Source organism: Sphingobacterium sp. JB170 (genome assembly GCF_900163865.1).
Taxonomy (GTDB): domain Bacteria; phylum Bacteroidota; class Bacteroidia; order Sphingobacteriales; family Sphingobacteriaceae; genus Sphingobacterium.
Genome location: NZ_FUKU01000027.1, coordinates 115,343 through 173,013 on the forward strand (window position 1 = coordinate 115,343; position 57,671 = coordinate 173,013).

Annotated in this window: 52 protein-coding genes and 1 pseudogene (2 of these 53 running past the window's edge); 40 read left to right on the forward strand and 13 right to left on the reverse strand. The window is 41.2% G+C overall.

Annotation, left to right across the window (positions count from 1 at the left end; translation table 11 throughout):
* The 5 genes from FM107_RS08490 to FM107_RS08510 all read left to right on the forward strand — a co-directional run.
* Window positions 1-2,065: the 3' portion of a copper-translocating P-type ATPase gene (locus FM107_RS08490; RefSeq protein ID WP_086948085.1), read on the forward strand. It extends 41 nt beyond the left edge of the window; the window shows 2,065 of its 2,106 coding nt (coding positions 42-2,106); its start codon lies off the left edge, out of view; it ends in the stop codon at window positions 2,063-2,065.
* A 16-nt stretch (window positions 2,066-2,081) separates the two neighbouring features.
* Window positions 2,082-4,574, forward strand: a complete 2,493-nt coding sequence (locus FM107_RS08495) for a multicopper oxidase domain-containing protein (RefSeq protein ID WP_179204436.1) — start codon at window positions 2,082-2,084, stop codon at window positions 4,572-4,574.
* Window positions 4,575-4,775: 201 nt separating this feature from the next.
* The gene (locus FM107_RS08500) at window positions 4,776-5,363 is read left to right on the forward strand and encodes a GNAT family N-acetyltransferase (RefSeq protein WP_086948086.1); all 588 of its coding nucleotides are present in this window, start codon (window positions 4,776-4,778) and stop codon (window positions 5,361-5,363) included.
* Entirely contained in the window at window positions 5,360-6,292 is a 933-nt protein-coding gene (locus FM107_RS08505) for a helix-turn-helix transcriptional regulator (protein ID WP_086948087.1), read from the forward strand. The genes FM107_RS08500 and FM107_RS08505 overlap by 4 nt, the downstream gene beginning before the upstream one ends.
* 136 nt (window positions 6,293-6,428) lie before the next feature.
* Entirely contained in the window at window positions 6,429-7,604 is a 1,176-nt protein-coding gene (locus FM107_RS08510) for a hypothetical protein (RefSeq protein WP_086948088.1), read from the forward strand.
* Here FM107_RS08510 and FM107_RS08515 read toward each other — a convergent pair.
* Entirely contained in the window at window positions 7,599-7,817 is a 219-nt protein-coding gene (locus FM107_RS08515; RefSeq protein WP_086948089.1) for a hypothetical protein, read from the reverse strand. The genes FM107_RS08510 and FM107_RS08515 overlap by 6 nt on opposite strands.
* Window positions 7,818-8,248: 431 nt before the next feature.
* Between FM107_RS08515 and FM107_RS19515 the strand changes: the two genes are divergently transcribed.
* The 5 genes and pseudogenes from FM107_RS19515 to FM107_RS19980 all read left to right on the forward strand — a co-directional run bounded on the left by FM107_RS19515 (window position 8,249) and on the right by FM107_RS19980 (window position 11,092).
* Entirely contained in the window at window positions 8,249-8,524 is a 276-nt protein-coding gene (locus FM107_RS19515; protein ID WP_179204437.1) for a hypothetical protein, read from the forward strand.
* The gene (locus tag FM107_RS08520; protein ID WP_218778940.1) at window positions 8,475-9,311 is read left to right on the forward strand and encodes a nucleotidyl transferase AbiEii/AbiGii toxin family protein; all 837 of its coding nucleotides are present in this window, start codon (window positions 8,475-8,477) and stop codon (window positions 9,309-9,311) included. Before FM107_RS19515 ends, FM107_RS08520 begins: the two co-directional genes overlap by 50 nt.
* 561 nt (window positions 9,312-9,872) lie before the next feature.
* Window positions 9,873-10,292 (forward strand): Arm DNA-binding domain-containing protein, encoded by a 420-nt coding sequence (locus FM107_RS19970; RefSeq protein WP_256959429.1) that lies wholly within the window; start codon window positions 9,873-9,875, stop codon window positions 10,290-10,292.
* 8 nt (window positions 10,293-10,300) lie between these two features.
* Window positions 10,301-10,459, forward strand: a pseudogene (locus FM107_RS19975) (phage integrase SAM-like domain-containing protein); the annotation flags it as partial.
* Between the two features lie 48 nt (window positions 10,460-10,507).
* Window positions 10,508-11,092 (forward strand): site-specific integrase, encoded by a 585-nt coding sequence (locus FM107_RS19980; RefSeq protein ID WP_256959430.1) that lies wholly within the window; start codon window positions 10,508-10,510, stop codon window positions 11,090-11,092.
* 20 nt (window positions 11,093-11,112) lie between these two features.
* Here the strand turns inward: FM107_RS19980 and FM107_RS20205 are convergent, their stop codons facing one another.
* The 4 genes from FM107_RS20205 to FM107_RS19990 all read right to left on the reverse strand — a co-directional run bounded on the left by FM107_RS20205 (window position 11,113) and on the right by FM107_RS19990 (window position 12,403).
* Window positions 11,113-11,397, reverse strand: a complete 285-nt coding sequence (locus tag FM107_RS20205; RefSeq protein ID WP_086948091.1) for a type II toxin-antitoxin system YafQ family toxin — start codon at window positions 11,395-11,397, stop codon at window positions 11,113-11,115.
* Window positions 11,397-11,651, reverse strand: coding sequence for a ribbon-helix-helix protein, CopG family (locus FM107_RS08540; RefSeq protein ID WP_143559457.1), 255 nt, complete (start codon window positions 11,649-11,651; stop codon window positions 11,397-11,399). Before FM107_RS08540 ends, FM107_RS20205 begins: the two co-directional genes overlap by 1 nt.
* Window positions 11,652-11,827: 176 nt before the next feature.
* A complete protein-coding gene (locus FM107_RS19985) occupies window positions 11,828-12,109 on the reverse strand; it encodes a hypothetical protein (RefSeq protein WP_256959431.1) in 282 nt (93 codons plus the stop codon).
* A 66-nt stretch (window positions 12,110-12,175) separates the two neighbouring features.
* Complete coding sequence (locus FM107_RS19990; RefSeq protein ID WP_256959432.1) at window positions 12,176-12,403, reverse strand: hypothetical protein; 228 nt, start codon at window positions 12,401-12,403, stop codon at window positions 12,176-12,178.
* Window positions 12,404-12,578: 175 nt separating this feature from the next.
* Here FM107_RS19990 and FM107_RS08550 point away from each other — a divergent pair, with 175 nt between their 5' ends.
* Window positions 12,579-12,941: a nuclear transport factor 2 family protein gene (locus FM107_RS08550; RefSeq protein WP_256959433.1), complete on the forward strand. Its 363-nt coding sequence runs from the start codon at window positions 12,579-12,581 to the stop codon at window positions 12,939-12,941.
* Between the two features lie 37 nt (window positions 12,942-12,978).
* On the opposite strand, the gene FM107_RS08555 is transcribed toward FM107_RS08550, so the two are convergent.
* A complete protein-coding gene (locus FM107_RS08555) occupies window positions 12,979-13,344 on the reverse strand; it encodes a MerR family transcriptional regulator (protein ID WP_086948093.1) in 366 nt (121 codons plus the stop codon).
* A gap of 115 nt (window positions 13,345-13,459) precedes the next feature.
* Between FM107_RS08555 and FM107_RS08560 the strand changes: the two genes are divergently transcribed.
* Both FM107_RS08560 and FM107_RS08565 read left to right on the forward strand, forming a co-directional pair.
* On the forward strand, window positions 13,460-14,347 hold the full coding sequence (locus FM107_RS08560) for an alpha/beta fold hydrolase (RefSeq protein WP_086948094.1): 888 nt from the start codon (window positions 13,460-13,462) through the stop codon (window positions 14,345-14,347).
* Between the two features lie 47 nt (window positions 14,348-14,394).
* Window positions 14,395-14,745: a nuclear transport factor 2 family protein gene (locus tag FM107_RS08565; protein WP_086948095.1), complete on the forward strand. Its 351-nt coding sequence runs from the start codon at window positions 14,395-14,397 to the stop codon at window positions 14,743-14,745.
* Window positions 14,746-14,931: 186 nt separating this feature from the next.
* Here FM107_RS08565 and FM107_RS08570 read toward each other — a convergent pair whose 3' ends face one another.
* Window positions 14,932-15,411: a hypothetical protein gene (locus tag FM107_RS08570; protein ID WP_143559458.1), complete on the reverse strand. Its 480-nt coding sequence runs from the start codon at window positions 15,409-15,411 to the stop codon at window positions 14,932-14,934.
* Window positions 15,412-15,545: 134 nt separating this feature from the next.
* On the reverse strand, window positions 15,546-15,953 hold the full coding sequence (locus tag FM107_RS08575; RefSeq protein WP_086948097.1) for a helix-turn-helix domain-containing protein: 408 nt from the start codon (window positions 15,951-15,953) through the stop codon (window positions 15,546-15,548).
* A 107-nt stretch (window positions 15,954-16,060) separates the two neighbouring features.
* On the opposite strand from FM107_RS08575, the gene FM107_RS08580 reads away from it, so the two are divergent.
* Window positions 16,061-16,972, forward strand: a complete 912-nt coding sequence (locus FM107_RS08580; RefSeq protein WP_086948098.1) for an NAD(P)-dependent oxidoreductase — start codon at window positions 16,061-16,063, stop codon at window positions 16,970-16,972.
* A gap of 5 nt (window positions 16,973-16,977) precedes the next feature.
* Window positions 16,978-17,751 (forward strand): NAD(P)H-dependent oxidoreductase, encoded by a 774-nt coding sequence (locus tag FM107_RS08585; protein WP_086948099.1) that lies wholly within the window; start codon window positions 16,978-16,980, stop codon window positions 17,749-17,751.
* Between the two features lie 576 nt (window positions 17,752-18,327).
* Here the strand turns inward: FM107_RS08585 and FM107_RS08590 are convergent.
* Window positions 18,328-18,735, reverse strand: a complete 408-nt coding sequence (locus FM107_RS08590; RefSeq protein ID WP_373407994.1) for a transposase — start codon at window positions 18,733-18,735, stop codon at window positions 18,328-18,330.
* Window positions 18,736-18,932: 197 nt separating this feature from the next.
* Between FM107_RS08590 and FM107_RS08595 the strand changes: the two genes are divergently transcribed.
* The 4 genes from FM107_RS08595 to FM107_RS08610 all read left to right on the forward strand — a co-directional run bounded on the left by FM107_RS08595 (window position 18,933) and on the right by FM107_RS08610 (window position 23,083).
* The gene (locus FM107_RS08595) at window positions 18,933-20,819 is read left to right on the forward strand and encodes a serine hydrolase (protein ID WP_086948100.1); all 1,887 of its coding nucleotides are present in this window, start codon (window positions 18,933-18,935) and stop codon (window positions 20,817-20,819) included.
* A gap of 54 nt (window positions 20,820-20,873) precedes the next feature.
* Entirely contained in the window at window positions 20,874-21,986 is a 1,113-nt protein-coding gene (locus FM107_RS08600) for an AraC family transcriptional regulator (protein ID WP_086948101.1), read from the forward strand.
* Between the two features lie 80 nt (window positions 21,987-22,066).
* Entirely contained in the window at window positions 22,067-22,762 is a 696-nt protein-coding gene (locus tag FM107_RS08605; RefSeq protein ID WP_086948102.1) for a hypothetical protein, read from the forward strand.
* Window positions 22,763-22,822: 60 nt separating this feature from the next.
* A complete protein-coding gene (locus FM107_RS08610) occupies window positions 22,823-23,083 on the forward strand; it encodes a hypothetical protein (protein WP_086948103.1) in 261 nt (86 codons plus the stop codon).
* Window positions 23,084-23,620: 537 nt separating this feature from the next.
* Here FM107_RS08610 and FM107_RS08615 read toward each other — a convergent pair.
* Together FM107_RS08615 and FM107_RS08620 are read right to left on the reverse strand one after the other, a co-directional pair.
* On the reverse strand, window positions 23,621-24,124 hold the full coding sequence (locus FM107_RS08615; RefSeq protein ID WP_086948104.1) for a DinB family protein: 504 nt from the start codon (window positions 24,122-24,124) through the stop codon (window positions 23,621-23,623).
* Window positions 24,125-24,378: 254 nt separating this feature from the next.
* Complete coding sequence (locus tag FM107_RS08620) at window positions 24,379-26,760, reverse strand: ABC transporter permease (RefSeq protein WP_179204440.1); 2,382 nt, start codon at window positions 26,758-26,760, stop codon at window positions 24,379-24,381.
* A 493-nt stretch (window positions 26,761-27,253) separates the two neighbouring features.
* On the opposite strand from FM107_RS08620, the gene FM107_RS08625 reads away from it, so the two are divergent.
* The 13 genes from FM107_RS08625 (at window position 27,254) to FM107_RS08685 (ending at window position 49,805) form a co-directional block, all read left to right on the forward strand.
* Window positions 27,254-29,428, forward strand: a complete 2,175-nt coding sequence (locus FM107_RS08625; protein ID WP_086948106.1) for a DPP IV N-terminal domain-containing protein — start codon at window positions 27,254-27,256, stop codon at window positions 29,426-29,428.
* A 740-nt stretch (window positions 29,429-30,168) separates the two neighbouring features.
* Entirely contained in the window at window positions 30,169-33,147 is a 2,979-nt protein-coding gene (locus FM107_RS08630; RefSeq protein WP_179204441.1) for a SusC/RagA family TonB-linked outer membrane protein, read from the forward strand.
* Window positions 33,148-33,157: 10 nt separating this feature from the next.
* Window positions 33,158-34,663, forward strand: a complete 1,506-nt coding sequence (locus FM107_RS08635) for a RagB/SusD family nutrient uptake outer membrane protein (RefSeq protein WP_179204442.1) — start codon at window positions 33,158-33,160, stop codon at window positions 34,661-34,663.
* A gap of 21 nt (window positions 34,664-34,684) precedes the next feature.
* Window positions 34,685-35,779 (forward strand): discoidin domain-containing protein, encoded by a 1,095-nt coding sequence (locus FM107_RS08640; RefSeq protein WP_086948108.1) that lies wholly within the window; start codon window positions 34,685-34,687, stop codon window positions 35,777-35,779.
* 41 nt (window positions 35,780-35,820) lie between these two features.
* Complete coding sequence (locus FM107_RS08645) at window positions 35,821-36,909, forward strand: DUF5007 domain-containing protein (RefSeq protein WP_086948109.1); 1,089 nt, start codon at window positions 35,821-35,823, stop codon at window positions 36,907-36,909.
* A gap of 11 nt (window positions 36,910-36,920) precedes the next feature.
* On the forward strand, window positions 36,921-40,070 hold the full coding sequence (locus FM107_RS08650) for a SusC/RagA family TonB-linked outer membrane protein (protein WP_086948110.1): 3,150 nt from the start codon (window positions 36,921-36,923) through the stop codon (window positions 40,068-40,070).
* A 5-nt stretch (window positions 40,071-40,075) separates the two neighbouring features.
* Window positions 40,076-41,680 carry a RagB/SusD family nutrient uptake outer membrane protein gene (locus FM107_RS08655; protein ID WP_086948111.1) on the forward strand — a complete coding sequence of 535 codons (1,605 nt, stop codon included), beginning with the start codon at window positions 40,076-40,078 and terminating at the stop codon, window positions 41,678-41,680.
* Window positions 41,681-41,684: 4 nt separating this feature from the next.
* Window positions 41,685-42,428 (forward strand): fasciclin domain-containing protein, encoded by a 744-nt coding sequence (locus tag FM107_RS08660; RefSeq protein ID WP_179204443.1) that lies wholly within the window; start codon window positions 41,685-41,687, stop codon window positions 42,426-42,428.
* Between the two features lie 5 nt (window positions 42,429-42,433).
* Window positions 42,434-44,050, forward strand: coding sequence for a DUF5008 domain-containing protein (locus FM107_RS08665; RefSeq protein WP_086948113.1), 1,617 nt, complete (start codon window positions 42,434-42,436; stop codon window positions 44,048-44,050).
* 9 nt (window positions 44,051-44,059) lie between these two features.
* Window positions 44,060-45,796, forward strand: a complete 1,737-nt coding sequence (locus FM107_RS08670; RefSeq protein WP_179204444.1) for a DUF4983 domain-containing protein — start codon at window positions 44,060-44,062, stop codon at window positions 45,794-45,796.
* Window positions 45,797-45,812: 16 nt separating this feature from the next.
* A complete protein-coding gene (locus FM107_RS08675; protein WP_143559459.1) occupies window positions 45,813-47,186 on the forward strand; it encodes a discoidin domain-containing protein in 1,374 nt (457 codons plus the stop codon).
* Window positions 47,187-47,205: 19 nt separating this feature from the next.
* The gene (locus tag FM107_RS08680; RefSeq protein WP_086948116.1) at window positions 47,206-48,240 is read left to right on the forward strand and encodes a discoidin domain-containing protein; all 1,035 of its coding nucleotides are present in this window, start codon (window positions 47,206-47,208) and stop codon (window positions 48,238-48,240) included.
* A 275-nt stretch (window positions 48,241-48,515) separates the two neighbouring features.
* Window positions 48,516-49,805: a DEAD/DEAH box helicase gene (locus tag FM107_RS08685; protein ID WP_086948117.1), complete on the forward strand. Its 1,290-nt coding sequence runs from the start codon at window positions 48,516-48,518 to the stop codon at window positions 49,803-49,805.
* 85 nt (window positions 49,806-49,890) lie between these two features.
* Here the strand turns inward: FM107_RS08685 and FM107_RS08690 are convergent, their stop codons facing one another.
* On the reverse strand, window positions 49,891-50,517 hold the full coding sequence (locus FM107_RS08690) for a metallophosphatase domain-containing protein (RefSeq protein WP_086948118.1): 627 nt from the start codon (window positions 50,515-50,517) through the stop codon (window positions 49,891-49,893).
* Window positions 50,518-50,993: 476 nt separating this feature from the next.
* Here FM107_RS08690 and moaA point away from each other — a divergent pair, with 476 nt between their 5' ends.
* The 8 genes from moaA (at window position 50,994) to FM107_RS08735 (ending at window position 57,264) form a co-directional block, all read left to right on the forward strand.
* Entirely contained in the window at window positions 50,994-51,983 is a 990-nt protein-coding gene (gene moaA, locus FM107_RS08695; protein WP_218778941.1) for a GTP 3',8-cyclase MoaA, read from the forward strand.
* Window positions 51,984-52,016: 33 nt separating this feature from the next.
* On the forward strand, window positions 52,017-52,460 hold the full coding sequence (locus FM107_RS08700; protein ID WP_086948119.1) for a hypothetical protein: 444 nt from the start codon (window positions 52,017-52,019) through the stop codon (window positions 52,458-52,460).
* 10 nt (window positions 52,461-52,470) lie between these two features.
* Entirely contained in the window at window positions 52,471-53,205 is a 735-nt protein-coding gene (locus FM107_RS08705; protein ID WP_086948120.1) for a sulfite exporter TauE/SafE family protein, read from the forward strand.
* Between the two features lie 493 nt (window positions 53,206-53,698).
* Complete coding sequence (locus tag FM107_RS08715) at window positions 53,699-53,929, forward strand: MoaD/ThiS family protein (RefSeq protein ID WP_086948122.1); 231 nt, start codon at window positions 53,699-53,701, stop codon at window positions 53,927-53,929.
* A gap of 2 nt (window positions 53,930-53,931) precedes the next feature.
* On the forward strand, window positions 53,932-55,032 hold the full coding sequence (locus FM107_RS08720) for a HesA/MoeB/ThiF family protein (RefSeq protein ID WP_086948123.1): 1,101 nt from the start codon (window positions 53,932-53,934) through the stop codon (window positions 55,030-55,032).
* Between the two features lie 5 nt (window positions 55,033-55,037).
* Window positions 55,038-55,478, forward strand: a complete 441-nt coding sequence (locus tag FM107_RS08725) for a molybdenum cofactor biosynthesis protein MoaE (RefSeq protein ID WP_086948124.1) — start codon at window positions 55,038-55,040, stop codon at window positions 55,476-55,478.
* Window position 55,479: 1 nt separating this feature from the next.
* Complete coding sequence (gene moaCB, locus FM107_RS08730; protein WP_218778942.1) at window positions 55,480-56,388, forward strand: bifunctional molybdenum cofactor biosynthesis protein MoaC/MoaB; 909 nt, start codon at window positions 55,480-55,482, stop codon at window positions 56,386-56,388.
* A gap of 150 nt (window positions 56,389-56,538) precedes the next feature.
* Complete coding sequence (locus FM107_RS08735) at window positions 56,539-57,264, forward strand: DUF1080 domain-containing protein (RefSeq protein ID WP_218778943.1); 726 nt, start codon at window positions 56,539-56,541, stop codon at window positions 57,262-57,264.
* Window positions 57,265-57,362: 98 nt separating this feature from the next.
* Here FM107_RS08735 and FM107_RS08740 read toward each other — a convergent pair whose 3' ends face one another.
* Window positions 57,363-57,671: the final stretch of a DUF6620 family protein gene (locus tag FM107_RS08740; protein WP_086948126.1), read on the reverse strand. The gene runs 459 nt beyond the window's last position; 309 of the gene's 768 nt are visible here — the last part of the coding sequence; the start codon falls outside the window, past its right edge — the gene reads right to left on this strand; its stop codon occupies window positions 57,363-57,365.

The following is a 57,671-nucleotide window of genomic DNA, read 5'->3' on the forward strand; positions in this document are numbered from 1 at the left end:
AGATGAGCCGGGGAAATGCCCATTATGCGGAATGGCTTTAGTTCCTTTTGGAAAAACCGGTAGCCACGACCACAAACACCATGAACGCGGGAAACAGCAGCATTCAGCGCACCAACACGATAAACATGAAGGCCATCATACACATGATTTTCTGAGAAGGTTCTGGGTCAGTTTAATTATTACCATACCTATTCTTGCGCTTTCGCAAATGATCCAGGAATGGTTTGGATTCAATCTGGAATTTACCGGAGACAAATACGTGCTGTTCGCCCTTGGAACTTTAATTTATCTGTACGGAGGGATGCCGTTCTTAAAAGGGATGGTTGGTGAAATCAGGGCAAAAGCCATAGGGATGATGACCTTGGTAGCCATCGCTATTTCAGTGGCCTATTTTTATTCCACAGCAGTGGTATTCGGCCTTCAGGGGATGGATTTCTATTGGGAATTGGCAACACTGATCGTCATTATGTTGCTTGGACACTGGCTGGAAATGCGTTCGCAAATGGCAGCATCCAAAGCCCTTCAGACATTGGTAGCGCTCTTGCCAAATGAAGTAACGGTAGAACGGAACGGTGAAGCTTTCAAGATAAAGTTGGAAGAATTGGCTAACAACGATATTGTCATTATCAAACCCGGAGAGAAAGTACCAGCAGATGGAGACGTCATTGAAGGGCTTTCCTATGTAAACGAAAGTATGCTTACAGGGGAAAGCGTTCCGGTAAAAAAGGAAGCCAAATCAACGGTTATAGCCGGAGCCATAAACGGGGATGGAGCACTAAAAATAAAAGCGACAGGAGTCGGAAAAGACACTTATCTAAACAAGGTAATCAGCCTTGTGCAAGATGCGCAAACTGCAAAGTCGAATACACAAAACCTTGCAGATAAGGTTGCCAAATGGCTTACTTTCATTGCAATTGGGGTCGGTGTAGGAACATTCGTTTATTGGTATAATTCAAGTGGAGATATGGCATTCGCATTGGAAAGAATGGTAACAGTGATGGTCACTGCATGTCCCCATGCCTTGGGGGTAGCGATTCCTTTAGTAGTTGCTATTTCGACCACACTATCTGCAACCAATGGACTGCTTATACGGAATCGGACAGCATTTGAAATTACCCGTAATTTAACGACCATTATTTTCGATAAAACGGGAACATTGACCGAGGGTTCTCATGCTGTACAAAGAGTTATTGCTTTAGACAGTTTCACCGAAGATGAAATCATTCAATATGCCGCCGCTGTGCAGCAAAACTCCGAGCACCACATTGCAAAGGGGATGATAAAACTTCTCAAAGAAAAAGGGCTTCAATTATGGAAGTCTGATAATTTCCAATACATGCAGGGAATAGGTGTTAAAGGCACGGTAAATGGAAAAGAAGTTGTAGCTGCTGGGCCAAATTATTTTACGGAAAACAAAATTGACAAACCAGCCACGCCTTCGGAAATAGATCAGGACACAGAAACTATAAATTATGTATTCATTGAAGGCAAGGTAATCGGTATTATCACCCTCGCAGATCGTATAAGAGAAGGATCGCAGGAAGCCGTACGTCAACTAAAAGAAATGGGGATAAAATCATTTCTTTTAACAGGTGATAATGAAAAAATTGCAGCCTCGGTTTCTAATAAATTAGGGATGGACGGATTCTTGGCGAATGTCCTGCCACATAACAAACAGGAAAAAGTAAAAGAATTTCAAGCGAAAGGTGAAATTGTTGCCATGACTGGTGACGGTGTAAATGATGCACCTGCGTTGGCACAGGCTAATGTGGGGATTGCTGTGGGTTCCGGAACGGATGTGGCTGCTGAAACAGCTGATATCATTCTCGTAAACAGTGACCCAAGGGATGTTGTTAAAATGATAGATTTTGGAAAGCGTACCTATCGAAAAATGATACAAAATCTGATATGGGCTGTCGGTTATAATATAGTCGCTATTCCGTTGGCAGCAGGAATATTGTATCCCAATTTTGTGTTGAGCCCGGCTATGGGAGCAGTTTTAATGAGCGTTAGTACCATCGTCGTTGCTTTTAATGCAACGTTATTAAGGCTGAATAAGAAATAATTTAAAAATAGAAATAATGAAACATATTTTTTCACTTGCATTAACGCTGGTTTACATCGGTGTATATGCCCAAACATTAGATTCTTCGACCAAAGAAAGTTTCCAATCTGTCACACATAAGAGTGCTGATGGTATGGCCGAAAATCAATCAGTTTATACGTGCCCAATGCATCCTGAAGTTAAATCCGACAAACCGGGAAACTGTCCTAAATGCGGAATGAAACTCGTGCCAAAAGATAACGGTAAAATGCACAATGCCCATGGAAAAATGGATATGGATGTTAAAGACCAAAAGGTCATTCCGGTTCTTCCCAAAAAGAATATTAAGGGAGGGAAAGTCGTAAAGTATGATCTTTATGTAAAAGATACTATAGTAAATTATGGAGGAAAGCCGAAAAGAGCCATTGCCGTTAATGGACAAATTCCAATGCCTACACTCACTTTCACAGAGGGAGATACAGCTGAAATCGTTGTACATAATATGATGGATGAAGTAACTTCTTTGCATTGGCATGGCGTGTGGTTGCCTAACAAAGAGGATGGTGTGCCTTGGCTTACACAAAAGCCTATCCGGCCAGGCTCAACGTATACCTACCGCTTTCCGATTATGCAGAATGGTACCCATTTTTATCATTCTCATTCCGGTTTTCAAGAACAAATCGGGATGTATGGTTCGTTTATTATGAAAAAGAGATTGGATGACCCTACTTTTAGAAAAGGTACTGATGACCTTCCCACTGTTCCTATAGTACTTAGCGAATGGACAAACCTGAAACCCAGTAATGTTCAGCGTATGCTTCGCAATGCCAATGACTGGTCCGCTATTAAAAAAGGATCAACGCAAAGCTATTTGGAAGCTATAAAAGAAGGGCATTTCAAAACTAAAGTGACAAATGAATGGAAACGTATGCTTGCCATGGATGTAAGTGATGTGTATTATGATAAATTTTTGGTCAACGGAACTGATGGACAACAACTTTCACAATTTAAAGCTGGCGATCAAGTTAGATTAAGATTATCCAACGGCGGAGCCTCGTCCTATTTTTGGGTGAATTATGCGGGAGGAAAATTCACGGTGGTGGCCAGTGATGGAAATGATGTAGAACCTGTAGAAGTAGATCGCTTGATTATAGGTGTTTCGGAAACATACGATATAGTGGTAACTATTCCACAAAAAGACATTTCATATGAACTTCTGGTGACACCGGAGGATCGTACAAAATCAACCTCGATTTTTATCGGAGAAGGTGCTAAGCAAGTGCATCCACCACTCCCTAAGCTAAAATACTTCGAGGGGATGAAGATGATGAACGATATGATGAAAATGAATGGTGATATGAAAGATATGGGAATGAACATGAGTCTTCAGAAAATGGACATGAATGCCGTGATGTATCCCGAAATTGCTGGAAGCAAAGAGACGAAATCCGAAATGTCAATGGATGAGCCGATGAGTGAAACAATGGATCATTCGAGCCATGACATGAGTAATGCTGAAATAGTAACCCTAAATTATGACATGCTTAAATCACCCTACAACACCGAGCTACCCAAAGATCAGCCAGTAAAAGAACTGACTTTCACTTTGACCGGCAATATGAATAGATACGTATGGAGCTTCGATAACAAAGTGCTTTCCGAGGTGGATAAAATACCGGTAAAAAAAGGTGAGATACTCCGAATAACACTTATCAATAATTCCATGATGCGGCACCCAATGCACCTTCATGGGTTTGATTTCAGGGTCTTAAATAGCCATGGAGTTCAAGCACCTTTAAAAAATGTAATTGATATTATGCCAATGGAAAAGAATACCATAGAATTTGCAGCAAATACCGAAGGTGATTGGTTCTTTCACTGCCACATTTTATATCACATGATGGCAGGTATGAACAGGGTATTCGAAGTTGGAGATTATCAAAATCCCGAGCTACCTGATAAGGAATATGCATATAAAAAGCTTCAAAGAGAAAGCAATATGCTGCACATGATGACAGAAAATGACTTTGCTACCAACGGTAATGATGGACAGATAATGTTACAAAATGCAAGATGGAGTTTTGGTACAGAATGGAGGTTAGGCTACAATAATAAACACGGATACGAAACCGAAACCCATATTGGCAGATACATTGGAAAAATGCAATGGTTTATGCCTTTTGTCGGATTCGATTGGCGCTACAGAGAGCTTGGAAGTCATGAAATTGAAAAAAATATTTTTGGACAGAAAAACACCAAAAATAACAGAGCCACACTAAGTGCGGGTTTCGTATATACTCTACCCATGCTTGTAGACTTCCAAGCCGAAGTGTTTACCGATGGTATTGTTCGTTTACAGTTGCGCAGGGAGGATATCCCCTTAACACAAAGATTGAGAGGGGCTTTTTCTGTTAATACCGATAAGGAATACATGGGAGGTCTTAGATACATATTGACTAAAAATACCGCTCTTTCTACCCATTATGACAGCGATATGGGTTGGGGATTTGGGTTAACACTTACTTATTAACTTTGATTCATCAAAATCTAGACCTTGATGAATCAAAGTTAATATTTATACAATAGAATGCAGCTTATAACTACTTTCTATGATGCTGGTCAACTGCAATTTTTAATCTACAAAACAACAAAATTGCAATCGAAAAAGCAAAATGTTATTTTTGGGTCAGGAGATTTAATTGATTTATAACATTCAGTAAGAAAGGGAATTATGATAAGAGCCAGTAAAAGCGACAGAAAATTAGTAGTCGAACTACTGACCCAGTCTTTTAAAGACAACCAAAGTGTAAACTATATTATTCAGCAGGATAGGCACCGATTTCAGCGCATCCGCGCCTTGATGCACTATTCCATAGAGGTTTGTTTGCTGTTCGGTGACGTATGGCTCTCCCAGGATAAAAAAGCCTGTGCCCTGATCCTATACCCACAGCTAAAGAAAACTACGCTCAGATCGCTATGGTTGGACGTGACTCTAATCTTCCAAGCAATCGGCGTTGGCAGTATCGCCAAGGCGATTAAACGGGAGAAGCGGATTAAGGAAAAACAGACCAAAAACCCGATGGCCTATCTCTGGTTTATTGGGGTCGATCCACTTTATCAAGGTTCCGGTATAGGCAGCAGATTATTAAAAGAAGTGATTGCTCATGCCGAAGCGAAAGGACTGCCTATTTACTTGGAGACGTCTACGGAAAGAAACCTGCCCTGGTACCAAGATTTTGGTTTCAGGATTTATGATAAACTTCACCTGGACTATGTGCTTTACTTCCTAAAACATGAAGAAACCAAAAATATAGTATGAATGTGTTCGGAACGGAAATGCGTCTGGTCACCTTTATTTTTTCTGCATTGGAAACGGGGATGTTCATTTTTTTGTTGCCCGGTTACCTAAACAGACCGGGTGATAAGCCCCGCTTTTGGTATTTGATCCTATTATTCTTATTGATTCTTTATAATGTAACCGGTGGATTACTACCTGATCGAGACTATCCCATTCCGATATATGTCCAGAACATTACTGCCTATGGTAGCGGTTTTTTGATGGCATCCTATTTCCCGTTCTATTTCTATAAGGCATTTGACTTGAAGTTGCTCCGTTTCCATGCGCTGTACGGTGTGCCACTGTTTTTGCTTGCACCGTTCGTGCTTTTCTTTGTGATTTCTTATTCGACCCATCAAGATCTAGGCTTTACCGTCAAATACGGTATTATCGCACCTTTTTTTTATTCTATCGTTCTCCTTTGGGCAATCCTGCGGGCTATCCGCGTAGCCTATAAAGAAAACCGGCGGCAACACCACTATGTAGAGGAAATTGTCGTTTATGCCGCGGTGGCTCCATGGGCGGCCATGACCGTTATCACCTATTTTGAGTTCAGCCAACTTACGGAGGCGTTGTTCACCAACTTGGGTTTTTTGGCTGTTACCGGCATGTTCATTTTTAAGACTGTACGTCAGGATAGAAATGCTATCAGTAAACTGGCGGAGATTTCCGCCAATGGAATCAGACCCGAAGTGTTCGGGGAGAATTGTATCCGTTTCCGATTCACGACGAGAGAAACTGAAGTCGTTGTCCTGCTGCAGGAAGGATACCATACCGGTGAGATTGCTGCCCGCCTGAATATCGCGGAGCGTACAGTAACTACCCATATCCAGCGTATGATGACTAAATCAGGTACGCATAGTAGGCTGGAACTGCTGCGAAAACTGGAATGCGGCATTTTTGACGTGTAAAAAACTATGTCCATGTACGACAGCTACGTCAATTTACTTAGCCAAATCTCCTATTAACGTATTTTATATGCCGCTCCGATTATCGATTTTTGGCGATAGTATTTTATAAAATAATCATCATATAAGCTACTGACCTATGAATCAAGTATCTGTTCTTTTGCTGAATTGGGTGGAGGATACCGTCCATCCCCAAAACTTGGCCAATTCCCAGTTAATCGGTACTGATCCTCTGTCGTTGAAGGAAGTCTTTACGGCCGAAATAATAACGTTCAAAAAAATAGTATGTAAACAGTTGATCTTTTCCAAAAAACAAGCCGATATCAACATGAAGCAGCTGGTTAAAATCAGTGATGCAGTCCACCACTATCGATACCGCCTAGCCGCAGCTTGGAACCAAAGCGTTCAAGGCCCTCAAATTAAATCCTTTTACACCTATGCGCTTAACCTCGTGGAGACTGTACTGGCAGATATGGGCAGATTGGCTCCCGCGATTTATAAACAAATCCCCATTACCAAATATGGCCTGCCTACTCTAATGATGGAACTAAAAGCACGCTACAAAATATTTTTGCTTCATCTGGATCGGCTCGATATTGATGGGGATTTAAAGACCATTGTAAAAAAATCGCTTCACCAAATGATTCGTAAAAAAGAGATTAGCTTTTTAGATGTGGCATACTGCCGCCACCTGATGACAATTGTCGGCAACATAAATAGCGCGGACACAACAATGTTTAAAGACCTGCTATGCCGCAACGGATTCAACCCGCCGGAGTTTTATCTTTACTGCATAAATGATTTTAAAGGTATCCTCGACAATATCCCCGGACTACATCAACAGCTGGGGCTGCTTATGACCGAACAGGACAAGCTGAGCAGCTTAATTGTAAATTGCAAAATAAAGATGTTATCCAGCGCTGCGCCCATTGGTGAACAACTTCGGGGTTTCCTGACTGAAAAGAAATTCTATATCAAACAAATGCTCAAGCTCCGGCGGGCCATGCTACAGGATGACCAGTTCGCCAAATCAATGACCCGTCTAAGAATCAATATGCCAGTGGCACAATTTGGGCTTTTTATACGACTGCATATTGAAAAGGGCGTGCTGCTAAAAGAGAACATCGGTGAACTGTTCAATTTTTTTGCAGCCCATTTCTATACACCGCAGACCACGTTTATTTCCGCTGAAAGCCTGCGAAAGAAGTCCACGGAGGTGGAGTTCAGTACAGCCCGGAAGCTAAAGGCCAACCTGATCAGTATGTTGAACTGGCTGAACGAAAATTACAACCTATCTAATTACAAAGGTTCATAGCTGCCGATTCTGAAATTCACCAAGCAGTCCGTGTTTTTTCAGCAAGGTCAGCAGATCGGCGTACCAAGTATAGCTGAAATCCTTTTTTTTGCTCAACACCTCAACCCTAGCCTCAAGGATATCGCCTAATGTCACGAGACCCAGACGACGGGCCTGTTCAACGAAAAGCGTATCTGTATCCAGATCCGCCAACAGTATATTGATTGAAGTCATCGATTACTCAAGATTTCCGACTGAAAAGTAAAAATAAAATATTGATTTGCAGTCAAAATTAGATAATCAAATTTAAACATGAAACATAGTTCATAATATCCTAGCATTTTTCTGTTGCACTTTCGTTGGGTGAAGAATGTTCCCAATGAAAAAACATAAAAGCACTTGGCCAATGGGTACGGGATCTGCGGACCGGCAAAAGCCATCGATAGAGAAATTTACTGAGCTGTCCCATATCGATTACTGCCAGTAGAGATGTCGACGAACTGAAATAGCAACTTATTCTGTAAGGCGAAAAACAGCTTTATTTCTAATAAAAACCCCATTTTTTGACAGGGGGTGACTGGCAGAGGTCACCCCCTGTCACTGTTTTTGCCCTATGCCATTCTCGTGCTTTGTACCCGGATGGGAAAATAACCCCATCGGGAAGTATGGAGTACAAGGAACTGGCAATGCTATTAAAGAAAGCAACCGAACAGGGTGTTAAAAACGCTATCAAAGAAGAACATCCCGTTCCCGATCGGCTGACCAAAGCCGATGCCTACCGCCTGTACGGTCGGAGTAACGTGGACAGATGGTTCCGTGAGGGGCTTATCTCCCCACAGCAACCCGCCAACACTTCCCAAATTTTTCTTGACAGATCCGAACTCGAAACCGTTGCGGCTTCGAGTAATCGGATTACCTACCTGCCCGTCGCGGACAGGTAACCGCATCCGCCGCGATGGCGAGTCGAAAAAACAACGTACGAAACTCAGAAAAGCTTCCGGAGAATATGCAACAGGAAAATTCCTTGGTGAATTAAAAGAACGCTTTGTAGAAAAAGGATATGATAAAGTTGGTTTAATTCCTGTTCCAGCAGAGGATAGCGATCAAGACCCAAGAATTATTGAAGTTCATTATCCGTATATTACAAAACACCCTGATTACGTCCACCCAAGAGTTCAAATTGAGATAGGATGTCGATCTTTAATCGAGCCCTATTCAGTAAGGAAATTTGGTTCTCTTGTAGACGAAATTTATTCTGATCAGGGATTTGCATCCCCATTTATCAGTATACCGACCGTTCATGCAGAGCGGACCTTTTTAGAAAAACTTTTTTTATTGCATGAGGAATTTAGTCGCCCTGTCGAAAAAATTCGTGTAGATCGTCTAAATCGTCATATGTATGATGTCTATCATTTGTCACGTAACGGAGATATTTTGACCGCTATCGAAGACAAAGACCTGTACGAGACTATTGTCAGCCATCGACATAAATATGCTAAAATTGGTGGAGTGGACTATAATCTGCATAATCCAAAAACCTTGAATCCTACGCCACATCCCGACTTTGTAAAAGCTTGGGAAGAAGATTATAATAAAATGCGAAGCCAAATGATTTATGAAGCAAAACCACCAAGTTTCCAAGATTTGGTTTCAAATATTGAACATTTAAAAGAAAAGTTAGCTACGGTTTCGTGGGAATTTGCTCTTGAATTTGAAACAAAGCTATAATCTCAAAGAGAATTGTTGAATTTCTTGTTAGACTGCATAATCCTATTGGAATCGAATTGCAGGAATCGTTACTCGCAAAAAATCTTAGAAACCGTTACAAATGTGTTACGGAACAAAATTTTACGGTTCCAGAAATTGTTCATATATTGCTTCTGTAAGTCGGAAACGACGATTTTGCATCATGTAAAAAGGTACAGGCCAAAAGACTCATAATCTTTTGGTCCCTGGTTCGAGCCCAGGTGGGCGCACAAAATACTAGTTCACGCTAGTCTGAAACCCTGTAAATATTCTGATTTACAGGGTTTTATACTTTTAAGTAGTTCATATTAATCCATAAGAATCCTTCATTCTCGTTACCTATCCGACTACCTATTTTAAATGTTTAACTTAGGTAACACAAAACGATATAATACGGTGTATATCAGATCAATGGTGCTTAAAAAGTTTGCAAAAAGAACGGCTTTTAGGTTTATAATTGGCATAAAAACAGACAATCTGTGTTACCTAAAATGGCCTTAAAACGGGTTAAATTAAGTTTATGGAGATTTAAAGAGTATTTTTATGAAAACATCACAATCATTTGGCGTCCATTTTACCATCAGAGCCGACAAGGAAAAAGAAGGAAATGCACCAGTTTACGCCTGCATCACCGTTAATAAAAAACGTTGCTATATCGCACTGAAACAGTTTGTTGATATCAATTACTGGGATAATACAAAAGGCGCACTCAAAGGAACATGCGAGGAATTCAAACAGATCAACAAATACCTGCAAGATGTGCGGTTGACCTTAGGCGGTATATATCAACAGCTGATCTTAAGCGGAAAACGAGTCACGGCCCAATCGGTAAAGGATCATTTCTTTGGCAACATCGAAGAAGCGCAAACCCTAAGCAGCCTTTTTGAGTATCACAATGAAACCGCTTCAAGCACCTTAAATGGAGCACCCTCAAACATTATTACGTTACCCAACGCTACCTGATCCAATTTATTCAGAAGAAGTTCCGGGCAGCCGACTTCTTTCTCACTGATATCGACTATAAATTTATTTTTGATTTCGAAACCTTCCTACGAAACCATAAACCCCTCGACCATCAAAAGCCCATGAACAACAACGGCGTGATGAAACACATCATCCGCCTGAAAAAGAGGGGGCACCTGGCCATGCGGCTGGAATGGATCACCAAAGACCCCTTTATGAACTATAAACTCAGAATCGAGAAGGTAAACCGAGAACACCTATCCGACACCGAACTGGCTACGCTGGAAAGTAAAGTTTTTGAAATCGCACGAATCGACATGATCCGCGACCTGTTTGTATTCTGTTGCTACACCGGGCTTACCTATGTTGATGTCATCAACCTTACGCACGATAACATTGTGGACGCTTCCGATGGTGAAGTATGGAAACGCACCTTCAGACAGAAAACCGACACCCCTGTGACCACCCCGCTCCTACCTAAAGCCATCGAAATATTAAAGAAATACAAACACAACCTCCGGGCTGCGGTCACGGGCACCGTCTTTCCCGTGATATCCAATCAGAAGGTGAATGCCTACCTGAAAGAAATTGCTGAGATTTGCGGCATCAAGAAAAATATCACCTTCCATCTGGCAAGGCATACCTTTGCAACGACCGTCACCCTCTCCAATGGCGTTCCGATCGAAACGGTGAGTAAAATGCTTGGGCATACTAAAATTGCAACCACACAGATCTACGCCAAGGTATTGGAAAAGAAGATCAGTAAAGATATGGCAGCGTTGAGAAAGAAATTGGGGTGAGGCTGTCGCAATCTGACAGATTAAAACAGTTCAGAATGAGAACCTACTCGGATCAAATGAATTTCATTAATCGGCTCGTTATCCTGATCCCATATCAACAGGAGGTCAGGAAATACATGACATTCCCACGAATCTTTGTAATCGCCTATCAACCTATGAGGCTTCATCCGTTTTGGTATTGCTTCTGCACCCTGTCTAAGTTGTTCTAGAACCTCTATAATAGCTTTGAGCTCCCTAGGTCTTTTCTGATACTTTTTAAAATCTTTTTTAAACTTCCCTGAGTAGGTTATTTTATACCCAGTCATTAATCAGCCATCAAATCATTTAACAAGTCTTCCGTGCTATCATACCTTTTCAAAGAAGGTCTTTCTTTTCTTGCGTCTTCAATAGCCTGTCTTGTCTCGCTGTTTGGATCGTGGAAACGTGTTGCATCAGCAAGAACCGTTTCAATGAAATTATTGACGCTTCTATTTTCCTTTTTTGCCAGCTTCTCTATGTAACTATACAACTCCGCATCCAAACGTAGTGAAGTGGATTTCTTTAAATTTATCGTATCCATAGTGATATCATTTTAAATACAAATATAACAAATATTTTCGATGATTCAACTGCAATCTACCCCAAGAATAGATTCATGGATAATTGTAGCACCACTCTTTTCAGTCAACCTCATCATAACCGCTCGATCATTTTAACCACCATCAATAAGCTTTCCTTTGTTGGTGCATCCGAAAGCTATCCCTTTATCATATCCGTATGCAGGTCATTTAATGATGATTCATCGATCCGCAAATCCTCTACAAGGAAGTCATAGGCATTGCGGACACTTCTTAGTGTTAGTCCAGATGTCGTTATTATTTTGTCGCATAAGGCTTTTTCGAGAGAGGCCACCATCGCATATTGATTAGATGGCAGCCGAAGCATCTTTAAACCAAAGGAATAATACGGCAAAGGAAGTCGGGTGTATGTAAACATGCCCAATACCGTGTTGAAAGAGCGTGACGCCTTTGTCGTCATGGATGATATTTCATATACCCGTTCAGGTATTAAACCATAATAAGACAAAGCCGTTTCCACCGACACTTAGCTTGGTCCCAGTAAATGGTTCGCAACCAACAACAGGTCAGGCTTTTTATCGGTCACCGAAGGACCAGCAATATACAAGCCCTTTTTCAAAGGATATATAAATCCTTGGGCTTTCAACCATAGAATTTTATCATTTGGTCTTCTATAGTCCTTCAACCACGACACCAATAAATGATGTGGCAAGGGCTGATCCGCATGGAGACTTATAGTCCGGGCAATATCCATAACCTAATGTAATAAATTAATAAGATAAACGGAGATTATTCGTTTATCTTGCTTTAAAACTACAACATTTACAGATATTCCAAAATTTAGGCTCCGATACTCCAAAATTGGACCGTAGATATTTTAAATTTCGTGAAGGTACAAACAATATGCTGTCAGTGAATGTTTTATGATTATGGCAACAACAAAAGAACTTATAGAACAGATAAATCGCCTCTTTACTGAGAACAGAATGGAGGCGTTTATGGATTATTTGGCAGAGGACGTCGTTTGGGACATGTATACTGCATCTTCAGGTCGTACTACCTTTAATGGAAAGGCAGAGCTCAGTCAGATGGATGGAAGCGATATGCCGGAACACACTAATTTTCAGTTTAGCACCATTGTGATTGAAGGAGATCGGGCCTCCGTGCAAGGATTAAGCACGAACAAGAAGGCAGACGGCACGGAATATGAGAGCAACTTTTGCGATATTTATCAGTTTAAAGACGATAAGGTAGTAAGAATGGGCTCATATGTGGTTGACAACATCAAATAGGAATTCCATCAACACTAATCGTAAAATTCAAAACAATCTACCCGATACCATTCTCGATATTAAATTTACAAAGCGCTATTTGCTTTTTGACTGCTTTCAGTTCTCTCATTTTCTCATCGATTTCTGAAAGTTTTCTGTTGAGGACTTCGATTTTTGCTTTCTTACTGAATTCTTTTTTATACCAGACGTCAATAACTTCTTTTATCTCAGACAAGGTAAACCCTACAGCCTTCGCCATTTGTATGAACCTAAGTTTCTCAACGACATCATCACCGTAATAAACATATTTGTTGGTGGTGATTTCCTTTTTGGTTTCCCCACTGAAAAGCCCAGTTTTCTCATAAAAACGTATTGTTCCTATGGGTACCCCTGTTTCTTTGGAAAGTTGACTTATCAATTTCATCGTTTATAAAAAAAAATCAAACCATGCAGTATACTGTATACTTGTTGGTTGCAAAAATACTCTTTAGTTTTGCATTTCACAATGAGAGACTACAAACGTTCTAAAATTACAAGATATGGAAATCCAATATTCAGATGAAGAACTAATCAAGGTACTACCAAATTTCACCAATCATTACGCGGATGTAAACGGTACAACAATACATTACGTAACAGGCGGACAGGGCGAGCCACTAATTCTAATCCCAGGCTATCCTGAAACCTGGTGGGCTTATCATAAAATTATGACAATAGTCGCAAAAACATATCGTGTTATGGTGATCGAAATGCGGGGAATGGGAAGTTCAGGCAAACCAATTGACGGGTATGAAAAAAAGAATATGGCTAAAGATATTTTTGAGCTTGTACAGAAATTGGGATTTAGAAAAGTGTACATTGGGGGACACGACATCGGTGCACATGTAGCTTTTAGCTTTGCAGCTAACTACTCAGAAGCAGTTCAAAAATTAATTATCTTAGATACACCACATCCCGATGCAGGAATGTATCAGTTGCCCATGCTACCTGTTTTGGGGGCAACGTATCTTTATCCCTGGTGGCTTTCTTTTAACCAAGTAAAAGAACTCCCTGAACAACTTCTGGAGGGACGCATGAATTTTGTTATAGAATGGTTGTTTAAAAACTTATTGAACGACCCAAATAGCGTAAGTGATTTTGACAAGGCCGTGTACCTTTCAGCTTACAACAGCCAAGATGCCATCCGGTCATCAAATGCTTGGTATCAAGCATTTCCACAAGACATCGAAGATAGTAAATCATACGGCAAGCTCACGATGCCAGTAATTGGAATTGGCGGAAGTGGGTATGAAATGTTAAAGAATTCATTACCAAATACCGCAAGTGACCTGCAACTTAAAGAAATAAAAGAAAGCGGGCATTTTATATTGGCTGAAAAACCCATTGAAACAGCGAACTTAATTATAGAGTTTCTTGATAGACATTAAAATCAGCCACATCCTAAAGCAAAAATCACAATCAACATTCACATATTATGAAAAAGCAAATTCAAGACTTAATCAAAAAAGCGTATTTCGCCTTCAATGCAAGAGACATTGATACTGCCCTTTCAACCATGCATCCCCATATCCAATGGCCAAAAGCATTCGAAGGAGGGTATGTAAATGGGCACACAGAAATAAGAGAATATTGGACAAGACAATGGACAGAGATCAATCCCAACGTTGAACCTGTCGAATTTAACGAAAGGGAAAACGGATCTTTAGAAATCATTGTTCACCAAATAGTGAAAGATTTAGAAGGCAATCTGTTGTTTGATGGCAGAGTAAAGCACATTTACACCTTACAGAACAGCTTGTTACGAAGAATGGATATTGAGCTATAAATGACACCTAAATTTTAAAGCAATTCAGAAAAATTATACAATTATTGCGTGATTCGTAGAGTGGCTAATTAAATTAAAAATATAATTCTGGTAATCAATGTAATAAAACCTAAGTTCTGAACTCTCCCTCCCCGCAAAGCCCGTCTGTAGGACGGACAGCCTTATTTTTTAATTGATCACAGTTTATTAGTGGCCATCGCAATGTTTAGATCCAATCATCTGGTTCTGGATCAGTGCGCCAATCGCTTCAAACGCGGTTTGCAACTCGGGAACCTGAATATAAATGAGTTCCAGATCAAGGCTATCGATAAAGCCAGCTGCGCGGCGTCCTTTTTGGTAATGTTTGCCGTGGCGGTGAAAAAGGGCGGATAGTTTTCGGTTGTCGCATCTGTCTTTGTTCGGGTAAATGCCCATATAGCGTTGGTCTACAGGTGCTTGCAAATGGCGGTAGATTCCCTCCAAATCATGGAAGAACCAGGCTTCAAGATCTTTGGTGGCGATAAGCGGATGGATTCTTTTGACCCTGCCACTTCCTGTGATAAACTCTTTTTCTAGGAGTTCGAGTTGTAACTGCGAAGGTTCATGACGTTCTGCCTCGCGATCTATGGCAACAAAAACGTGGATCTCATTACAATCTTCGAACTTATCATTGGACAAGTAGTACAAGCTTTTAAAAATCAACTAATTCTAACGCTCCTTCACATTTTTTTATCAGCTTTTGAACTATCTAAAAACTATTCTTCCATTACCGTAATTTCGTTTGGCAAATAACACAGGCGGACAACGCTTGTATCTATTAGTTAGCGTTCAGGCAAGAATGACACATCAACAGATAACTTACTGTTGACAAACTCACCTTTTTCACTGATAACTTGATTTCCCCATTCTGTTATTGCTTCTAAAATCGGAACAAAACTTTTCCCCAAATCAGTTAAGCTATAAATAACTTTAATTGGCGGTTTTCTACCGTAAACTTTCCGGGAAATTAAACCGTCCTTTTCTAGTTTTTTCAACTGTAAACTTAAAGTCATTTCCGTAACAGACGGCATTTCTTTACGAAGTTCACTATATCTTTTCGGCTCATCTTTTAAATGATAAAGAATAACTGCTTTCCATTTTCCACCAACCAAATCCATTGTTAGGCTTACCGTGCAAGGGTAGGTTTTCCCTTCCAGTTTTACAAAATCGCCAATGCATTCTGTTTTCATTTCTCAATGTTTTAAACCTATCTGATTTGATAGTTATTGCAAATGTATATTACTCAACTTAGTTTTGCAACTAAAATAATTATAGTATAAATTCTAAATAACAAATCATGAACGTAACTTTCATAGGACTCGGCATCATGGGCCAGCGCATGGCTCGACATCTCCTCAACCACCAATTACGCCTGACGGTCTATAACCGTTCGCCCGAACCGGTCCGGCAGTTAGCGGAGCAAGGTGCCAGGATGGCCGTCTCTCTGGCCGAGGCGGTGCAGGAAGCCGACATTGTTTTTACCATGCTCGCCTCTCCCGAAGCGGTAGAGCAGGTAGCCCTCGGGGACGAAGGATTCTTGCCCCACATGCGCTCCGGAGCCCTCTGGGCCGATTGCTCTACGGTCAACCCTTCCTTTTCCCGGATGGCTCACCAGGCAGCAGGGCAACATCAAGTACACTTTGTAGACGCACCGGTAGCAGGCAGTAAGCCACAAGCCGAAAGTGCCGAGTTGGTATTCTTTGTAGGAGGGGCTACGAGCGATGTAGAACAGGTTATTCCGCTGCTTAAGGTAATGAGCAAGAAGATTGTTCACGTAGGCGAGATCGGACAAGGCACCTCTTTAAAAATGCTGGTAAATGCCCTACTAGCCCAATCCATGGTGCTATTTTCCGAAGTGCTGCACCTAGGAGAAAAGATGGGCTTATCACGAGACTTCCTGCTCGATACCCTTCCTGGCTTGCCAGTATCTCCTCCTTTCATTCAGGCGAAAGCCGAAAAGATTCGTCAGCAGGATTACGCCCCCGAGTTTCCTCTGGAACTAATGTACAAAGATTTGCACTTGGCGGCGCTGACGGCCTACGAGCATCAGCAGCCCCTGTTCCTGGCGAATCTGGCGAAAGAGCTGTACGCCCAAGCTATCCAGGCAGGATTGGGTCGGGAAGACTTTTCGGCAGTACATCAGTGGATGGGAGGAGAAGGAGCAGAATTAAAAGTTTCAGGAGGATTTAACTTAAACACATTATCGTAAAAGCTATGAAAAAGAAAATTTTAATTGTATTTGCACATCCAGAAGCTACTTCGCTTACGCTTACAATGGTGAACACAAGCATCGAAACCTTAGAAAAAATGGGACATGAAGTCATTTTATCTGATTTGTATGCTATGAAATGGAAAGCAGTTTTTGATGAATCTGATTTTCCCAAAAGAGTAAATTCAGACCGTCTTTCATTTATTCATGAATCAGGTAATGCCTATGCCACACAAAATCAATCTGCCGATGTTGTTGCTGAACAGAAAAAATTATTGGATGCCGATGCAGTCATTTTGCAATTTCCATTGTGGTGGTACAGTACGCCTGCAATTTTAAAAGGATGGATAGAAAGAGTATATGCTTTCGGATTTGCTTATGGCTATAAAAACGGCACCAATGAATTTAGATTTGGAGAAGGAATTTTGAAAGGGAAAAAAGCATTGGTTTCTGTTTATACAGGTGGTCCGCAAGCCGATTATAGTCCGAGAGGTGTTAATGGGCCAATAGAACAGCTATTGTTTCCGTTGACGCATGGCGCATTATTTTATCCTGGGATGGAAGTATTGCCCACGCATGTTATTCACAGTGCAGCATTTATTACTCCGGATCAAGTTGAAATCGAAAAGGAACTTTGGAAAAAAAGGTTAGAAAATTTATTTATTGAAAAACCGATTCCTTTTAGAGAGCAAAATGGTGGTGATTATCCTGATAGACATATCTTAAAAGATACTGTTGCCATTGGTAAAACAGGCATTGTAGCTCATATAGTAGATTAAAGAAAATTATATAGAAATCAAATAGAAATTTAGGATCGTCAATTTCTATTTGATTTCTGTTTTTAAAAAGGCATAATAAATAATAATAACAAACCATTTATTTTACATTTTTAAATTGAAACATAAAGAATATACCTATCGCGACTGGACAAGCGACCGTTACATAGGGACAATCAGTGAAAATATTGAGAAAATCTTGCTATAATCATATACAAAATCGCTGTATTTGGCTTAACAATTAGAGTAAACTTGCTAAATGCGTCATTCGTAGAGTAAGGAACTTTTTAAAATGTAAATTACTGATAATCAAAACATGATAGCTTAGGTTCTGAACCCTAGCTGTTTCGAACTTTACATTTCTAGTATCAGTAAAGGATAACCGAACATTATCGTTGAGTCCCAATATTTTTTTACTGATATATCTCAAACTATGGTTGACGGTGATAAGCTGATACTTATTAAAAATTGAAGATAATTCGAAATCAGCTCAGATGGTGTAGAAGATAGGAGTCAAAGATTCTAAGTCTTTTAGTCCGTTCAGAGCCTACATACGATAATATAATTTTAACAAATGACTCACCCCATCCCTTGAAGGTAGTGTAACGCGAACTGTGTCAAGGGCAGTTTTTGTGCTGTTGTTCCCCAATTGGCCAGTGGCAACGTCCATTTCTTCTTAATGTTTTTATGGGCTAGATAGATCAGTTTCAATAACGCCATATCTGAAGTGAAGGCTCCTTTAGTTTTAGTGACCTTACGGACTTGGCGATGGAATCCCTCGATTGTATTGGTGGTGTAGATCAACTTTCGGATGGACTTATCATATCGGAAATAGGTGGTCAGACGATCCCAGTTACGCCGCCAAGAGTCGATGACCACCGGATACTTTTCACCCCCACTTATCCTGAATTTATCCTTCCGGAATCCGGCAAGATCCAATGTGTCAGAGACAAATGCTCCGTAAACTCCTATAACACTCCAATTCATTGTGCTTTTCTATTTGGTCTGTTTTAATCGAACGATTGTTGCCTGCAAAACGATTTCAAATATGAATACTAATTTGATTTTCTAAAAATCAAATTAGAGCCAACAATACTGTTGCACCATGACATTTATTTAGTTCGCTTGGATAAAATCGAACTTAAATAAAAAGGCCATATGTATTTTGGCAAAAAAGGACAACAATGAACAAGCCTATAACATTCTTTTCAACCATATTTTTTTTGGTACTATCATGCAGCATGGTTAAAGCCCAATTCCAGAGTGATGATTCTCCGACACCTGCAATAGAACAATTGCTCAAAAAGATCGATAGTGTTCTGCAGAAAGAACATATGCCAGGATTGATGATTTCCATTGTAAAAAAGGACAGCGTTTTGTTTGCCGGAGGATTGGGGTATGCCGATTTAGAACAAAAAATAAGAGTTGATAGTAGAACGCAATTTCATTTAGCATCTGTCACAAAATTTTTTGTAGCAATGGGCATCCAAAAGCTAATATCGGAAGGCAAGTTAAATCTCAAGGATAAATTACAGGATATAGCGCCAGAAATTCCTTATAACAACAAATGGGAATCTACTCATCCCGTAAGAATCATACATTTATTAGAACATACTGCGGGCTTCGAAGATGTACAACTGAACAAGATGGTCAATACAAACCGGGTACCCCAAAGGGGAATAGATGCCATCAAATTCGTAAAAAACTCTTTTACCTCTAGATGGAAACCAGGAGAAAGGATGTCATACTCAAATCCTGGATATAATATTTTAGGATATGTAATCGAAAAAATTTCCCAAAGACCTTGGGATGAATATATACAAATGAAATTGCTTAAACCGTTAGGTATGCATAATACTCTTTTTGACCTGAGCGGTAAAAGACAATCGTCATTTGCAAAAGGTTATAATTTTAAGAATGGGATATATAAACTTCTTCCACTTTATGGACCCAGTGCTAACGGAGCCGGTAGCGCACTGGTCTCCAATGCATCTGACATGTCCAAATTCATGTATTACCTTCTGAACAGTAGTGAAGACACTAGTGTCCTGCGGGCAAATGAATTAGATGAGATGGAAAAAGTCCACAGCACATTAGCGAGCCAACACGGATTACAGACAGGATATTCACTGGGCAACGAGCTGTTCCCGAACAACAAAAAAGTGACATTTAGGGGGCATAATGGCAAAGGTGAAGGTTTTGGTTCCTGGATATTTTTTAATAGAGAGGCTGGTTTGGCATATGCTATTTCCACCAACTGCAATACAAACCTATGGCCAGTATCCCAAGTTATTGAAGATTTTCTAACTAAAAACTTGGAAGCCCCAAAAATGCACACTGTAAAAATAGATCCATCGAAAATAGAACCCATGCTAGGGTATTACCAATTTATGAATCCCAAGAATGAAAGATGGTGGTTCTACAGAAGAATATTCGGAGGGATTAAACTTATGTCCATTGACAACGACAAACTTATCGTCGATAAAGGGCGTGGACAAGTTGACTCCTTGATTCACATAGGAGGTGGTGTTTTTCAATTAAAAGGAGATATAATTCCCTCAGGTGTTATAGGTCGTGATAATGAGGGACGTCCTTTCTTTCAGGGTTATGGCAATAGCTTTTACAAAAAAACAGTTTATCTACCAATCCTATTACAAAAGATTCCTATTTACCTCGGTTTGATTGCAGCCCTACTGTCTATAATCTACACGATTGCCGGAATACCCTTAACATTATTTAGAAAAATAAAAATAATAGACCTTTGCTTAGTCCTTTTGCCCTCCCTAGGCATTGGCTGTTTTCTAGCTTCCTATCGTCTATTGGGAGCAACGGATGCGATCCATAAGGAACTTTTCACGACCCTGAATGGGACAACTTTTTCCATTTTCGCAGGTATGCTTTTTTTCGGGATCAGTGTTGTGATTGGAACATATTTATTGTACAAACGATGGTCGAAAATTAGTAAAAAATGGATAAAGTTTGCCTTGGCTTTCAATATCATATTCTTGTTTTATTTGGTTGTGTTATTTTCAATCCACGGCTGGATTGGACTCCCTATCTGGAGCATGTAATTTATACTTTTCGCGAAAATATCATAAATTTACGGAAACAGCCCAAATGATCGGATGTCTGAAATAAATACCTTTACTGCGTTCTATGCCTTTTCCGGAGGAGCATTATGGTTATTAGGATCCCTGCTTTTTATCGGGGTCGATAAAGTCAATACACAATCCAATCGATGGCTTGGGGCATTCTATTATATCCTTGCATGCACTTTTACTCAACTTTTCTTGGAAGGATTTGGAATTGGCGGCGATTTCCTGATCCATCTACTTGAACTACCAAGGTGGGCTATGTTTCCCTGCCTCTACATGGCTGTAAACCATTACAAATCGTCTTCTTTACCCAAAAAGGACTGGCTTCTCCATTTCGTACCGTTTCTGCTTTTCCTTATATTTTCTCTGGTACACTTGATGCCAGTTCTGTTTAATGAGCAAAGCCATCTGCCCGCATTGCCTTCGTGGATCGGGTTTATCGTCCGATATTTTTTCTTCTGCCAGATGATTTATTATTGGATTGTGTGTTTGTATCTCTTCCGCTCGCATCAGAAAAACATTAAAATGGTGGCTTCGTTTACAGAAAAAATCGATCTGGAGTGGCTAAAATATCTATTGATTTCCGTATTATTCTTGATTTTCATCCGTATACTGAGTACATCCCATATTCATGTAGCTTATTATTCCCCTATCCTTTATTTCTTGGGGATAATCCTTTTGGCATATTCAACACTTACTCAAAAATCAATTTATACTGTCGAAACGTTTCGGCCGATGGAAATAGACGAAATCACACAAAAAAAGACACTAAACGAACGGCTTACAATTGAACAAGTTGAAGAACTCAAATATATAGTAATGCGAAAGACAGTCGACCAAAATCTATATCTCGACCCAGGCCTGACCCTTTCCGTACTTTCAGACAAAGTAGGCATCAGCACCCATGAACTTTCCTACGTTCTTAATAATGGGCTTGGTAAGAACTTTTATCAGTTTATCAATGAGTTGCGAACGGAGGAAGCAAAATCACTTCTATTATCCGAGGACACCAACCACCTAGATATGCTTGGTATTGCCATCAGAGCTGGATTCAATTCTAAAACTACATTCTACACTACCTTTAAAAAAGCTACCGGCATCACTCCAAAAGAATACATTAAAACAAATTCAAAGGTTACTTGACCATAATTATGTTCAGGTGTATCCACCCGAACTTCGTCTAATAGCCAAAGGGTTATCATTGTGTCATAAAAAAGATAATTATGAAAACAATCAACTCGTTCAAGTCTGCAATCGCTCCCGAAATCAGGGTGGCCATTGGCAGCATTTTATTGGTAAGCGTATTTCTTTCACCGAAATGTTATGCACAAGCATCTGCCCAAACAGTTATTATCGCACAAGGCGATAACCGACAACCCAAAACGATATCTTTGGAAAAATTCTCAGGATATTATCAACTTCCTAATAAAGCGGCATTTATTCAATTTGAGCTTAAAGACAATGCTCTTTTTGCCAAAAAATTATGGGATAACAAAGAATATCAGCTTACCCAGATCAATGAAACAAGCTTCGAAACAAAAACAGAAGGTCACAAAGTCCAATTTTTTAAAGACAGTTCGGGTCAATTCACCTCCGCTAAGATATTGGAAAGAATCGTAACGGTAAAAGTCGGGTTTGATCCCAAAACAATCAAACAGCTACCGGCAGCACAACTTAAAAGGCTCGAAGGCACCTATATCTTAAAGGATGACAACAGCCTTAAGATCGATATCCGATCTTCCGTACACGGATTGACCATAAAACAGCTATGGGACAATAAAGAGGTTACTTTTACGCCCAGATCGGAAACTTTTTTTCTAAATGAGGACAGTACTTTCCCGTTAACATTTTTATTAAGCGATGGAGAAGCTGTGCAGGTCACTTGTTTTGAGAACGATGTGTGGCTCAAAGCGAAATAGTCAGAGCATGGAAAAGTTAGCTAGTCTATTTTTTTTACTTGGCTTATGTTATTCTATTGGATGTCTAATGGGATAGCACAGCAAGTAACAGACGAAAACTTTAACTATCTGGTTTCATTACCTATGTATAAGATTGGAAAAGGTCCCTTGATTTTATTTGATGAAGTACATAATAATGCCTCGACATTAAAGGGCTCCTATTCAACGTTCGGTAAACTGCTCCTAAGTGACGGCTATAATGTGATAAGTAGCAAAGAAAAAGTAAGTCTCGAACTTTTAAAAAAAAATAAAGATCTGCGTAATCGTGAATGCAATGTATGATTTGGAAGATTGGAATCTGCCAGCGAGGTCAGCTTTTTCCCAAGAGGAGATAGATGAATTATCGACATGGGTTGCTGATGGTGCAGTTTATTTCTTGTAACGGATCATATGCCGTGTGGCGTTTCTGTTAACGATCTGGCCGCTAGATTTGGAATAAACATAACTAATGGTTTCGCACTTAGAAAAGATAGTAGACCAGAGGTATTTTCAAAAGAGAGAAAGACTCTTATCTAAAATGAGATTACTAGCCCTTCTGGCAAAGATATCGACAGCATCATGTGCTGGGTTGGAACAGGATTTATTGTTCCGCCCCAGCTCATATTATTTCCGTACTAAGCGAATATGTTAGGGATTATTTTGTAACGTGTTGTGGGCTGTATTCTATCTTGTGCTGGTCCATAATTAAAATTCCAATTCAATATGTCGTTATGAAAAATGGTCTTTTTAGTTTTAAATGTGCCTAAATACGAGTTTTTAACTATCGACGGTATTTCGGTTCATAGCAATCGAAAATAGACTAAAACAAGTTTTTACTACTCATCGTTTCTTTGTAATGTCGTGAATAACATCCTTCAATTGATGTAAATGCCGCTGTGTATGATACGTATTAAACCATGCCCACTCCAATCTAGTAAACGCGCCGTATTCTGGTATGACAAAATCGAGGCAGGTTTCAGAAAGGTCTCTTGTATTTATAATTTCCATAATCTGTGCAACACGATTCTGCAGATTCATCAATAAACGGGATTTATCAAGGTGCTGCTCGGAGGGTAATATTGCTTTAGGAGATTGCATCTGTATAGTAAAATCTGTAAATACATTCCTAATGGAAGACACCTTTTCCTCCGGCGCGCGGTTAGTCGACTCTGTATGTCCGATCATTGTTTCAGCCGAAGCATAGGACTTGTGTATATGATCACTAATCTGTCCCGGGGACCATCTTCCATATTCCGGCTTCATATTAAGTTCATCTTCGTCCAACGTCTCAATTAGCGTGATGAATTCGTCTGTTGCTTGTTGAAAAGCTTCGCTTAGTTTCATATTCCGCGATATTTTTTTTACAAAAATTTCTTAAAAATCACATGACTATTTACAAACCAATCATCGTAGTACAAAGATCATATCAGTCCTCTGCTATTATACGTGATGATCTGTCGTCTCAAATTTATGCGTATTCATTTTTAGTCGACTTCGCATAAGACAAGAAATTGAAATGCGAAATAATAATGTAATAGGAATGAATAGACCAAAAAATCACAATCGACATGTTCGAGGTTCTAATCTCACAACTTAGGCTATTCATTTCTTAAACTATCGACAGGATTACCTCGCGCAGCCTTAATGGCCAAGGTACTGACCGTAAATAATGCGATAAACAAAGCTATTAGGCCGGCTATGACGAACATCCACCAATGCACGTCTATTCTATACACAAAACTGTCTAACCAACGTTGCATTACCAACCAGGCTATGGGTGAAGCTATAACAACGGCTAAAAATACAAGTTTCAGAAAATCTGCAGATAACATCGTAAAAATACGAGCAACCGACGCTCCTAATACTTTTCGGATACCAATTTCTTTTTCACGTTGTATCGTAGCAAAAGAGACCAATCCAAGAAGACCTAAACACGCTATAAAAACAGCTATTCCGGAGAAGATTGCCGTCATGGTCTGTGTTCGTTTTTGTTGAACGAACTTTGAAGCATAGGCCGAATCTGCAAAACGTATATCGACAGGATAACCTGGATTATATTTCTTTAGAATAGATTGTATTTGCTCTATGTTTTCGACGAGATTATTGCGCGTATTTAATCGAATGTGTACGAAGCTAAACCAACTCGCTGGTCCTTTTACAATCATTGGCTCGATAGTTTCATAAGGAGACTGCAAGATAAAATCCTGAATAACACCAACGACCTTCCAATTTTTTTGGTATTCGGTGCCTTTTAATGATATAATTTGTGTGCCAACAGGATTCTTTAGTCCCATACGTTTTACTGCCGCTTCATTTAAAAGCACTGAATTGGAATCAGCAGGGTGGTTGTAAACATCAATATCACGGCCTTCCAATAGTTTAATGCCCATTGTTTTAGTGAAGTCCACGTCACTGCTCATACCGTTGAATACGGCATCGAAGTCCTCCGGTTTACTATTAGGCCAAGCATAACCCCAGTTATTATTTGCGTAGTGGGTGATACGTCCCAGGCTCTTGGTAACACTATTTGCAATTCCATGTTCTATTAACTCATTGCGCAAAACGTTATAGTTCTTATTTAAATTGCCATCTAAAGGTATATATACGAGGTTGTTTTGTTCATATCCATTATCTCGATTTTGTCCATGACGGATTTGCTGACCAATAATAATAGTACATATTCCCAAACATATAGAAATCGTAAACTGTAAAGTTACCAACACCTTTCGCGGTTTAAATCCACGACCAATAGCAGTAAAATTTCCCTTTATCGTTCTCATCGGTTCAAAAGACGATAATACGAAAGCGGGGTAAATACCAGCTCCCAAAGCCGAGAAAATAATAACGACAAAAAAAAGTCCCCAAAACATTAAAGATTGACCATCGATACCAACGTTACTGTCTGCAATCTCATTGAAAATAGGTAAACCGAGTATCGTGAGAAGAAGGGCTAGAGCGCCGGCAATAATGGTCAAAATAAATGACTCAATTAGAAATTGTTGGATTATAGTTCTTCTTGGGGCTCCTACGACTTTACGAATCCCGACTTCTTTTGCACGCCTTTCGGCACCGGCAGTACTAAGATTAATAAAGTTGATACAGGCGATCAAAAGTATAAAAAATCCAATAAGAGCAAACATACGTATTGTAATAATGTTCCCTCCTACCATTTCTCCATTAATAGACTCGTTATACAGGTGCCAACGACGAGCAGGATATAGATAGATACTCGCTTTCACGTCACTATCAGTGTGTCTTCTCACTAGGTCCGCTAAATTGTGATTCGTAGTTTCAATGGAAGCACCTTTTTTGAGTAGCACATATGTCTTATGATTATAATTTGTCCACGATTCATTTTCAATCCAACCGGTTTTTCTCAGATAATCCCAAGAACAAAAGAATTCCTCCCCGTGAAATGTCGAATTCCTCGGAATGTCCTCGATGACCGCTCGTACCACCATCGTGACTGCTGTATCAATCTGTACGGCTTTCCCTACTACGTTAGTTGTTCCAAAAAGTTTTGTTGCCAAGGATTCCGTCAAAACAATCGAATTAGGCCCCGAAATTGGTGATTTTGTATTACCATCGATAAACGGAAAATCAAACAGCTTGAAAAATGAAGGATCACTTACAATACCCGAGGCTTTAAAACTTTGCGATCCGACACGGAGCAACGGATTTGCGTTTCCAATTCGAACAACCTCCTCTAGTTCAGGATGATCTTGCTTTAAGACAGGGCCCAGAACAGCAGCTGTCCCTCCCCAGGTATGCTTTTGGCCGTCAAATTCATCCAGGGTATAAACTTGATATAACCGATCCGAAGTAGAATAAAAACGATCGAAATTAATTTCCGAACTTATCCAAAGTCCCATAATAATTGCGACGCTCACACCCAGTGCCAGACCTACAATATTTATGGAAGAATATCCTTTATTTTTCCATAAAGTTCGCCAGGTTATTTTTAAATGGTTCGTCATCATAAGTAGCATAATGAGTTATTCCAAGTAACTCAAATTACAGTTTCATCGTGTTTTCCAAAGGCTATGCCATCCCATCAAACAATTAAATAACAGAGGATTACACTTTAATACACAATATATATGTCCAGTATCGTGCACTTCACTGTTCGTTATCGAACAGTCCTGTACTAAAAAACAAATATAAATTTTCTTACCGAATTTTTCTTTTTAACTAACGGAAGTGGATCACAGTTAAATAATTTAACTTGTTGCAATTCTAGTATTATTCTTCTTTAAATAATAACGTTATCCGACTTAGTTCCCAAGGCCACCACTAAGCAAAAACAGAACGCGGCCTCATCGTTGGGTGAGTCGAGGAAATCTGAAGTCTATCATAGCTAAAGTCTACGCTGGGGATTCCATCCTAATATTTCGCGAAGTAATTAACCCATAAAACTATATGCGAATCTTTTCCCGCAAATCCTTAATTTCGTCAGCATAAAAATCATAAATAATGAAAAAGTTATTGATATTATTTGTTTTGAGCTCCTCGTTAGCGTACGGACAGAGAAATTTCACTGTGGATGAAACGGTTGACGGACCTCGCCAATTTGCTCCAAAAACAATATATGCATCGAAGTGGATCACCGGTACCGATACTTATTCCAGTCTAGATAGTAATTTTCAAAACCTATTAACCCGGTCAGCGGATCGGAATTGGGAGCCAAAACAACTCCTCGCGAAAACAACACTGGAAGCTGCCTTACGAACGGCAATTAAAAATGAACACTTCGAGCTGAGGTCCATACCTATTGATTATAACTGGGTTGATGAAAATAATATCAACCTGGTAATCAATGATGAAAAAATGAGTTACAATATTATCTATAGTATGCTCAGCAATGAAGCAAAAGTAACCTCATTTATAACCACGGAGCTTGCTAAGAACCAAATAGCAACGGCACATGGTCAAACGGCCTTCTTGAAAGGGAACAATATTAGCATCGTGCGATCCGACGGTAGTGAGATTCAGGTCACCACAGATACAGTCGCGGGGATTATTAACGGATCAGCCACGGTGCACCGTAATGAGTTTGGTATTGACAAAGGAATGTGGTGGTCACCGGACGATAAAAAGCTCCTATATTACACCAAAGACGAAAGCAACGTTAGCCTATACCCACTTCCACAATGGGACACGCGCGTGACGACCATTAAAGATATACGTTATCCAATGGCCGGGATGCGCAGTGAAGAAGTATCGTTAAATATTTTCAATTCCGAAACAAACGAATATATCCACCTGCAGACTGGCGAGCCCAAAGAACAATACTTAACTATCGTAACTTGGGATCCGAACAGTACTTTCGTGTATGTAGGTATATTAAACAGGGGCCAGGATCACCTCAAATTGAATAAATACGACGCCAACACGGGCGTTTTGATGAACACTCTTTTTGAGGAAACCTCGGATACGTGGGTAGAGCCGCAATATGCGCTAGAATTTGTACCAACAAATCCAGAACAGTTTATATACCAAACCGATAAAGAAGGTTACAACCAACTCTATCTTTACAACACCAGTGGACAAATGATCCGCAGTTTAGGATATAAAGACGTTATCGTTACTAATTTCCAGGGTTTCAATAACGAAGGCACTAAGGCGTACTATATCGGCGCGACAAATCAAGGTATGGATCGCCATCTTTTCGAAGTCGAATTGAAAACGGGAACGACGGAACAACTAACGCAAACCGAAGGCACCCACAGCGCAAGTCTTAGCCCCAGCGGTCGTTATATTTTGGATCAATTTAGTAATCTCGAGACTCCAAATGCAATACAAGTTATTGACAGGAAAAACAATAACACAACGAAAGTTCTTTCTGCAAATAATCCTTTCACGGGTGTTATAAATATCCCGAAAATTGAGTTTAAGACTTTTACAGCCGCCGACGGAGCAACCCCTCTAAATGCACGGATCACCTACCCTACCAATTTTGATCCGAACAAAAAGTATCCGGTAATGGTATATTTATATGGGGGATCACATGCCCAGTTGGTAAACAATAAATGGCTTGGTGGGGTCGGGTATTTCGATCTGTATATGGCACAACGGGGTTATTTGATATTTACAATTGACAATCGAGGATCAGATTCGCGTGGTAGAGATTTTACGCGAGTAACACACCGAAATCTCGGGGAAGCAGAGATGGCCGATCAACTCGTCGGAATTAACTATCTAAAATCACTCCCCTATGTCGATAGCGCAAATATGGGTATTTTTGGATGGAGCTTCGGCGGATTTATGACCACTTCCCTGATGACTAAACAAAATAATATTTTTAAAGCTGCGGTTGCTGGAGGACCAGTGATGGACTGGAAATATTATGAGGTAATGTATGGCGAGCGCTATATGGACACGCCTTCGGAAAATCCAAAAGGGTATAAAAAAACTTCTCTATTAGATAAAGCGGGAGAATTGAATGGTCACTTATTGATTATCCACGGAGCGCAAGATCCTGTCGTTGTGCAACAGCATAGTATGGAATTCATTCAAAAATGTATTGAAGAAGGAAAGCCAATCGACTATTTCCTATATCCCACCCATGAACATAATGTGTTGGGCAAAGACAGGATACATATGTATGACAAGATTGCCAAATACTTTGATCTCTATCTAAAAAAATAGTAATCAAACTGCCCAAAGGGATGATTTGACGGGTACAGATAACGACAGACGCTATCTGTGCCCGTTGACTTTTAGTAATTAAACAATCCATTAGCTAGGCCCCCCCCCGTTTAATGCTCTAAAAATGTTTTAGATCTTGCTGGACACGTCCGCCATAACACATACCCTCCCACCGTCGCTTGAAAAGTACAGCTAAATAATTGTAGTCTCGCATGAGGAGCATTTGTTGTTACAAAAGTTTCTGCAGATTTTTGGTTCCTAAAACCCTGTAAATACCTCTATAAACAACTTTATACGAAATTGTGGAATATAATTTCCACGACCCGTATGACCTTATTTTTAATATATCAAAAAAAAAAATAAAAAATTTGCTAAAACGTTTTTATATACATACATTAGCATTGTGAACGGAAATTTTAACCTATTTTAACACACCAACAAGCAGTTACTAACTAACAAAAACCGGCTGCTATTTTATTAAAAACGAATAACTTATAATTTTCGTAACCAAAAATTGACTGATAAACAAGTAGATCAAAATACTATAAACTGAACATTAAAACATTTTGTTCGTCGACCTTTTCAAACCTAACAGGTACGAACACTGAATTGTAAAATTATAAACTAAAAAAAAGAATTATGACAACTCATCTCGCGTGGTATATTCCTTAGGATCAGCCAAACTTAACTCATTAATTATAAAGTAACATTATCAATTAAATTATTAAACCTAAATGTATATGAAGGAGAAAATTCCTTATGCATATAGTATAAGTATACTTGTTGTATTATTCATATTACTATCTGATAACCAGTTATGGGCGCGGTATAAAATGAATTCTGAAGTGCACACACAAACTGCACTGCAAGACACCGTTGTACCCCAGCTTTTGGATTCGGTTTTCGATCTGAATTTTAAAAACATCCGTACCAAATCGATGGTACGAACCCCACGAGACATTGCTTTAAATGGATTCGCAACGATTACCCAAAATCTCAAAGGGGAAGCTGCCGGACTATATGCGACGGAATACAGTGGGGAACCGGGAACCAACAGTTCAATCTTTATCCGAGGGCTTTCTACACCTGTTTTCAGTCACAAAGATGTCTACTCAAATCAACCGCTGGTCGTGCTCGATGATATCCCATTGATTGGTACGCATCCGTTCTCTTACATGATTCAGGCCTACGATATTGATCGAATTGGTCCCGAAAATAATCTGTTGAGTAATATAGAACTAGATAATATTGCAGCAATCGAAATCCTAAAAGATCCTGCCAGTATCAGCGTTTATGGGCCGATGGCAGTAAATGGAGTAATTAAAATAACGTCCAAAAAAAGCGCAAGTATTAATAAAAAGAGAATTAGTCTGAACAGTTTCATTGGAATGTCTCAACGGCCGTCAGTTACTACTATTAATGGTGGTTATGAAAATGATTTTAGAAAGCAGTTTTATAACTTGTATACCAGCAACGGACGTTACGATGAAGACGAGACCTATCCAATTTACCTAAGTGACTCACTAAATAACCGATATTATGGCCCTTCTAACTGGTCGGATAGCTATTATAATAATGGAATGAACTACGGCGTAAATGCGAGTATTTCTGGTGGTAGTAAACGTTCTAATTTTCAATTCTCGTTGGGGAATCTACAAAATTCGGGAATTGCTGATGACACTAAATTCCGAAAATATAATGCCCGGTTCCAGTTAGACTTACAGCCCCTGAAATGGTTATTCTTTCATACGAGTATAAATGCAACCCGCTTGACGCGAAACCGAAATAAAAACTTACGTAATCGGTATGCGATGATGTCGTATTTCCCTGACCTGGGTGCGCCTCTAGCGCCGAACAAGGAAGCATACGACGATTATTTAGCTGAATACGACAAAAGTTTCGATAATAATTACTCGAATATCTTGGAAGGTAATCTCGCATTGAATATCCAGTTTGGTTCGTTTAAACTCAAATCCCGCCTATTGGTAGATTACAATGAAGGCTTCCGGGATTTGTTCTATCCAAGCACTTTATTAGAAGGAAACAACTTCGCGTCCAATTATTACGGGTACAACCAGCGACTTGTCTTTGATAATGTGGCATCGTATGATTGGAAACTAACCGATAAGAGCAACTTATTTTTAGAGGCTGCAAATGTTTTGCAGTGGGACAATCATAAATACAACTACGCATACGCATACAAAGGTGTAAACGATTTTATCAAAATAAATCTTTTGGAATCCGACCCAAATAACGGCAACTATCTCAATCCAACGGTATTTCCAAGACAACTGGTCTTTAAGTTCATTGACCGAACAGCAAACAACCTGATCTCTTTCTATGGAAGAGGAACTTATAATCTTAACGACAAATACACAGCGAGTTTATTACTTCGGTACGATGGATCGTCGAATGCGCAACCGACCAATCAGTGGATCTTCACACCTTCCCTTTCTTTAGGTTGGAATTTGAAAAACGAATTCTTTCGGGACAACGCAATGTATGAAAGTTTCAAGATCAGAGCTAGCGCGGGGAGATTAGGTATCCTTAATCAATATGATAACATCGCGCAAGGCCCACATTATACTGCCCAAGTAGGCTATACGGGAAACGTAATTGTACCAGGGTACAACGGTTTCGCCGCCTTGGTTAGACCCTATTCGGACGGCTGGACGGGATATGACATTCCTTGGGCTTATTCGGATCATATGAATTTAGGATTCGACTTCCAGCTTTCTAAACGCAACGTATACTTCTCTCTGGATGCCTATATCAAGCAAAATAAGAACCAGGTTCTTACCATGCCTGCTCACGCGGAATACGGTTATGAATATGCTATCGAACCCGGAATGGACGTGCAAAACAGTGGTGTTGAACTAACGTTAAGTGGTGACGTTGCGGCCCCCGCGTCTGGAAACTTTCGCTGGAATTCCGGAATAAATGTAGCGTTCAATACCAATAAACTGACTGCATTGCCTGGCGGTGCTAACGAAGTGGTTATTCAAGACCGGATGCTTAAAGTTGGTGAACGCATCGATGCCTTTTGGGTATTGGAAAATCAAGGAATATATGTCTCTGACAGTGAAATCCCAGTAGTTGACGGCGTAGCAAAAAATTATAACGGCATTACTTTTAAAGCCGGGGATCCTATTTGGAAAGATCAGAACGGCGATAACCGCATAACCACGGCAGATCGCGTGTTACGCGGTAATTACATCCCAAAAGTATCGGGATCTTGGCAAAATAATTTTTTCTACAAAGACTTTGATCTCAAGCTGAGTTTCTATTTCAACTTAGGACGTGACATCATCAACCAAGAAATGTCAAGAAGATTTGACTTTATCAGTAATGAGAATTCAGGCAATATCGATGCTGTCAAGGAGATAACGTACTGGGAAAAAAGAGGCGACTATAGCAACTATCCGCTTTATAATCCATGGAGTAGTGTTAGTGCTTACCAAACTGGTCAAGATCTATTCATGGAAAATGGCTCTTTTCTGAAACTTAGACAGGTTTCGATTGGCTATGACCTTACTAAAATTCTAGCCTCCCACCTCGATGGTGGGAAACTATACGTCTATGCGACAGCCAACAACTTACTAACATTATCCAATTATTCAGGACGTGATCCTGAAATAGCCAATTACCTAGGGTTTGATGAGGGATACAATATGATGATCCCCAGGACCTATTTAATTGGTTTCAAACTGAATTTTTAATAGCTGTTTTATGAAAAAGATATTCTATGTTTTAATGGTCGTTTGTATCTCTCTTAGCAGTTGCGAAAAAATGCTCAGCGTAGACTCTACTCGCGTCGTTTCGGACGAAAATATGTGGGAGAAAATGGAGGATACCCGGGCGGGACTGCTCGGCATATATGCACTCACGAAATCCGCATTAGTGGATCACAATGCATATTGGTTATATGGGGAAGTGCGGACCGGCGAATACTCTGTTCCGGTTCGTCGTGACCTAATGGCGATCTCGCAGCAAGATTTAAATGCAAACAATGAAACACTCGAGGCACTACGAAACTGGCGTAGATGGTACGCCGTGATTAATTCTGCTAATGTGTTTATTTCGCGTGCACCCGAAGTCCTAGAAATGGATGATCGTTACAAACAAGCTAATTTGAACGTCGACATCGCTCAGGCACGCCTACTACGGGCATTCGCATATTTCTATATGATACGCGTGTGGGGTGATGTGCCTTTAATTACCAGTTCTTCTGAAAACAATTTCGTCAATAAGCCGCGCGAAAACCAAGAAAAAATTCTCGCATGGGTAGAGCAAGAGTTGATTGACGCTATTCCTGCCCTACCGTTACGTTACAGTGTCGATGAACCAGAACAACTCGGCAACTATTACAACGAAGCGCAGTCCCGTTGGGATGGCGCAATTGCGACAAAAATAGCAGCATACGCGATACTCGCACACGTATCGGCTTGGCAAGGTAATTATCCGAATGTTGCGTCCTATACCGCTTTTATAATGGATAACTATGAAAAAGCAAATATCAATTATACAGCGACAAGCAGCCTTACCTCACCGAGTGGGTTCTTCTTTGACAAGCACAGTAGTCAAATGTTCGCTTTTCCGGGTGTGTGGGCACACTTAGAAGGCGCGTTTACGGGCAATATCGAAGAGCTCACGCTCGCAACACCGGTGATCAATAAAACGATGCCTGATATTTACCTGACCAAAGAAACCATCGTCAATGTGTTCAATGAAGCTAAAGACGAACGCTTTAGTATCGATACGCTTGGTAAACCGTTGAACGAAGATTACTTCCGAAATTTTAACGGTCGCTATCCAATCTTAAGCAAAATAAAATGTATCCAAGGCGGTAATACGGATCCCACATTCCAAATTTTCACCAGTGCGCTTGTATTCACACGCCTAGAGGATATTACTTTACTGCGCGCCGAAGCGTTAGCGGTATTGGGGGAACAAAACGGAGGAATTGATCTACTGAACCGCATACGTGAAAATCGCGGATTGCCAAATTACTCCGAGGCAATGAATGGCGATTTGTTGGATGCGATATTCCTGGAGCGCCAACGAGAGCTCATGGGTGAAGGACACCGCTGGTATGATATTGTACGCTACAACAAGATCAAAAACAACGATCCAGACTTTATACAACTCATTCAGGATGGGGGTATTTATTGGCCAATTTCTGAATCGGTATTGCAGCAAAACCCGCTCATCGAACAAAACAACTATTGGAATTAACCTATATAAAGTAAGTAAATTATGAAATTCCGTATTCTATTTATTTTATGCTGTGTGATGGCTTTCTCCTGCTCTAAGGATACTGGCTTCTACACCCATGAGATACAAAAGATCCGTTATGACGGTGATATCTACGCCTATTTAAAAAGTAAACCCGGGGTTTACGATTCCCTTGTTAAAGTGATCGACCGGGTGGGACTGCAAAATATCGTTGCCGATAGTACGATAACTTTATTTGCACCGACCAACGAAAGCTTTCGTTTGGCAATCGAAAACCTAAACAATATACGGCGTCTGTCCGAACAGCCGATCGAATATTTAGGAAATGTAAAGTATGAACAGCTCGATACAATGATGTCCCAATATGTGATTCGCGGCAGCTATGCCGGCGATTCACTAGCGAATCAAGATGGCGCGTTCATCTATGATTTCCGCAACGGATACCGCATGCACGGGAAGTTAATAGAATCCTTTTCTTCAGGATATGTTGAAGGAGGTCCTTCGCTAATTGAATTTAGTGATACCAAGCTAAGTCCATTCTTAAAAAATTGGGTATCAACGACCACCGCTTCGATCAACATCGAAGCCAATAATGGCATTGTACACGTACTTTCCTCGGAGCATGTTTTCGGTTTCAATGATTTCGTTAAACGATTCACATTGATACCGCCGCCACCAAACTTATTTGAAACCGTGGGTGGAATATTTACCACTTCGCATGAGCATGACGGAGGGCCTAATGCCGTGGAGGCGTCAAAATATGTGTTTGACGGCAACTCGCAAACGAAGTTTCTTCTCGGCTCATTTCCGAATTCATTGTGGCTGCAGGTTGAGTTAGACGAACCGTCGGTTTCCAACGCCTATACCCTAACGTCCGCAAACGATTCACCGGACCGCGATCCGATAGACTGGCGCCTGGAAGGCTCACATGATGGCGAATCGTGGACGCAGCTGGATGCGCGCTCATCCGAGGAGTTTACTGATCGATTTTTGCAGCGCGTATTTCGTTTTAGAAATACCGTAGCCTATAGTCATTACAGGCTGACAATTACGCGTATAAAGAGTGGAACCATGTTCCAACTAGCCGATTGGTCAGTCAATTATGAAGAACAGTAACTAAAAATTTTAACCGAATTAAAACTAAAAAATAACCCATTATGATGAGTTATACCAATTATAAAGCTATCGCGGGTGTTGTCGTACTATCCTTGGGTGTGCTGTCCTGTTCAAAGGTGTACGATTTACCAGAGGACAAAGATTTTATCAGTGAAAACTTGATTTATTCCACCCAAATTCTAGAAGCAACCATGGGGAGAACCTCCGTATTCAATCCCTTGAATTCGGATAATTCGACTCTCCCATTACACTTTGAGATCGTAAATCCCCGTTTTGGAGACGGCACGCCGGCGGCCGATTTCCTCCAGCCTGCGGAAACCTACGAGTGGATACAAGAGTACGACGGTGAAGAGACTTCCATAGAAGAAATTGAAAGTAAACGGCGATTGGTTACCAAACCAATGTTCGAAGTAGACTCCGGAGGACGATTTATTATGCATGCTTCGGCAACCAACGAACTTATAAAACCTAGACCAACAGATTCAGTATTAAAAACCCAAGATATTCGATTCTTTGATTTAAAATTAAGTAATTCAGGGGGGATTCGGTATGTCAAAGACTTTCAACTTATTCCTTGGCGTGAGCTGGATTATGAACCTAGCGATTTGAATCCTTACACGGGGGAAATAGCTCCTGATCCTGTAAGTCCAAATGACCCGAGAAAACGCATGTATCTCGTACCCTCACGGATGCAAAATATAGTGGGCGAGAACACCAACATAGATCTAGTCAATAATGAACTTAAAAAAGACGTTGTCGTTTATATCCGTCCGTTTGAAGGTGGCAACGGAAATAAGCTTCGTATCAAATTCCTTGATAGCGATGAAAACCCAATCCATCCAGATGATTTTAATGAAACACGGTGGGATGAAATGTTCCATGGATTCAATAGAACAATTACTTCTGAGTATGTCGAGTACGACGTACTATACCCCATTCCACTTACGACAAATAAAACACCCTATGGTTCTGGCGGCTGGGCAAACCTAGACATTAAGTATTCGCGTTTAGGATGGGGCGGCATCCGGGTGTTGGGCGAGATGACTTTCGACTTTAAGATATTTAAGAAGGGCGACTGGGAAATTGTATTTCACTTTCGAAACGATAACCCAAAATTTGAAAACGAATAATACAGTTCTCCATGAAAAAAAAGATCATATATAGCTTAGTTTTAATGTGGATGAGCTTTTGTCTCTCCGCTACGGCCCAAAACACGCTGCGCGGTAAAGTCGTTGACGATCAAGGGAATGGCCTTGGTAACATCACTATTATTAATACCACAACAGGACGCGCCCTGGTTGCAACCAACAACGATGGAACGTTCACCGTGTCACTCAATGGAAAAACAACACTACTTTTTACCGCATTGGGCTATGTCAATAAACGCGTGTCCGTTGCGAACAATCAAAGTACATTAAACGTCTCGTTAACGCCTTCGGATCAAGGTATCGAAGAGGTTATTGTCACGCGCGGGTATGTAAAGCGCCCAAAGGAAACATCTACAGGTGCATCCACTATACTAACGGCAGATGATATTCGAGATGTGCCAGGACCACTCGAATCGTTGTTACAAGGTAAGGTGCCCGGCATGAATATCCAAGTAAATACAGGTGCGCCAGGCTATAGAGGAACGACACAAATCCGCGGCCTTTCGACGCTGACCGTCACGGGATCGGGCAACGAATCTATACTGATGCCTACCTCGCCTTTGTATGTAATCGATGGCGTCCCACTGGATGCCGATAGAGCTTCAGAAATGGGCTTACAGCAGCAAGGTCCAGGTATTAGTCCCCTATCAATGATTCCGCCAGAAGATGTCGAGAGTATTGAGATACTGAAAGATGCCCAAGCAACCTCTATGTATGGATCTTTAGCGGCATACGGTGTAATTATCATCAATACCAAAAGAGGTAACTCGGAAATACCGCGCATCAATTATACAAACAACACATTTATTAAAACACCTCCCAAACTACGTCCAACCCTTGGCGGGAATCTGGAACGAAGGCTCAAATTACAACAGATATACGGAAATGCGTTAACGCAGGCAGATATCGACCGCATTCAAAGTACACCGCATTTATCAGATAGTTTGAATGCTTATTTCAACAACTCAACAAACTGGCAAGACCTCTATTTTCAAAAGACTTTTAACCATAGTCACAATTTAAGTGTTGACGGTGGGAACAAGATTCTTTCCTACAAAGCGAATTTGGGTTACTACAGCGAAACGGGGATTATCCGGAACACGGGATTTGATCGTTATTCTACCAACTTACGTATGGATTACAGCCCAGACAATAAGCTCCGCTTCACGGGTCAAGTATTTGCGCAGGTCGGAAAAGTAAATAAAGGGGACGGTACTGGGATCTTGCAATCAGGCGTTGCCAAAGGCGGCCTTTCTTCGACCTTGCTCCCCCCTCCTTCTTTCTATCTGGCTTCCTCCGATTATATATCTTCCATCAGTACGAAAAACACGAATAATGTTCGTTTAATACGTCCGTTTATCGAAGGGTCGTACGAGATCGTAACTGGATTACGCCTTACATCCGCCTTTAGTTATGAGTTTGTATCCAGCACGGAGGACACCTTCACGCCGGCGGCTGCGAACAACCAATTTTCAAAAGTTTACTCTTTCGCAGGACGTGAAACACAACTTTATAGCCGAAGTTCATTGAATTACGTGACCTCAATTAACGATAACCATAATTTATTTTTTAATTTATTTAATGAGGTACGCAATGTGTCGCGACAAAACTCTGTTATCAGTCAGGAGCGTACCCCGAACGACATTTTTCAAGGCCCGCTCGGTTTTGATGGTTACTTTTCACGTGGTGGTGGCTTGTTGGATAACTTTAAAGATGAACGTGCAGTCTCATTTGCAATGTCTACTTCCTACGACTACAAACGCCGATATGTAGTCGATCTTTCTTACCGTATGGACGGTTCTTCCGGAAACGGATTCGGAAACCTATATACGAAAAATCCAGCGATCGGCGTACGCTGGAATGCGCATCATGAACCCTGGATCAAAGACTGGGCACCTTGGTTGAATGTGGGATCAATCCGTGCAAGTTGGGGTATAAACGTCATGCCTAATAGCACATTGGAACGGATATACGGACGTTATAATATCCAAGGAAACTATAACCAACAGCAAGGAATCGGTATCGATTTTGGACAAATTCCAAACCCGAACTTGAAACCAACCACATCGATGCAGTATAACCTTGGGCTCGACCTGGTATTATTCAACAACAAGATCGACTTGGTGTACGATACCTATTATAAAAAGGTTGACAACTTACTATTTGATCAGTTCTTAAACTCATCGGTTGGCTTCAATGTTCTAGCTTCAAATGATGCCGCGATTGCAAATTACGGACATGAGCTTGCCCTTAATATACGTCCACTACCTAATTCGAGCCCTTTTACGTGGACATTTTCAATTAATGGCGCACTAAATAAAGACGTACTGCTCAAACTGCCTTCTCATTATGGCGGACAATTTATAAAGTGGAACTCGGATAACGTGAATGGGCAAAACATCGTTTTCCGTGTCGGGACCTCTACCCTGTCGAATTACCTTTTACTTAATGAAGGGGTATATGCACGTGATGAGGATGTGCCAGTCGATCCGGCAACGGGTTTGCGCTACCGTACGCAAGATGGAACATTTTTCGAGGCGGGAGACCCGATATGGGTCGACCGTAACGGTGACTACATACTGGATACCCGCGATTACGCGCGAACAGGAAACTCACAGCCACTAATTACAGGGGGGATACAGAACACCTTTACCTACAAAAATTTCCAGTTGAGCGTCTATGCTTCATATACTGCAAAACGAACCATCCTCAACAATGCGCTCGCTGAACGTATGGGACTGATGGCCGATCCCTTTGGACAAGGAGAAGACAATAAAGTTGTTGTTCCGCTAGAGGAATATGACATGTGGCAGCAGCCGGGCGATATCGCGAAGTACCCATATGCTTATGCTTATACCCGTAGCGAGACGGTTAGGCCATTTCGTTACGATCAAACACTATGGCAAGAAAACGGTAGTTACTTAAAAATTAACAACATTATCCTCGCCTACAACTTTCCTCGTCCCTTCCTAGAGCGGTTTGGCCTACAGCGCCTGCGTGTATACGGCTCCCTGGACAATATCGCAACGTTTTCAACGTATAGCGGACCAAACCCAGAAAACGTGACGAGTATGGGCCGAGATCTTTCTAACGGCTATCCCGTCCCACGAACATATAACCTAGGTTTAAATCTTTCATTTTAATCACCATGAATAAGCAGCATTTTATCAAGAACTATAGAACTCTCGCCAAGCTTGTGATTACGGCAACAATATTGATTACCAGCAGCTGTCAAAAATATCTCACGGTAGACCCAATCGACCGGCTAACAGGTAATAACTTTTACCTCTCTAAAGCGGATGTCGAATCCAACATGGCTTTTGTTTATGCGAAATTCTTTTCGAAGATTCAGGAAAGTTGGGTTATGGGTGCTACGGGCGAGGCTCGTTCAGGGGAAATAATTGCATCGCCGCAGGCCGGCGACGCTCGAACGCGCCCACTTGACCCTGCTGAACGAAGGGTCGTTGAAATACTAGGCAATAATGACTTATTAACGGCCATTTACAACCCGATCTACGGAGACTACAAACTCGAGAATATTACTAAATGGGATGGTTATTATCAGGTTATCCAAAGCCTAAATATATTATTATCGAAGTTGGATGAAGGTATCCCTGGTGTCGAGGGAGCTGATAAAGACCGCTATGTTGCCGAAGCAAAATTCATGCGCAGTTTCACCTATTTTTGGATGGTTCGTCTGTATGGCGATGTAGTTTATTATACGGAACCTTATTTTTCAGAATCCTTGCCACGCGAAGATATGGTCTCGGTAATAAACAAATGTATTGCGGACCTAGAGCCCGAAAAAGAAAAAATAACCTGGACGCTAAGCGATCCGGCCGAGCGTGGTGCTCGTCCCGCAAGGGGAGCCATCGTAGCACTCTTAATGCACATGAATGCTTGGAATGCTTCCTTTGATCGTGGAAATAGCACGAGCTACCACACGAAAATTACGGAGCTCGGTAAAGAGCTGATCGACAGCAAAGCACATCGTCTCTACCCTATGACCGAAGATTCGTGGGCGGCGGTTTCTAAAGGACGGACCGAGGAATCTTTATTCGAATTTTACCAAAGTGTCAATTATGGTGATGCGACATTGTTTCCAGAGACTTTAGATGTGTTCGATGTACGAAATCACTACCAATTTTGGAGTCATTTCCTTCGCTGGCCTTATCTTTTCCCACGCCATGACAAGTCCATTAGTCCAGCTTACTTTAGCTCGATTTATATGGAGAAAATATACCCTACCGGAGAGGCAGACAAACGGCGCGACGTGTGGTTTGAGGATATCCTTTCGGATGATGGGCAATTTGTGATGAAAAAATTCGGTGGAAATGTTTATACCTCGGGTAACGAAAGCGGATATCCTGACAATTCCATTATCATCTTCCGGTATGCCGATGCGATTTTATTATACGCTGAATCTTTAGCGGAATTAGATCGTACTGCCGAAGCGACTGCAGCAGTTAACTTAGTGCGCAGCCGCGCACAGGCATCCAGCTATAGCGGTGAAGGCGGTGGTGCTTTGAAGAACTTCATCTATTTAGAGCGGTGCAGAGAGCTTATCGGTGAGGGACAGCGCTACTTCGATTTGATTCGTACGCGTCGCATACTTAACGCCGAGTGGACCATGGCGCCAATGAATATCGATCAGTACAATCGGCGAGCATGGACATGGCCCTTAAACGAGAGCGCACGAATTTACAATCCGCAAATTATATTAAATGAATATTGGACTACAACAGGCAGATAATACAATGAAAACACTAAAAAAAATCATGTTTAAGGTCGTCGCATTAGTATGTGTAACTTGTATCTATGCTACTTCATGTTCCAAAGACGATTATTATACCGATGGGGAGCGCGCAGTTGCCGAGTTCGACGGTACTGTAATGGATTACCTCGATAGTAAACCACGCGAGTTTGATACCATCGTACAGATTATCCGACTAGCGGGAATGGAAGAGAAGTTTAGCAGCGAAGAGTTTACTTTCTTTGCGCCTCGCGATGAGGATATAAAGAGTCTAATCGGTGACGTCAACACGAATGGACTAAATAACCTGTTATTTAGTTTAGGTCTGGATACCGTTAAACAGCTTAGCGATGTGGATTCAGTGATTTGGAATTTCTATCTCCATCGCCATATTTTCAATGGTAAAAACAAACTCGCCGATTACCCACAGGTAGACTACAACCTAATGAGCGTATATGGCGGTCAGAATTACAGTTCGCAAGGCGATGCAGTATTTAATATCGGTGTAAAATATAACGATGCGGTTAGCTCCGACGGGAATTCTGTCTTAAAGTACATGGGATACCGCCAACTCCATATCGCCTACATCACAGATCTGGGCGAACCGACGGTATTCAATGCCATCCCTGTTGCATCTTCCGATATACAGCCTACTAACGGCATTGTCCACGTCTTAAATTACGTGGATGGGCAGTTCGGGTTTAGTGACTCACAGATAAGATCAGATATTATTCAAAGCAAAAGGTAGGATTCATGAAAAATGTATTAAAAAATTATTTATTTACGCTATTGTCTTGTCTTTTTATGCTCAGTAGCTGCGTGAAAGAAAGCACGTTTTTCTCCGAGCCTTATCAAGAGGGTAAGCCAGCACTACCTGTCGTATTCGATCGATCACAGCCACCAGTCCCCGCACAAGGGTCGGAAGGTACACTTGTGAAGCTCAAAATAGCGGGATTATCCGAATTCCGGGATAAGGCAGTCTTCAAGTTTAATGGACAACAGGCGGAGATTATCAATGTCACCGACACGGAGGTCGAGGTGCGCGTCCCGGCTTATGCAAGCACGGGGGTTACTTCTATAACGATCGATGATATTGTCGTATTCGGGCCGGAGTTCGATGTCGAAGGAAAAGTGAAAATTGACCCTACTTGGGAGGCCATACAGGGTACCAACAACTGGGTAAACAACCGCTTGGTGCTCCCCGATGGAAAAGTAATTTTCGTAGGGAGTTTTACGGATTACAATCGTCGTGGTTTAGTACGGCCAATAAACCGTTTGGTACGCACGTATTCCAATGGTGTTTATGACGTGAGTTGGAGAACGGGGCTCGGAGCGAATGGTTCGCTGAATAGCATCACACAGATCGGCGATCGATATTATATTGCGGGTTCGTTTTCGGGATTTGATAAGAAAAATGAAAGCATCTCCAATGTTACCAGTTTACACCTCACCGGGGGATTAGATTCTATTGGTATTAAACCATTCCGAAGGCCGGATCAAGCTGATACTACGAAATATGTCCCAAAATTCAATGGTGGTTTTAATTCGGCTGTTTCGAAACTTTATCCAGACGATGACAAGCTCATTGCTACGGGTAATTTCCGCTACTATGTTAGCCGCCGTTACGACCAGCCCAACCAGCGCGAAACAAGGGATTCGGTTATCTTGGATAGTATCGAGATACGTCACGTGGCGCGTCTGAATCTCGACGGAACCTTAGACAAGACCTTCCGCTTTAGCGGAAATACCCCGTTTGCCGGCGGTAACGGAAGTGTTGCGACCCTGCGTCACCAAACGGGTGCATTAAAGGGGAAGATCGTTGTATTTGGGTCTTTCACGACGTTCGACAAGGTTAATGTAGGCTATATTACGCGGCTGAACCAAAATGGTACGATTGACGAGACGTTTAATACCGGTGGCACGGGCGCCGATTACGCAATATCAAATGTAACCTTCAACGAACATACCCAAAAATATATGGTTATAGGACAATTTAAGAGCTTCAATGGGAAACCGGCACAATTCATGACCCTGCTCCATGCAGATGGAACGGTCGATGAAAGTTTCAGGGCGAGAAGTTTTGTTGGCGGGACCGCAAACTACGCAAAGCAGCTAAACGATGGACTCATTGTGGTCTCGGGTAGCTTCTTAACCTATGATGGGATTACAAGAACCCGCTTTATGATCCTGAAGTCCGACGGTAGCCTCGCTGCATCCGACTTAAATGCTACCGGACAGTTCGCCGGCTCAATAACAAAAATCGAAGAAACGACATCCGAAGACGGCAAACGAGCCTTATTGCTGATGGGAAACTTTAATAAATTCAATAACCAAGACGTATCCAACCTAATTAGAGTAATTATCGAATAAATGAAGCTCATGAAAAAGAAAACGAAAGTAAACGCGATAAAGCTTCTGGTATTCTCCTTGATTGCCACGAGTGTATTTAATAGTTGTAACCAAGAGTTTACAAAGATTATTCCATCCGGAGAAGAAGACGAGGAACTGGTCGATATCGAATATGGGCAACCTAAAGTCCTTTTATTGATTGTCGACGGTGCGCGCGGGCAGTCGGTTCGCGATGCGAAGACACCGGTATTCACGCAGCTATTACCGCAAGCAATTCATAGCTGGTCATCGTTGAGTGAAGAAGGTGCGCAGGGCATTGCCGCCAATTGGACGGATATTATAACCGGGGTGGGTATCAATAAACATGGTGTGGTTGATAATGATTTTTCAACGAACAAGTTGGACTTGTACCCTACTATTTTCTCGAGAATAACCAACTTTAATAGTGATTCAAAATTAGCGCTGATCAGTGCCGACCCACAGTTTTTGGAAAATTATGGTAACGATGTGACAACCGAGCAAGCTTCTAGCGATGAAGATGTTACCAGTAAAGTAAAAACCGCACTTCAGGCGGATGACTGTACGATGATTACAGCACACTTCCAGGATGTGCAACGTGCTGGATTGGAAAGTGGTTTCGATCTTTCCTTCGACACTTACAGCGATGCTATCTACACTTTTGACAGCCAAGTTGGTGATATTTTAGAATCGCTCAACCAGCGTGAAAACTTTGACCAAGAAAAATGGTTAGTGGTTATCACGTCCAGTCAGGGAGGAGAATTTACGATTCCGGAATCCGAGAACGACAACACTGTATTTAGTGAACCTGCAGTGAACACATTTACGATTATGTATTCACCAAGCTATAGTTCAAAATTCATCGGTAAACCCTATATCGGTAATAAATTTTCTGGCGAATTCATGCGCTTTAATGACACAAAATATGCGGAATTACAATCCAATGAAAATGAATTATACAACTTGGGAGACGAGGATTTCACGATCGAAATAAAAGTAAAGAAGAATCGAGGATCGAATAATAACTACCGATTCAGCCACCCCTCTTTAATTGGTAAAAGGGAAACTTGGCAAGGCGGATGGGATCAAGAATTAATGAATGGATGGGTCATCCACTTGTCGGATAACTTCTGGGTTTTCAACGCGCGTGGTGATACGGGGTACGGGGAGATTAAGGCTGACGAAAACCAACGCCTAAACGATGCAACTTGGAACACCATCACGGTTGTGGGTTTACAGCGTGAGGGTGAGCGCTTCGTGCGATTATACACCAACGGAGAATTCAACCGCGAGGGGAATATCACCGGCTGGGGAAACATGGATTCTGACTGGCCGCTACGTATAGGATTTCTTCCGACACGTGAGGGCTGGCGGTCGGACGCTTACTTGGCTGACGCCAAGATCTGGAAAATTGCGATGCCCGAAGATATGGTTGCCCAGTATAGTTGTGAGGTCGGTGTGGACCCCAATCACCCTTATTACGATTATCTTGCCGGATACTGGCCACTCATGGGGGCCAACTCAGAAGGTATGGTGTTTGACGAGGGACCATTCGGCGCAAACTTGACGCTCGGTGAAGCTGGTTACCCAACCACATTATTAAACGACTACATATGTACGCCCTCCACCGAGGAACTCGGCCAGCTAGTACCACGCACGTTCGATGTGCCGGCACAAATTATCAGCTGGTTAAAAGTTCCACGGCAGCTCAACTGGCAATTGGACGGACGCGTATGGTTAGATAAGTAACTCGAACATGACAACGATGAAAAAAATAAAACATATAGGCTCAATCCTGGTGCTACTTTGCATAGTAGCCGCTTGTCAAGAATCCAGTTTAGAAGATTTTAATCTTACTGATGCGGGCAGTGTCCTGGTGTCTGCGGGGTCTACAACGGACAATATTACCAAAACGAATGAATCGATTACCGTTACGATTGGTTTAGCCTTGAGTGGGCCGTCCTCACGTGCATTCGAGATTGGATTACGCGTCAACCAAGAAGCTGTTGAAACACAAATTGCAGCGGGTACGTTAACTGATGTATCTGCGATTTCTGCTGCTGCAATCCATATCGACAATGTTGCCAAAGTTGATTATGGGTCCGATCGCGCGGTATTTAAGATAACGATTTCTCGAACCGAAGTAGAGAGATACTTCGGCGAAGATATCGCTATTGGCTATACCTTGGCTAATGCCAGTAAAGACAACACGGTGGACAAAAATAACGATACAGGTGTCATTGTATTGAGCACTAACGAATTGCTTAGCAATGAGGATATTCACTTTATTTCCTTGCAAACCGGCGGCGAAATAATAAACGTCAGCGATCGTTTGAACTACACGAGTGCGTCGGGAGGGATAAACATCCCGATTATGGCGAGCTTGGCGAGCTTCCCTGGGAACGCTTTTTCGGTGAACATCAGCGCCAATGCTGACACCATCAGTGATATGGTGGGTAACCAAATTCTTCCAGAGAATACCATCGCCATGCAAAGCGACCAATATACCGTCGGTTCAAAATTAAACTTTACCAGCAACTCGAGTGAAGCAACATTCTCGATCGACGTACCTTGGAGTACGATCAACGATAACGAAGGAAAGTATCTGGCGATTGTCGTCAGCCTATCGGACCCTAGTTTGCATCTAGTTGATCCATCTAAAAATTCAACGACCGTGCTGATCGATTGTAATAATATACTGGAAGAAGATGTTACCAATTTAGGGGTTTTTTCCGTTAATAGAGACAATGACGGTGGACCGGACGCCAATGAAGGGTCAAACAAACTGATTGACAACAATTATTCTTCGAAATTCCTCCAAGGGAATTTCACGGGTGACCTTGAATTGACGCTAGTGTATGATCAAGCACAAAAAATCGGTGCCTACACCTTTACCTCAGGTAACGATGCAAACCAGCGTGACCCCAATTCGTGGGAACTCCTAGGCTCAAACGATGGACAGACATGGACAACTGTCGATCGTCGCGAATCCGAGGTCTTCGAAACGCGGTTAATGACGCGGCGTTTCAATGTAGCCTACCCCGTAGCATATACGCATTACCGCTTAAAAATAACTTCTATTGTAGGAGGTACGAACCTGTTCCAAATGACTGAGTGGCGAATGATAAAAGTACGTTAAGACTTAAAAAGAACAAATTATGAACATAAAATATTTTTTTATAATTGGCCTTCTACTAAGTGGAGTTACTGCTTGTAGCGACAAAGACGATCCGATTATTGATAATGAAGGGTTACTTGCCAAGCCTACAGCGGCATTTACCTATCAAACCGTCGATGCAAAGGATCCTTTCACCATCAAGTTTGTGAATAGCTCGACAAATTATGTAGAAGCGCAGTGGTCATTTGCCGACGATAGCACCTCGTCCACAGCATCACCTGTACATACATTTTTAAACACGGGCTCGTACAATGTGAAAATGGTCGTCCAAAATGACGAAGGATACTGGGCGCAGCGCGAGGAATTAATCGATATTCTACCGGAAAAATTGGTAAAACTAGTTGCAAAACCTTCGAGTGATAACCTTCAGATGAGTTATGATACGCCGATAGAGGTAGAAAGTATACAATGGTTGGAAATGGTCGATGCCAACACATATATCGTTCGCTCGCAAGAGCCAACCATGGATGTTAGTATTCCCGAGGGCGAATTTAAAACAGTTTTTGTAACCTTACAAACACCCAAAGGATCGACATTAAGTTTAGAGATGCTACTTACTGGCCGGGGTGTCGTGCAGGATATGACGATCTTAGATAGTGAATTCTCCATCTCGCACGAGAATGGCTCTGGGAGAGATGCGGGGGAAGGATCCTTAAAACTTATCGATAACGACATCAACACCAAGACCTATGTAAACGGTGTAAACGATGATTATTTCTATTGGCAGTTCGATTATTCGCAGCCGACAGTAATTAACGGGTATGCAATGACCTCGGGCAACGATTCAGAAAGCCGCGACCCGAAAAGCTGGGAAATCATGGGTTCACAAGATGGTGAAAATTGGGATGTGATCGACACACGGACCGATGAAGTGTTCACCGAACGTAAGCAAACGCGCAGATTTTCCTTCGACAACAGCACGCCGTACGCTTATTACCGAATTCATATTATATCGCGGATATCCAGCGGTAGTTTTCAATTATCGGAATTTCGAATGTTGAAACTCCCCAAGTAATTGCTTAAGACGAAGGGCGCATAAAAAAATTGTAATAGGTGAAGTTTGATGTTGTAGTTTAGCGAAACCTATCTTGAGGATTCATGGCTCTTTTATGAGCCATGATCCTTCATTTTGTTTTAGGGTATCTTTCTACTCACGCGTTCTATTTACGACCGACTCACCGGCAAACAAATCCTTGAGTGCCTATATCACGATCGCTCCGCCGTATGCCCCATAGCGGTTGGACCAAGTTTTTTAGCTAACTTTGTGGGCGGAATCAAAATATACAAGGCGTGTCATTAGAAAAATTAAAATTAAGCAAGCGGTTAACTGCATCAGTGAAAGAATTAGGTTTTCTTTCAGCCAAAGAAATTCAGTTAAAGACAATGTCTAGAATCCTTGGCGGCCATGATATAGTTGCTATTGCACCAGAGGGAGCGGGAAAAACGACAACCTATATACTGAGCGTGCTAACTAGTTTAAAATTCGAACCGGCCGAAGCTCCTAAAGTGCTAATTTTAGCGCCCGATCAGGAGCGTATCACTGAAATTGTAGATCAATTTTACACCTTAAGTAAAAATAAAAATTTAAGCATTGCCGGCCTACGTACCGGTGGTAGCATGGAAGAAGAGATCGATACACTCGTCGATGGAATCGATATTGTTGTAGCAACTCCAAGCCGCGCACGTGCCGTATATCTTAAACTGGGACTCAATTTAAATAAGCTAAAAACATTCATCGTCGATGATGCTGAGGAAATCATCAAGCAAGGGATGTCAAATACCGTTCGTGAGCTTGCCCAAAGTGCACAAAAATGTCAACACCTAGTTTTTAGTACAGTTGAGCACGATAAACTGCATCATATGATTGATGTTTTCATGAAAGCGCCAACGACCATCGAAGCAGAAGAACCCTTGGAGCGTAAGCTTGATGTGTACCCACAGTTCATCTACCATGTGCCGAACTTCACCACAAAAATTAACCTTTTAAATGTATTACTTGCCGATCAAGAAATATTTGACAAGGTTGTATTACTTGTAAACACACGCCATACCGCAGAGAAATTGGCCGAATCGTTATTTCAGACCCAGCCCTATGAAGTAGCCATATTAAATCCGCTATTCTTTGAGACGTTTGGATTTGACGACATCCAAGGATTTAAAAAGCGTCCGGACTGCCGCGTGCTAATTATAGCAAACGAACACACCGATGAGGTCGATTTAAACGATATACCATTTATCATTCACTTTGAACTCCCAGAGCATTCTGAACAATACGTCAAATATATTGTCCGGTCGACCGAAGAGGAAGTGCTTGCTTTTACACTCGCAACCGACATCGAACTACCGAGCGTCAAGCGTATCGAACAGCATACGGGTGAAAGAATGCAAGAGATGGAACTCCCAGACGGTGTCATTATTTATGATCCAAATAAAAAAAGTATTAAAAATAACCAAGCGCAAAAAGATGCCGAAAATAATCGCGGCGCCGCTTTTCACACGAAGAAAGCTAGCAATGCGAAAACCTATAACATAGGTGCGGGTAAAAAGGCGCGACAAGAGATGAAAAAGAAAAAAGGCTAGCATCTCTTATGCCAGACTTCGCGTGACCAAATTCTACTGATTTTTTGATCATGTTGTTACTCCGCGCTTCACGCGTTATGCTATTTTACAGTTCAAATGTACAAGGCTGATTGCGCACTTGGTACATTTCATCTAAAACCGAGGCGTTCAAAAAAGTGGTGTCCTGGTCTTTATACATCCCGTAGCCCTCGTGAATATGTCCAAAAATATGGTATAGCGGCTTCACCGCCCGAACGGAATTAAGAAGGTCGGCGCAACCAGTAAGCTCATCGCCGACTGTTTTATCAAGAATTCCACGTGGCGGACCGTGCGTAATCAAAATATCGAGCTCTGCCGGAATCAGGGCCCAATGCTTCCTGATATCCTCGCCCGGTAGCCTGTTAAAAGCCCAATTATTAAACCAAGGCGTGATTGGCGAGCCCCAAAACCGCAGACCTTCTAATTCAACACCCGAATCGTTCAAATAAGTAACTCCGGGAGGAATCCATTTTAGAATTTCGTATTCGGGTAATGCTTCAAAGAAAAAATCATGATTGCCCGGTATAAAGATCTTATGTGGATGTTTTAGACTAGCAAACCAGTCGAAAAATGCGACCACTTCGTGTTTACGCCCCATCGAAGTTACGTCGCCTGCATGTATGATTATGTCACCATCAGGAATTTCTATTTTGCCGTGCTTGCCATGTGTATCAGAAAGGGTTATAATTTGCATGAACAAATCTAAAACTTTTCTATTAACTCACATCGCAATTTCCGACCAGAACATTGTATTATCGTAGAGTTATAGGTCCTCTAGTGAATTGAATTTATCATTCCTTGAAACACATTTTTCACATCCAGGTGTAAAACTAGCACAAAAAACAGTCGAAATATCGCTATATAGTCTATAATCCCCCCAAAAAAAACGAAGGAGAGCGTGTTATTCGAATATTAAAACACTAAATAAAGTAATCAAACACATTTATTGATATTACACTTGCGATATCAATTATAAAACCAACATATAAGACTAAAAACCACAACTAAAATGGGATAAATTAATTTTTATCGATAAACCAACATGCTAAAACACTATTATTAACACAAAATAAGACTAAAATCTATACTTTATTAACTATATTTACTTAAATAAATTAAAAACAATAAAAAGACATCGATAAATACCAACACAATACACAAACAGATAGAATGAGTGAGATTTTAACCGACAAATACGGACGTATACATAACTATCTTCGGATTTCTTTAACAGATAGTTGTAACTTAAGGTGTTTTTATTGCATTCCGGAGGAAAATTACGCCTCTACACCGACAAAAAACTTGATGCAGCCTCATGAAATCGAGACAATCGTAAAAACATTGGTTGAAAACGGCATCAATAAAATCAGATTAACTGGCGGCGAGCCACTTGTGCGTAAGGATATCCGGGACATACTAAAGGTATTCGCGCAGTTCCCCGTTGAACTACATATGACCACCAATGGGATCCGGATTGACGAGCTACTTCCGCAAATCATAGCAACTAATTTTTCAAGTATAAATATTAGCTTAGATACACTAAGTCGTGAAAAATTCCTAAAAATAACACGACGAGACTATTTTGATAAAGTTCGCGCCAACATTGACCTACTCCTTCAACACGAGCTCAAAGTGAAAATTAACGTCGTTATGATGAAAGGGGTCAACGACGAGGAGCTAGTTGATTTTATTGAATTGACAAGATCAAATAATATCGACGTTCGGTTTATTGAGTTTATGCCGTTCGACAATAACAAATGGACGAGCAATCAAGTCATGACATATCAAGAGATTACGGATCAGCTCGCACGCTCTTACGCTTTCGTACCGATCGCCGGTGAAAAACACGACACATGTAAATTGTATTCAATACCGGGCTACCAAGGTCGATTTGGAATTATAAGCACGCTTACGGCGCCATTTTGTTCGGAATGCAATAGAATCCGGCTGACCGCGGATGGAAAACTAAAGAATTGCTTATTCTCCAAACATGAAACGGACCTACTTAATCCACTACGAAGAAGTGAAGCCATACTACCGTTAATTAAACAAAATATTCTCGCTAAAGCCAAAGGACTCGGTGGTCAGCTGAAAACCGATTTCACTATGATTCAGCCCGAAGTGCTGCAAAACCGTAGTATGATATCAATTGGCGGGTAATTTTAATAATTTGCTACTGACAAGATAAAAACATTGCTATTTATCCATATCTGTCTCACGCAAACCGAATCGGACTCATTAGATTACACTTTTAAAATTGATGAAATAGATGTGTACGCCCTAGAAAACAAAAATCAAAAGACCGAGTACGCGCGAGCGAATCTACACTTACCAAAGGGACAAGAAAGAAAATCCGTTGTATGTGGGAACGAACATAGATTCAGCGGACTGTTTACACGAACACGCTATTGGGAAAGGCCGCAATGGAATAAACAGATTATCTATTTTAATGCTAGCAACCGTATGAACGAGTATCATTCCATAAAAACGCTTATATTTTACGACCACTGTAGTGTGAAAATTTGGAAACGGATTTCTCTTAACATAGGGCGGAATAATATCTTTGATAAAAATTACGCACTCAACCAAAGTGAAGACGTAACGGGGCGTATGTTTTACACAATGCCTGCTTTATAAATTTTAAGCTATGGACTGGTTTTACATACTACTTTTTTTTGTTGCTTTTTTATATGCATCGGTGGGGCATGGTGGCGCGAGCGGATACTTGGCACTTATGGTACTCTATGGTGTTGCACCACAAGCGATGAAACCCACTGCACTCGTACTTAACCTATTTGTGTCATTAACTTCTTTTTTGCAGTACTACACGGGAAATCATTTTAAGAAAAAGCTATTTTTATCAGTTGCAATAGGATCTATCCCTATGGCCTTCATAGGGGGTACAATAAACTTAGACGACTATTTATATAAACAAATATTGGGCGGGTTATTATTCTTTCCTATCATCAAATTTTTCTTTTTCAAAAGCGCTGACCATGATAAACTTAAGGATTCCAATAACTACATCGCCCTTGTTATAGGTGCAATTGTTGGCTTACTTTCAGGCATGATTGGGATCGGTGGAGGAATCATACTTTCCCCTATACTAATTTTACTGAAATGGACGAATCAAAAACAAACCGCCGCAATAAGCGCAGCGTTCATATTCGTAAACTCGATAGCTGGCCTTGGAGGCATGTTAACCCAAGGCATCGTATTTAATAATCATATGTGGATCTATGTGATTGTCGCATTTAGCGGCGGGATACTAGGGGCATACGTTGGCGCTCGAAAATTAAATCAAGAAGGGTTAAAATATGTACTTGCCTCCGTATTGGCGCTCGCTTCTTATAAATTACTTTTCACGATACCAAAATTATGAAATTATTACTAACGGTTATCCCAATTTTGAATCTATGTATGCTTTGCGCGCAGACAAATGATGTCCGCGGCAAAACAACTTTTTGCAATAAAATAGTCTGGATCTCGAGTAAACATATATACGCTTTGGATCAACGATCGTCAGAAAGCATAGTAATAAGCAATCATGCAGAACAATACAAAAGCACCTTCCACGAAGTAAAATCCGTCCATTTAAAAGACGTCCTAAGAGATATATCGTTCGCGGAAAATTTGCCAAAGGAATTCAGCAATTATTATATTGTGTGCACTGCGCGAGATAATTATAAAGTTGTATTTTCGTGGGACGAACTGTTTAATACGAACGTCGATGACGGCCTCATTCAGGTATGAAATATCCAGGAGGCTTCCGGCGGAAGTCAGGAAGAAAGTTTCGCATTGCTTTCACCCACGGATGAAGTCACCGGTCACCGGTAAGTAAAGAAACTAAAGAGTTTAACAATATTACATTTGAAATGATGAGTATTACCATTAAAAGCTATGGGTCATTGGTTGACGTGCTTGGAGACACCCTCACACACAAGGCAACCAATACAGATGCGTTAATCGACGACATTAACAAAGCATTTCCAAAATTAAAAAATAGCAGTTTTGTGATTGCCGTTAATAACACGGTAATTAAAACAAACACTCAACTTAAACAGGGAGATCAGGTGGCTTTAATGCCACCCTATTCGGGAGGTTAAAAATGAAATTAGAAGAGCGCTACGCGAGACATTATGGCTTACGTGATTTTGGCCCACAGGCTCAAGAAAAGCTACAACGAGGTTCGATACTTGTTATTGGAGCGGGCGGACTAGGATGTCCGGTGTTGCAGTACCTGACCGCTTCAGGTGTTGGTAAAATTGGAATCGTCGATAACGACCGAATCTCTTTGAGCAACCTACATCGGCAAATACTATATGACAGTACACAAATCGGTGAATACAAAGCACAGGTTGCATCCGACAGACTGAAATTACTGAACCCGCTGGTCAATATTCAAACATATATCCTCTACATTTCTCCAGAGAATGCCATCGAATTAATCGAAGGTTATGACATTGTGATTGACTGTACGGACAACTTTTCTACACGTTATTTGCTCAGCGACATTTGTATGTTACTTGATAAGCCATTGATATTTGGAGCAATATTCGAATACGAAGGACAAGTTGCTATATTCAATAAGGCTGATGAAAGAGGGAATCAAACAACCTACAGAGACTTATTCCCCACCCCTCCAAATCCACTCGACTCGCCAGACTGCAATGAAAGCGGTGTGTTGGGTGTTTTACCGGGCGTAATCGGTGTGCTCCAGGCAACCGAAGCACTAAAACTGTTAACCGGTGTTGGAAATCCCCTTGTCAATAAATTAATGATCATCAATATTAAAGACTACAATACCGTTATTGTTGATATCTCTCCCAAGCAGCGAGTAAGCGACAGTTTCGCTCCTAGTTCGCTGGCGGAATTTGAAGACTTCGATTATGCTGTTCATTGCGGCATAAAAGGAAATAACGTACCATCGATTAGTTCCCAAGAGTTTCTCACGATTCAGGATTCAAGTAAGGTTCTAATCCTTGATGTACGCAACACACACGAATTTCCTAAATTGCAGTGTAAACATATCCAAATCCCATTAAGTCAGCTATCCGACTCGTTGCAACAAATCGATAAAAAGGAGATAATCGTCGTATGCCAAGAAGGAAAAAGAAGTCAGGCGGCCGCACAAATGCTTACAGAGAAACTTGGCACAAGTTATTCCATTCGCAATTTGGAAGGCGGACTTTCAGCTATGACGCTTTAATCACGATGGAAAACCGAATCACGAACATATTTACTGAAGGAGCAATACCTGTTCAGATGATAACGGACTCTATTCTCCGGCACGAGTCGAAAACCGGCGTCGGGGCGCACGCGCTGTTTCTTGGACAAATTCGAGCTGACCCTATCGATAACAAACCGGTATTAGCCATACAATACACGGCAAATATGGATCTCGCAATGCTGCAAATGGAGGCAATCAGCGAGAGCGTTTCTAGCAAATATGCCCTAGACAGCATCCTAGTTTACCACAGTTTGGGATCAGTCAGTGTGGGGGAAATCTGCTTTTTTGTTTTTGTTAGCAGCGAGCGAAGAAAAGCTGCCATAAGCGCTTGTGAAGAAGTTGTCGAACGCGTAAAAAAAGAGCTCCCAATTTGGGGGAAAGAATTATATGCCGACAGCACGTATACATGGAAAAAAAACTATTAAAATGGTCGACATAACTTTTAAAAACTTCACCTTGCGCAAAGCAATTGCGGGGGCAACAATCATCGTTTCATCGCCCCAAACAATGCAAGCTATACGAAACAAAACCGTTCCTAAAGGTGATATTTTTGAGTTTGCTCGAGCATCGGCCCTGCTCGCAATAAAAAAGACCAGTGATATGATTCCGGATTGTCATCCCTTACCCATCGAATATGCAGCAATACGATATAATTTAAATGCACTCACCGTTGATATTGAGGTTGAAGTCCATACCATATACAAAACTGGCGTGGAAGTCGAAGCGATGCATGGTGCGTCGGTTGCTGCATTAGTAATATATGATATGTTAAAACCTATTGATAAAGGGATTACGATCGACGCGATAAAGCTGATAGAAAAAAAAGGAGGAAAAAGTGACAATACCGCCTTCCAAACACAAGATCTTAAAGCGGCCGTCGTGGTATGCAGCGATAGCGTATATCGACAAGAAAAGCAGGACCAGTCAGGAAAAACGATTGTCGCCTTTCTTAAGAATCATCTATTCAGTCCTATACTATACACAGTGGTTCCCGACGATCAGCAAGCAATTGCTACGCAGCTTGAAGCATACAAAGCCCAGGGGGTGGATCTTTTGATATTCACTGGCGGCACAGGCTTGTCGATCCGTGACGTCACCCCCGAAACCGTACAACCATATATTACAACCGAAATTCCAGGAATCATGGAGCAGGCACGAAACTATGGTCAACAGCGGGTGGGCACCTCTATGTTATCGCGTAGCATTGCCGGCTTTTCGGATAGTACGCTTATCATTACATTACCGGGCTCGAAGAATGCGGTAAAGGACTACTTGGCAGCTCTTTTCCCACAGGTACTCCATGTTTTTCAGGTCCGAAGTAACAATCCACATTAGCGCACCTCTTTTACCGGAAAATAATCCCTGCACGTTCTGGTGGAGCGGCTTTGCACCCCATGCTGTATAAATTCACGAAACTCCGCTCGCACACGGGTTATGGCATCATAAAAAATTGATAATACGCAGTTTTTCCATTAAGTTAGCGTAATGAAACTTACATTACTGAATATGGCCCTATGCACGGCTATCTCGTTCGTCCTTTTTAATGCGTGCGGTTCTTCGCATGGGGAGCCCAATGCGCTTAGCCAAGATGAAAGTGAAGCGGGCTGGGAACTTTTATTTGATGGAAAAACACTAAAGAATTGGCATATATACAACAAAAAAGATGCCCCTTCTCCTTGGGTCGTCCAAAATGGCACGATTTACTGCGATCCAAAAAGTGACTCGCAAAAAGGCGACTTAATCAGTGATAATACCTACGAAAATTTTGAATTTATCTTTGATTGGAAACTTGAAAAAGAAGGTAATAGCGGCGTGTTTATTAATGTAATTGAGGATACAAACATCAATGCCACTTACCATTCAGGGCCGGAATATCAACTACTCGATGATGCACATGTAGATTTCGATAAACCATTGAAACGTTCAGGCTGTTTGTATACGTTTGCACCCCAGAAAAATTTTGTAAATACAAAACCTCGTACTGAGTGGAATAAATCAAGAATAGTTCAGAAAGATGGCAAAGTGACCTTCTATCTAAATGATGTCATGACTGCCGAAGCAGATTTCAACTCCACCAAATGGAAAGAGCAAATTAAACGTAGTGGATTTAAAGATTACCCTGAATTTGGTAAAAATACACAAGGGCAAATAGCGTTACAAGATTGGTCGCGCGGTGTAACCTTTAGGAATTTAAAAATCAAACAGCTCTAGCCCGGCTAGATTCAGCTTTAGAAAAGCGCTACACAATTAACCTGTCGTAGCGCTTTTCATTTTGCAGGTCTGGCACGCTGCTACAGGAAGGATCGTTATTAAAAGTCGATGTCATCGACTACCCCACCAGTTCCATTCTCCTTTTTGAACTGCTCATTGTACTCATTCTTTTTCTGTTCTTGGTAAGCCATCATTTGGGCCATCACACTGAAATCATTCATATATTTAGTCCCGGCGCCATTCACCTGTCCCACGGAAAGTCCAAGATTATCGATTAACCACTGCGCGCCATCCATACCATTGGCATAAGCAGCCTCAAGCGCGCCTTGGATCTCGAAGAAATAATGTTTGTCGGTTTCCAACCTTTCCAGTGTCGCTTTTGCATCCTCAGAAAGCACATCGGTCTG

Bases quoted from the DNA above. Each gene is read 5' to 3' on its own strand.
- FM107_RS08635 (WP_179204442.1), top strand. From the start codon at position 33,158: ATGAAAAAGATATTCTATGTTTTAATGGTCGTTTGTATCTCTCTTAGC.
- FM107_RS08610 (WP_086948103.1), top strand. From the start codon at position 22,823: ATGTCTAATGGGATAGCACAGCAAGTAACAGACGAAAACTTTAACTAT.
- FM107_RS08595 (WP_086948100.1), top strand. From the start codon at position 18,933: ATGAACAAGCCTATAACATTCTTTTCAACCATATTTTTTTTGGTACTA.
- FM107_RS08665 (WP_086948113.1), top strand. From the start codon at position 42,434: ATGAAAAATGTATTAAAAAATTATTTATTTACGCTATTGTCTTGTCTT.
- FM107_RS08560 (WP_086948094.1), top strand. From the start codon at position 13,460: ATGGAAATCCAATATTCAGATGAAGAACTAATCAAGGTACTACCAAAT.
- FM107_RS08660 (WP_179204443.1), top strand. From the start codon at position 41,685: ATGAAAACACTAAAAAAAATCATGTTTAAGGTCGTCGCATTAGTATGT.
- FM107_RS19985 (WP_256959431.1), bottom strand. From the start codon at position 12,109: ATGACGACAAAGGCGTCACGCTCTTTCAACACGGTATTGGGCATGTTT.
- FM107_RS19970 (WP_256959429.1), top strand. From the start codon at position 9,873: ATGAAAACATCACAATCATTTGGCGTCCATTTTACCATCAGAGCCGAC.
- FM107_RS20205 (WP_086948091.1), bottom strand. From the start codon at position 11,397: ATGACTGGGTATAAAATAACCTACTCAGGGAAGTTTAAAAAAGATTTT.
- FM107_RS08495 (WP_179204436.1), top strand. From the start codon at position 2,082: ATGAAACATATTTTTTCACTTGCATTAACGCTGGTTTACATCGGTGTA.
- FM107_RS08580 (WP_086948098.1), top strand. From the start codon at position 16,061: ATGAACGTAACTTTCATAGGACTCGGCATCATGGGCCAGCGCATGGCT.
- FM107_RS08630 (WP_179204441.1), top strand. From the start codon at position 30,169: ATGAAGGAGAAAATTCCTTATGCATATAGTATAAGTATACTTGTTGTA.
- FM107_RS08675 (WP_143559459.1), top strand. From the start codon at position 45,813: ATGAAAAAAATAAAACATATAGGCTCAATCCTGGTGCTACTTTGCATA.
- FM107_RS19980 (WP_256959430.1), top strand. From the start codon at position 10,508: ATGAACTATAAACTCAGAATCGAGAAGGTAAACCGAGAACACCTATCC.
- FM107_RS08625 (WP_086948106.1), top strand. From the start codon at position 27,254: ATGAAAAAGTTATTGATATTATTTGTTTTGAGCTCCTCGTTAGCGTAC.
- FM107_RS08715 (WP_086948122.1), top strand. From the start codon at position 53,699: ATGATGAGTATTACCATTAAAAGCTATGGGTCATTGGTTGACGTGCTT.
- FM107_RS08670 (WP_179204444.1), top strand. From the start codon at position 44,060: ATGAAAAAGAAAACGAAAGTAAACGCGATAAAGCTTCTGGTATTCTCC.
- FM107_RS08655 (WP_086948111.1), top strand. From the start codon at position 40,076: ATGAATAAGCAGCATTTTATCAAGAACTATAGAACTCTCGCCAAGCTT.
- FM107_RS08585 (WP_086948099.1), top strand. From the start codon at position 16,978: ATGAAAAAGAAAATTTTAATTGTATTTGCACATCCAGAAGCTACTTCG.
- FM107_RS08515 (WP_086948089.1), bottom strand. From the start codon at position 7,817: ATGACTTCAATCAATATACTGTTGGCGGATCTGGATACAGATACGCTT.
- FM107_RS19515 (WP_179204437.1), top strand. From the start codon at position 8,249: ATGGAGTACAAGGAACTGGCAATGCTATTAAAGAAAGCAACCGAACAG.
- FM107_RS08540 (WP_143559457.1), bottom strand. From the start codon at position 11,651: ATGGATACGATAAATTTAAAGAAATCCACTTCACTACGTTTGGATGCG.
- FM107_RS08640 (WP_086948108.1), top strand. From the start codon at position 34,685: ATGAAATTCCGTATTCTATTTATTTTATGCTGTGTGATGGCTTTCTCC.
- FM107_RS08505 (WP_086948087.1), top strand. From the start codon at position 5,360: ATGAATGTGTTCGGAACGGAAATGCGTCTGGTCACCTTTATTTTTTCT.
- FM107_RS08605 (WP_086948102.1), top strand. From the start codon at position 22,067: ATGAAAACAATCAACTCGTTCAAGTCTGCAATCGCTCCCGAAATCAGG.
- FM107_RS08725 (WP_086948124.1), top strand. From the start codon at position 55,038: ATGGAAAACCGAATCACGAACATATTTACTGAAGGAGCAATACCTGTT.
- FM107_RS08575 (WP_086948097.1), bottom strand. From the start codon at position 15,953: ATGAAAACAGAATGCATTGGCGATTTTGTAAAACTGGAAGGGAAAACC.
- FM107_RS08510 (WP_086948088.1), top strand. From the start codon at position 6,429: ATGAATCAAGTATCTGTTCTTTTGCTGAATTGGGTGGAGGATACCGTC.
- FM107_RS08500 (WP_086948086.1), top strand. From the start codon at position 4,776: ATGATAAGAGCCAGTAAAAGCGACAGAAAATTAGTAGTCGAACTACTG.
- FM107_RS08690 (WP_086948118.1), bottom strand. From the start codon at position 50,517: ATGCAAATTATAACCCTTTCTGATACACATGGCAAGCACGGCAAAATA.
- FM107_RS08735 (WP_218778943.1), top strand. From the start codon at position 56,539: ATGAAACTTACATTACTGAATATGGCCCTATGCACGGCTATCTCGTTC.
- FM107_RS19990 (WP_256959432.1), bottom strand. From the start codon at position 12,403: ATGGATATTGCCCGGACTATAAGTCTCCATGCGGATCAGCCCTTGCCA.
- FM107_RS08555 (WP_086948093.1), bottom strand. From the start codon at position 13,344: ATGAAATTGATAAGTCAACTTTCCAAAGAAACAGGGGTACCCATAGGA.
- FM107_RS08590 (WP_373407994.1), bottom strand. From the start codon at position 18,735: ATGAATTGGAGTGTTATAGGAGTTTACGGAGCATTTGTCTCTGACACA.
- FM107_RS08600 (WP_086948101.1), top strand. From the start codon at position 20,874: ATGTCTGAAATAAATACCTTTACTGCGTTCTATGCCTTTTCCGGAGGA.
- FM107_RS08565 (WP_086948095.1), top strand. From the start codon at position 14,395: ATGAAAAAGCAAATTCAAGACTTAATCAAAAAAGCGTATTTCGCCTTC.
- moaA (WP_218778941.1), top strand. From the start codon at position 50,994: ATGAGTGAGATTTTAACCGACAAATACGGACGTATACATAACTATCTT.
- FM107_RS08620 (WP_179204440.1), bottom strand. From the start codon at position 26,760: ATGATGACGAACCATTTAAAAATAACCTGGCGAACTTTATGGAAAAAT.
- FM107_RS08650 (WP_086948110.1), top strand. From the start codon at position 36,921: ATGAAAAAAAAGATCATATATAGCTTAGTTTTAATGTGGATGAGCTTT.
- FM107_RS08720 (WP_086948123.1), top strand. From the start codon at position 53,932: ATGAAATTAGAAGAGCGCTACGCGAGACATTATGGCTTACGTGATTTT.
- FM107_RS08615 (WP_086948104.1), bottom strand. From the start codon at position 24,124: ATGAAACTAAGCGAAGCTTTTCAACAAGCAACAGACGAATTCATCACG.
- FM107_RS08550 (WP_256959433.1), top strand. From the start codon at position 12,579: ATGGCAACAACAAAAGAACTTATAGAACAGATAAATCGCCTCTTTACT.
- FM107_RS08680 (WP_086948116.1), top strand. From the start codon at position 47,206: ATGAACATAAAATATTTTTTTATAATTGGCCTTCTACTAAGTGGAGTT.
- FM107_RS08645 (WP_086948109.1), top strand. From the start codon at position 35,821: ATGATGAGTTATACCAATTATAAAGCTATCGCGGGTGTTGTCGTACTA.
- moaCB (WP_218778942.1), top strand. From the start codon at position 55,480: ATGGTCGACATAACTTTTAAAAACTTCACCTTGCGCAAAGCAATTGCG.
- FM107_RS08705 (WP_086948120.1), top strand. From the start codon at position 52,471: ATGGACTGGTTTTACATACTACTTTTTTTTGTTGCTTTTTTATATGCA.